Source organism: Diaphorobacter sp. B2A2W2 (assembly GCF_056730635.1).
The window spans coordinates 56,546-111,915 of record NZ_JBWZOR010000009.1 but is presented as its reverse complement, the minus strand read 5'-3'; the positions used below and the strand labels follow the sequence as shown (position 1 = coordinate 111,915).

The following is a 55,370-nucleotide window of genomic DNA, read 5'->3' as shown; positions in this document are numbered from 1 at the left end:
GCTGCCCCAGGGCGTCTTGCCGGTGCCGCAGTTGTTCAGCGTGCCGCGGCACAGGGTCGCGTCGGGACTGAACTTGGTGACCAGGTGCTCGCTGCCACGGGCCGGGCCGTGGATGGCCGCGGTGGTCATGGCGGTGATGCGGCGGTTGAAGGGGGAAGCGGCCTTGTAGGCCCACTGCTTGCCGCTGGTTTGCACTTCCACGAACGACAGGCCATGGATCGCCAGTTCCTTGTCCACTTCAGCCGCGGGGCGGGGCAGGGTCGAAGCGCCGCCATTGGCGTGAATGAAGAAGGAGGCGAGTTTTTCGTCGGTGGTGGCTTCGTGGTTCACGCCCAGGATGCCGCGGCTGTTGAAGCTATTGGACGGCTTGCCCGAGGCATCCAGGCCGAACCATTCCATGCCGTCGTGGTGGTCGCCAGCACGTTGTTCGAACTGCGCGTCGGTGCCGTCGTTCTTGTAGGCCGGCACACCGGCGGCCAGCGGGTCACCCAGGGCGTAGATCACCTGGGCGGTGTAGCCCTCGGGCACCACCACGGTGTCGGCCAGGCTCTTGGCCACAGGCTTGAAGCCCAGGCGGTCCACCGACGCGACGCTGCCGCCGCTGCCGGTGGTGGCGCAGCCGGTCACGGCGGTGGCGCCCAGCGCGGTGGCGGTCAGGCCAGCGCCACGGAACAGGCTGCGGCGGCTCAGGCGGTTGCCCAGCACCTCTTCAAAGTGCGGGTTGGCGCTGGTGTTGGAGTTCTCGTCGTTGAAGAGATCGCTGGGACGTGTTGTCTGTGATTTCACAATGGTCTCTGAAGGGTTGAACAATCCCTTGAGCATCCACAACAACAGTGAAAATCTCGTGACGCTTTCGAGGCAAAGGCGTGTCCAACCCAGCCGCCACGAGGCGCAAAGTCGGATGTTGCTCCCACCTACAGGTTCATGCCTTCTGCGTCGTGCGCTGCCGCATCGATCTTCGTCTTACCCATGATGATCACATCCCGTGCGGATTCACCACGCATCCAGCAGTCCATCATGTCCGCCCATACTTGCATGAGGACCCGTCGAGGCCCGGACAATCGAGCATGGTTGTAGGCGGCAGCGACCTGGTCCTTTTTCTGGTGGGCCAGGCAGGCCTCCACCAATGCCTCCGGGAAGAGCGCGTCGTTGAGGCGTGACGAGAACGTTCGGCGCAGGTCGTGCACGGAGACTGGCAGAAACAGCTCCTGACTGGGTGTTCGATCCTTGTTGATCCGGTCCACCGCAGCGGCGATCGTCCGGTTCAACGTGGCCTGGCTGATTGGCTCGGCAGAGTCGTAGCGGCTCGGATGGAGAAAGCTGCTCGACGGGAAACAGGTTCGAAGCGTCGTCAGGATGTCCAGGGCCTGCTCTGCCAGGTACACCGTGTGTGGCTTGCCTGCCTTCATCCTCTCGGCTGGGATCAGCCACTGTGCCCGTTCCCAGTCCACTTCCGCCCAGGTCGCACCGATGAACTCACCTTTTCGCACACCCGTCAGCAGCAAGAACCTGACGGCCAGCCGAAGTGTCGGCGCGGTGCCGGTCATCTCCAGGCCATCGAGCAAGGTCTTGATTTCATGCCGGTTCAGGTTGCGCTCGCGCGGGACAAACGTGGCGTAGGCCTTGCGTGCAAGTGCTTCTGCCGGATTGGCGATATCGACGCCTTTGCCATTGGCAAACCGGTAGACCTGCAACACCAATTCCCTGGCGTGTACGGCCGGACCTGGGCCTCGCTCCTTCTTGACGCGGTCAAGCAACTCACCCAGCGCCACTGGCTTGATTTCATCAAGATTGAGCTTCCCGAACGGGCAAGCCAGGATGCGCTCGTAGATCGAACGCCGCAAAGCCAGGGTGCTGTCGGCCAGGCGTTCGGCACCGCTCTTGGCGTCGGACTTGAATTCAAAATACCGGGTCGTCCAGCGCCCGAAGCTCATGGCGTCGGCGACTTCGCTGCGCTGCTCGACCTTTGCCCGGGCGGGTGATCGCCCGGAACTGACATCGACACGCGCCCGAGCCAGCAGCAGGCGCGCTTCCTCCAGCGTCACGTCCATGCCGTAGGACAGGTGAGATCGCTGGGCATGGCGGGCAACCGGTTCATGGCGCCCGATGGTCAGCGTCTCGCGTCGGCCGCTCAATCGGTAGTCGTACCGGAAGGACCTGCTGCCACTGGGCGAGACGACGACGTACAGACCGTTGCCTCCGTCGCTGACCTTGTAGGCCCGCTCACCCGGCAGCAGTTCTCGCAGTTTGGCTTCCGTCAATCCGTGGCGTGTTCTCGCGCTCACCAGCCCGACCCGCGCCCGTTCCATCAAGGTGTCCATGAGATCTCCGATCCGTTGCTTGTCGCAGGACCGAAATACCGTCATGGGGTCTGACGGTATCACTGCAGGCCTGCCAGCTTAGGCGGCCGGATACCGTCAGGTCAACCGTCAGAACGCCTGGGACGCACTGGGATTCGATGGGACGCCGTGGGACGCTAAGTCCTTGTCCCCACAGCAAAATCGGGTTTTCCTGGGATGTTCCGAAACACCTTGGGACGATCTTGACTCATTCCCACTCGATGGTGGCAGGCGGCTTGCTCGACACGTCGTAGGTCACGCGGTTGATGCCGCGCACCTCATTGATGATGCGGCTGGAGACCTTCTTCAACAGCGCGTAGGGCAACTCCGCCCAGTCGGCTGTCATGAAGTCGCTGGTCTGCACCGCGCGCAGTGCCACCACATAGTCGTAGGTGCGGCCATCGCCCATCACGCCCACGCTCTTGACGGGCAGGAACACGGTGAAGGCCTGGCTGGTGAGGTCGTACCAGGTCTTGCCCGTGGCTTCGTCGGTGAAGTTGCGCAGCTCTTCGATGAAGATGGCATCGGCGCGGCGCAGCAGGTCGGCATATTCCTTCTTCACCTCGCCCAGAATGCGCACGCCCAGGCCCGGGCCAGGGAACGGATGGCGGTAGACCATTTCGCGCGGCAATCCCAGGGCCACGCCGAGCTCACGCACCTCGTCCTTGAACAGGTCGCGCAGCGGCTCCAGCAGTTTGAGGCCGAGTTGCTCGGGCAGCCCGCCCACGTTGTGGTGGCTCTTGATGGTGACGGCCTTCTTGCTCTTGGCACCGCCGGACTCGATCACGTCGGGGTAGATGGTGCCTTGCGCCAGGAAGGTCGCGCCCTTGTGGCCCTGGCCGCTGGCCTTGAGCTTTTCGGCTTCGGCCTTGAACACGTCCACGAAGAGGCGGCCGATGATCTTGCGCTTTTGCTCGGGCTCGGACACACCGGCCAGCTCACCCAGGAACAGGTCCGAGGCATCCACGCGCACCACCTTCGCGTGCAGCTTGCCTGCGAACATGTCCATGACCATATCGCCTTCGTTGAGGCGCAGCAGGCCGTGGTCCACGAACACGCAGGTAAGCTGGTCGCCAATCGCACGGTGGATCAGGGCCGCAGCCACCGACGAATCCACACCGCCAGACAGGCCCAGGATCACTTCCTCGTCGCCCACGTGCTCGCGGATCTTCTGCACGGCTTCCTCGATGTGGTCGCGCATGACCCAGTCCGCCTGGGCGCCACAGATCTCACGCACGAAGCGGTTGAGCAGCGCGGCGCCCTGCACGGTGTGCGTGACCTCGGGGTGGAATTGCACGGCGTAGAAGCGCCGCGTTTCGTCCGCCATGCCGGCAATGGGGCAGCTGCCGGTGGAGCACATCAGCTTGAAACCGGGAGGCAGCTCGGTGACCTTGTCGCCGTGGCTCATCCACACCTTCAGCATGCCGTGGCCCTCGGGTGTGGAGAAATCCTCGATGCCCTTGAGCAGCGCGGTATGGCCATGGGCGCGGACTTCGGCATAGCCGAACTCGCGGCTGTGCGAGCCCTCGACCTTGCCGCCCAGTTGCGCGGCCATGGTCTGCATACCGTAGCAGATACCCAACACGGGCACGCCCAACTCGAACACGGCGTCAGGGGCGCGGTCGTCCACTTCGTAGACGCTGGCGTGGCTGCCCGACAGGATCACACCCTTGAGCTTGCCGTCTGCTGCGAACTGGCGCACCCAGTCGCTGCTCACGTCGCAGGGGTGGACCTCGCAGTAGACATGCGTCTCGCGCACGCGGCGCGCGATGAGTTGGGTGACCTGGGAGCCGAAGTCGAGGATGAGGATCTTGTCGTGTTGCATGGAGAGCGACAGGGTCGGTAAAAGACAAAAGGCCCGAACACCTGGAGACGGGTTCGGGCCTGCGGAATGGCGAAAACTCAGTCCGCCCGGTAGTTGGGGGCTTCCTTGGTGATCTGCACGTCGTGTACATGCGACTCGCGGATGCCAGCCGCCGTGATCTCTACGAATTCGGCCTTGTTGTTCATCTCTTCGATGGTTGCGCAACCACAGTAGCCCATGGCCGCACGCACGCCGCCGGCCATCTGGAACACGATGGACACCATGGAGCCCTTGTAGGGCACGCGGCCTTCGATGCCTTCGGGCACCAGCTTGTCAGCGTTGGGATTGCCCGTGGTGGCTTCCTGGAAGTAGCGGTCGGCCGAGCCCTGCTGCATGGCGCCGATCGAGCCCATGCCACGGTAGCTTTTGTAGGAGCGGCCCTGGTACAGGATGACTTCGCCCGGCGCTTCTTCGGTGCCAGCGAACATGCCGCCCATCATGATGGTCGACGCGCCCGCGGCCAGCGCCTTGGCAATATCCCCCGAGAAGCGGATGCCGCCATCGGCGATCAGCGGCACACCTGTGCCCTGAAGCGCGGTGGCGACGCTGTCGATGGCCATGATCTGGGGCACACCCACGCCAGCCACGATGCGTGTGGTGCAGATGGAGCCGGGACCGATGCCCACCTTGACCGCATCGGCGCCTGCCTCGGCCAGGGCCAGCGCGGCAGCGCCGGTGGCGATGTTGCCGCCGATCACGTCCACCTGCGGGTAGTTCTGTTTGACCCAGCGCACGCGGTCGATCACGCCTTTGCTGTGGCCATGGGCTGTATCCACCACGATGGCATCCACACCGGCCTTGACCAGCAACGCCACGCGCTCTTCGGTGCCCGCGCCGACGCCCACGGCAGCGGCCACGCGCAGGCGGCCTGCCGCATCGCGCGCGGCGTTGGGGAACGTGGTCTGCTTGTTGATGTCCTTGACCGTGATGAGACCCTTGAGCTCAAAGGCGTCGTTCACCACCAGCAGGCGCTCCAGCTTGTGGCGGTTGAGCAGTGCCTTGGCCTGCGCCGGGGTGGTGCCGTCTTTTTCGTTGACGGTGATCAGCTTTTCGCGCGGCGTCATGATCTCACGCACCTTGACGTCGTAGCGCGTCTCGAAGCGCACGTCGCGGCTGGTGACGATGCCCACCACCTTGCCACCATCACAGACCGGGAAGCCCGAGATGCCCAGGTTCTCGGACAGTTCCAGCACCTGCAGCACCGTGTGTTCGGGTGTGATGACCACGGGATCGTGCACCACGCCGGACTCATGCCGCTTGACCTTTGACACCTCGGCCGCCTGCTGCTCGGCCGTCATGTTCTTGTGGATGACGCCAATCCCCCCTTCTTGCGCAATGGCGATGGCCAGACGCGCTTCGGTCACGGTGTCCATGGCGGCGGACACGAGGGGGAGGTTCAGGGTGATGTTGCGCGTAAAGCGCGTGACGAGGGAGGTGTCCTTGGGCAGGACCTGGGAGTACGCCGGCACCAACAACACATCGTCGAAGGTGAGCGCTTTTCCAAGAAGGCGCATGTGAAAGCTCCAAAAAAAGGATTGTACCCGCCGCGCGACAAATCGCACACACCCCGCGTGAACGCCCCTTGGTGGGTGCAGCCGCTCACCGCTACACTCGCCCGCATGAAACCGCACAAGCTTCTTCTGCTGGCGCTGGGCTGCTCCTGGGCCATGGGCGCATCGGCCCAATGGCAATGGGTGGACAAGGATGGGCGCAAGGTGTTCAGCGACCGCCCACCGCCACAGGACATTCCTGACAAGAGCATTCTCAAGCAACCGCAGCGCGCCCTGCCGCGTACCGCGATGGCAGCGCCCGCATCGCCAGCGTCGGCTCCCGCATCCGAAGCCGCAGCGCCTGCCAGCGGCAAGGACAAGCAGCTGGAGGAGAACAAGGCCAAGGCTGACGCCGCCGAAGCCGCCAAGAAGAAGGCTGAGGAGGACCGCGTGGCCAAGGCCCGTGCCGACAACTGCGCGCGCGCCAAACGCGCAAAGGAGCAATTGGCGCCCGGCCAGTTGGTGAGCAATGTCAATGCCAAGGGGGAGCGGGGTTTCATGGACGACGCAACCCGCGCAGCAGAATTACGCCGAGCGGAAGCGACCATCGCTTCCGACTGCAAGTAGCAGCTACCCCATAAACGCGCCACCGGCCGCCCTTCCGCATGGATGAGGCGGCCGTTTTGTTTTCAGCGCATGCTGGGAAGCACTCTCAATAACCGGACTTGGCCCCCGGCCGGCGTTTGGCGAACAATCCCGCCGCACGAGCGCCCTGGCGCGCAAAGCGCTGGCGGCGCGCCAGCTTCGGGTCAACCCGCAAGGGGCGGCAACCTTCCACGCGGTCACCATCGTGCAGCAGGTCGTCCAGTCTGCCTTCCCTGCCCCAAATGCCCCAGACAAGCCCCTCAGCCTGCGCATCCAGTCCGCAGGCGCACAGAGCATCGGCCACCGTAGCACCGGCCGGAAGCAGTAGCACCCACTCGTGCACATCGCCCGGTTGCCGCGAGATGGCCACCGCGATGCGCAGCCGCCCCGGCGGGGGCAAGGTTTCAGCCATAAACCTGCTCGGCCCGTTTGATGAAGGCATCGATGAACGTGGCGGCGATGCGGTCAAACACGGGGCCGACCAACGCCGCCAATGCCCGGTTGTCAAAGCCGTAGCTCAGCTGGAGTTCGACCTTGCATGCGCGCTGCGTACCGTCCCCCACAGGATGAAAGTGCCAGTCGCCGTCGAGCTGTGAAAAGGGGCCCTCCACCAGCTCCATCTTGACGCGGCGCCCGGGCTCATGCGTATTGCGCGTGACAAACGACTTGCGTATGCCGCCCAACGCAATGCCCACTTCCGCCTTCATGCCATTTGCATGGGTTTCCAGGACGGTGGCGTGGTCGCACCACGGCAGGAACTGCGGATACTTGGCCACGTCCGTCACGAGGGCGAACATTTCTTCGGGGCTGTACCAGATGAGGACGGACTTGTTGACAGTTTTCATGCAGGCGAAGGCTGGATGGGCCTGGTGGCACAGCCGGCCTAGAATCGATGGTGCGAGACGACAACAATTGTAGGGAGACCCTTGATCTCCCGGTTTGCGCCGCATCTATTCACCATGGCCAAGAAACCTGACACATCGTCCCGCATCGCCGACAACAAGAAGGCGGCATACAACTATTTCTTTGAAGAGCGCTACGAGGCGGGGCTGGTGCTGCACGGCTGGGAGGTCAAGGCACTGCGCGAGGGCAAGGTGCAGCTTACCGACGGCTACGTGATCATCAAAGATGGCGAACTGTTTCTCATCGGCTGCCAGATCAACCCGCTCAAGACCGCGTCCACGCACGTCAGCCCCGACGCGGCGCGCATCAAGAAGCTGCTGATGCACAAGGACGAGATCCGGCGCCTGATCGGCAAGGTCGAGCAAAAAGGCTACACCCTGGTGCCGCTGAATCTCCACTGGAAAGACGGCCGCGCCAAGTGCGAGATTGCCTTGGCCAAGGGCAAGGCCGAGCACGACAAGCGCGACACCATCAAGGAGCGCGAAGGCAAGCGCGAGGTGGAACGCGTCATGAAGAGCCGCCACCGCTGATCTTTTTTTGGCGGAGGGTGGAATAAACGCACCGCCCCCGGTGTTCATGCCAGCGTCCGGCCACAATTCCTGTGGCCGGCACCCTTCCGGAGAACACCATGACCAAGCTCAGTTCCCTGCTCGCCGCGCTGGCACTCGCCGGCTGTTATTCCCTCGCGCCCGCGCAAGTCAGCACCCAGGACGGCGTGCTCGTCGGCCCGAACGGCATGACGCTCTACACCTTCGACAAGGACGTAGCGGGCGATGGCCAGTCGGCCTGCAACGGCGCCTGCGCCACCAACTGGCCACCCCTGACCGCCACCAGCGCCCCCGCGGGTGAAGGCTACAGTCTGATCCAGCGCGCCGACGGCAGCAAGCAGGTGGCCTACAAGGGCAAGCCGCTGTACTACTGGATCAAGGACGGCAAGCCCGGCGACAAGACGGGGGACGGCGTGAACAACCTGTGGCGCACCGCCAAGCCATGAGCCCCACAATGCGTCCATGAACCGCGTCCAGATCGTGGAGCAACTGCCGGGGTTGCGCCGCTATGCGCGCGCGCTCACCGGCGACGCATGGGCAGCCGACGATCTGGTGCAGGACACGCTGGAGCGCGCCTGCCGCAAGTGGCTGCTGTGGCGCGGTGGCAGCAATCTCCGCGCCTGGCTTTTCACGCTGATGCACAACCTGTACCTCAACCAGCGCCGCGGCCTGGTGCCCGTGCAGGCGATGGATGTGGATGCCCTGGCGGCCATCGCGGACGCGCCTGACGCCTCCCACGAAACAGCCATGGACCTGGACCGCTGCCTGCAACGCCTGCCCGCCGATCAACGGGCCGTGCTGCTCCTGGTGACACTGGAAGACATGGCCTATGCCGACGTGGCGCGTGTGCTGGGTATACCGGAAGGCACGGTGATGTCGCGGTTGTCCCGCGCTCGCGCACGCATGCGCGAATTGATGGAGCCCTCAGTCCACGCCCAGCCGTCATCCACCCCGACTGCCTTGCGCCGCATGAAATGAAGCGCCCTTTCCGCCCGTAGTGAGCCCGCCATGAAGCCCGACCCTTTCAGCCCTTCGGACGAGACGCATCTGCATGCTTTGGCGGACGACCGGCTGCCGCGCGCCCAGGCAGAGTCGCTGCACTCCCGCATGGACTCCTCGCAGAGGCAGCGTGCCGAAGCGTGGGCGCAACAGCGTGCGCAGCTGCAGACCCTGCACGCTGACTGGTTGCGGCAGCCTGTGCCCAATGTGCTGGTACAGGCGGCAGAGCGCCTGCAAGACGCACACGACACGCAACAGCACTGGGCCCGTTGGGGCGGCTTTGCCGCGGGCTGGGTGCTGGCGTTCGGGCTAGGCTGGAGCCTGCATGCGACGGACGGCAAACAAACCACACTGGCCACGGCCCCCCCGCAACGGTTCGTGCAGCAGGCTGCCGTGGCGCACGCGGTCTACCAACCCGAACAGCGCCATCCTGTGGAAGTGGCGGCCGCGCAGCAGGACCACCTGGTGCAGTGGCTGTCCAAGCGGCTGGCGCGCCCGCTCACCGTGCCGCGGCTGCAGGCCGAGGGGTTCGAATTGATGGGCGGGCGCCTGCTGCCCGGCGGCAGCGGGGCGCGCGCGCAATTCATGTACCAGAACGCCGCGGGCGCGCGAATCACGCTGTACCTGGGCGCACTCGACGGCCTACAGGCTGCGGCGGCACCGACCACCGCGTTCCAGTTCCACGACGAAGGGACCGTGTCCAGTTTCTACTGGGTGGACCAGGGTTTTGGCTACGCCCTCAGCGGCGAACTGCCGCGGCCCACGCTGCAGGCGCTGGCCACGGCGGTGTACCAGCAGATCAGCGCAGCGCCGCCAGCGGGTGCGCGTGCGCCGGCCAAGGGCTCTTGAAGAACGATTGCACCAGCGCCGGCTCCACATCCTCCACGCGCGCGGGGCTCCAGCGCGGGCTGTGGTCCTTGTCCACCGCCAGGGCGCGAATGCCCTCCACCGTCTCGCTCTGGCCGGGACGCAGGTAGAAGCAATGCCGCACCATGTCGCGTTCCATGCGCAAGTCGTCGGCCAGACCCATGCTGCGCGCACGGCGGACCTGCTCCAGCACGACATGCAGCATCAGTGGAGAGCGCTTGCGCAACGTGGCAGCCGTGGCGCGTGCCCACTCGTCGTCAGACTGCTCCAGCGCAGCCACGATGGCCGCCGCATCATCCAACGCGAAGTAGTGATCAATTTGGCCTCTAGCGCTTACAGCGCAAGCGCCAGCAGCTACAAATTTTGATGCAACCCACTGCTGCACGGCAGCGCCGTCGGCAAACGTCTGCAACGCCAGACCGTCCCACACCGCCGCTTGCTGGTCCGCCGGCAGGAAGCCGTCCGCCAGGCCGAAGTCAATGGCATCGGCTGCGCCGATGGCGTCGCCCGTCAGTGCCAGCCACTCGCCCACGCGGCCAGGGCAGCGCGAGAGGAAGTAGCCGCCGCCCACATCGGGGAACAGGCCGATCGCCGTCTCCGGCATGGCCATCTTGGTGCGCTCGGTCACGATGCGCAGCGTGCCGCCCTGGCTGATGCCCATGCCGCCCCCCATGACGATGCCGTCCATGAAGGCGATGTAGGGCTTGCCGAAGGTGTGGATCAGGTGGTTGAGGGCGTATTCCTCGGTGAAGAAGTCCTCCAGTTGCGGATTGCCCGTGCTGCCCGCGGCGTGCAAGAAGCGGATGTCGCCGCCCGCGCAGAAGGCGCCGAAGGGCCCTTCGCGGCCGTTGCCGCGGATCGCCACGGCCAATACCTTGTCGTCATGCTGCCAGGCCAGCAGCGCCGCCATCAGGTCGCGCACCATGCCCAGCGACAAGGCATTCAGCGCCTTCGGGCGGTTCAGCGTGATGCAGCCCACCTGGCCGCGCACCTCGGTCACGACTTCCGCCGTCATCTCCGTCATTGTTGTTCCTTCCATCCAAGCAGTTCATTGAAAACGAGCGCGCCGATCACCAGCGCGCCTCCCATCAGCACGGCCGGGGCTGGGCGCTCTCCAGCGCCCACCCAGGCCAGCAGAATGCCAAAGATCACTTCCAGCAGGCCCAGCAGCGCAATCTCAGGCGCCTTGAGCACGCGCGCGCAGTACACCACCAGCACGCAGGGGATCGCCAATTGGACCAGACCCAGCAGGGCCAGAAGGGACAAATCACGCGCCGTGGCCTGGAACGGCCAGGCGAGCGGCAGCGTCGCGAGGGCCGACAGCGCAGCGCCCACCAGCACCGCGGGCACCAGGTCCACCGCATGGCCCTGGCGCTGCGAGTGCTGCACCACCACCCAGTTCACGGCCGCCGCGACCGGCACGCACAAGGCAACAAGCACGCCCACCACGGACAGGCCGGAGATGCCCGAGCCATACATCCACCCGATGCCTGCGCCCGCCAATGCAATCGCGCACCAGGTGCGCGGCGCGATGTGGTGGCCAATGAAGGCGCGCGCCAGCAATGCCGTGAGCAGCGGTCCGATGGCCATGGTGACCAATACGCTGGCCACGGGGATGAGCAATATGGCGATCATGAAGGCCGTGAACATCACGCTCCAGCACACTCCAGAGATCCACACCGCCCGCCCCCCGCGCCGCAGATTGGCCAGCAACGCCCTGCCCTGCAGCACCGGCAGGATCACGCACAGCGACAGCAGCATGAAAAAGCTGCGCCAGAAGGTCACTTCAAAGCTGCGCGCCTGGTCCAGATGGCGCGTGACGACGCCCGCGATGGACCACATGAAGGTGACGGCCACCATCAGCCAGACCGCCCGCGCGTGGCCGGGCAAGGCATTCGCGGTCATCGCTGTCTCCTCCCTGTGGATTTCTTGTGTCGTCGGCATGTGCTACCCACGCATGCCGTGAGCCCCGCATGGTAGCGGCTGGCGCCATACCGCGCTGCCTCAGATGCGCGAAGGGCGAACCCTCCTTGCGGATGGGCTCACCCTTCGTCGGCTCGCAGCGCCTTGGCTGCCGCAGCCAAGCCGGTTCAGGCAGAACAGGCCTTGCCGATCACGCGCCTTCGCGGCTGGCGCGCTTGCGCTCGTGCTCCTTGAGGTGGCGCTTGCGCAGGCGAATGCTCTTGGGCGTGATCTCCACCAGTTCATCGTCCTCGATGAACTCCACACCGTACTCCAGCGTAAGGTCGATCGGGGGCGTGATCTTGATCGCGTCTTCCTTGCCGCTCACGCGGAAGTTGGTGAGCTGCTTGGTACGCGTGGCGTTCACCACCAGGTCGTTGTCGCGGTTGTGCACGCCGACGATCATGCCTTCGTACACCGGGTCGCCTGCCTTCACGAACATGCGGCCACGGTCGTCGAGCTTGCCCAGGGCGTAGGTAAAAATTTCACCATCGTCCATGGAAATCAGCACGCCGTTCTTGCGGCCGCCAATGTCGCCCTTATGCGGCTCATAGCTGTCGAAGATGTTGCTGATGAGGCCCGAGCCGCGCGTCAGGTTCAGGAACTCGTTGGTGAAACCGATCAGGCCACGGGCCGGGATGCGGTACTCCAGGCGCACGCGGCCACGGCCGTCGGGCTCCATGTTCACCAGTTCACCCTTGCGCTCGCCGAGGGCCTGCATCACACCGCCTTGGTGGCCTTCCTCGATATCAGCGGTCACCAGTTCGATAGGCTCGCAGCGCTCGCCGTCGATGTCGCGGTACACCACACGCGGCTTGGAGACGGCCAGCTCGTAGCCTTCACGGCGCATTTCTTCCAGCAGGATGGTCAGGTGCAGTTCGCCGCGGCCGGACACCTCGAAGATGCCGTCCTCGTCGGTTTCCTTGACGCGCAGGGCCACGTTGGAACGCAGCTCCTTCTGCAGACGGTCCCAGATCTGGCGGCTGGTCACGAACTTGCCTTCACGGCCCGCCAGCGGCGAGGTGTTCACGCAGAAGTTCATCGTCAGCGTGGGCTCGTCGATCTTCAGCATGGGCAGCGGCTGGGGGTTGGCGGGGTCGGTGAGGGTCTCGCCGATACCCACGTTCTCGATGCCGTTGATGAGCACGATCTCGCTGGGGCCGGCTTCGGTCACCTGCACGCGGTCCAGGCCTTGGAACTGGTGGATCTGGTTCACGCGGCCCTTGTAGCTGGCGCCATCCGGCCCTGCCATGACCAGCACATCCTGCCCGGCCTTGAGCGTACCCTGAGTGATACGGCCCACACCGATACGGCCGACGAACGTGGAATAGTCCAGCGCCGAAACCTGCATCTGCAGCGGCGCCGTGGCGTCGCCCTTCACGGACGGCACATGCTTGAGGATGGTCTCAAACAGCGCCGACATGTCGGGGCCCCACTGCTCACCGGGGTTGCCCTGTTCCAGCGCGCTCCAGCCGTTGATGCCCGAGGCGTAGACCACGGGGAAGTCCAGTTGCTCGTCGGTGGCGCCCAGCTTGTCGAACAGGTCGAAAGCGGCGTTCACCACGTAGTCGGGGCGCGCGCCGGGCTTGTCCACCTTGTTGACCACCACGATGGGCTTGAGGCCCAGCGCCAGCGCCTTCTTGGTCACGAAGCGCGTCTGGGGCATGGGGCCCTCCTGCGCATCGATCAGCAGCACCACACCGTCCACCATCGACAGGGCACGCTCCACCTCGCCGCCGAAGTCCGCGTGGCCAGGCGTGTCCAGGATGTTGATGTGCGTGCCGTTCCAGCTCACGGCGCAGTTCTTCGCCAGGATGGTGATGCCGCGCTCGCGCTCGATGGCGTTGCTGTCCATCACGGTGTCCACGACCTTCTCGTGCTCGGCGAAGGTGCCGGACTGGCGCAGCAGTTGGTCCACCATCGTGGTCTTGCCATGGTCGACGTGGGCGATGATGGCGATGTTGCGGATTTGTTTGCTCATAGCGTAGTTGCTTCCAATGTGCCGCGTTCAGCCCGCGGCGAGCTCTCCAGAATCTGTTGAATTTCAAGGGGGCTGAGCAGCCGGTCTGGAATCAGCTCTCCTCCCCGCACATGCCCGACCCCCAGCAGCACGCGCGGGCACGCCCCGAACACGGCCACGGCGGGCGCGTCGGGCCAGGGGCCGCGCCGGCGCATGCCCGAGAGGAAACGCCCGGCATTGTCATCGTCCAGCGTGACAACCGTGTGCTGCGCCAGCAAGGTCTCCACCGGGTGCACGCAGGCCATGCGCGCATCCTCGTCCATGGCCTGCAACGCCTCCAGTGTCACGCAACGCTCCACGCCGATACCGCCCGTGTCGGTACGGCGCAGGAACGTGAGATGCGCGCCGCAGCCCAGCGCCTGGCCGATGTCTTCGCCCAAGGTGCGGATGTAGGTACCTTTGCTGCAGGTTACTACTATTTTAATAGCTGGTTGCGCTTGCTCCGTATGCGTTAGCGCCAGTTTCAATGCATGGATCGTGACATCACGCGCCTCGCGCTCCACGGCAATGCCGGCACGCGCGTACTCGTACAGCGCCTTGCCGTCTTTCTTGAGCGCGCTGTGCATGGGCGGCACCTGGCGGATGGGGCCGGTGAACTGCGCCTGTACCGCCGCCAACCGCTCGGGCGTGAGCATGGCCGGATCGACCGCGCACTGCGCCAGCACCTGACCCTCGGCGTCACCAGTGCTTGTGGTGGTACCCAACAGTGCGACGGCTTCATAGGCCTTGGGCGCTTCCAGCTGCAACTGGCTGAACTTGGTGGCGGCACCAAAGCACAGCGGCAGCACGCCACTGGCCAGCGGGTCCAGCGTGCCCGTGTGGCCAGCCTTCTCGGCGCGTAGCAGCCACTTCACCTTCTGCAAGGCGTCATTGCTGGACAGGCCCAGGGGTTTGTCGAGCAGCAGCACTCCGTGCACCGGGCGCCGCTGCACCCGGATGCGGGGAGCGCGTTCGGTCATGCTGCGTCGTCGTCTTTGGAACGAGAGGCCACCGCGCGCGCGATCAGCGCATTCATGTCAGCCGCCTTCTCGGTGGTGCGGTCGTACACGAAGTGCAGCGTGGGCACGGTGTGGATGTGCAGGCGCTTGAACAGGCCGTTACGTAGAAAGCCTGCCGCCTGGTTCAAGGCCTCCTCGGAGGCCTCACCATCACCGATGAGCACACTGAAGAACACCTTGGCGTGCGCATAGTCCGGCGTCACCTCGACCCCTTGCAGCGTCACCATGCCGATCCGCGGATCCTTGAGATCGCGGATCAGCTCGGTGAGGTCGCGCTGGATCTGATCCGCGACCTTGAAGCCGCGGTTGGGGGAAGATGATTTCTTGGCAGCCATGTCGTGCAGACCTTACAGCGTGCGTGCGATTTCCTTGATCTCGAAGAACTCCAGCTGATCACCTTCCTTGATGTCGTTGTAGTTCTTGAGCTTGATACCGCACTCGAAGCCTTCCTTGACTTCCTTGACGTCGTCCTTCATGCGGCGCACCGATTCCACATCGCCCGTGTAGATGACGATGTTGTCGCGCAGCAGGCGGAACTTGCAGTTGCGCGTGACCTGGCCCGACGTGATGTACGAACCCGCCACGGTACCGATCTTGGAGGCCACGAACACGGTACGGATCTCGGCCGTGCCGATGGCTTCCTCGCGCTGTTCGGGCGCCAGCATGCCGGACATCGCTGCCTTCACTTCATCCACGGCGTCGTAGATGATGTTGTAGTAGCGGATGTCCACGTCGTTGCCTTCGGCCGTCTTGCGGGCCTGCGCATCGGCGCGCACGTTGAAGCCAATGACGATGGCCTTGGAGGCGATCGCCAGGTTGACGTCCGACTCGCTGATGCCGCCCACACCGGAGTACACGATCTGCACGCGGATCTCTTCGGTGGAGAGCTTGAGCAGCGAAGCCGCCAGCGCCTCCTGGGAGCCCTGCACGTCCGCCTTGATGATCAGCGGCAGGGTCTGTACCTCGCCCGCCCCCATCTCGGCAAACATGTTCTCCAGCTTGGCAGCTTGCTGCTTGGCCAGCTTGGTGTTGCGGAACTTGCCAGCGCGGTACGTCGCGATCTCGCGGGCGCGGCGTTCGTCCTGCAGCACCATGAAGTCGTCGCCCGCCTGGGGCACTTCGTTCAGGCCTTGGATCTCCACCGGGATGGACGGGCCCGCTTCCTTGGTCTGCTTGCCGTCTTCGTCCAGCATGGCGCGCACGCGGCCGAAAGTCTGGCCTGCCAGCACCACATCGCCCACCTTGAGCGTACCGGACTGCACCAGCACGGTGGCCACGGACCCGCGGCCCTTGTCCAGTTGGGCCTCGATGACGATACCCTTGGCAGCCGCATCGACGGGAGCCTTGAGTTCCAGCACCTCGGCCTGGAGCAGCACCTGCTCCAGCAGAGCATCGATGCCCATGCCCGTCTTGGACGACACGGCCACGAACGGCGAATCGCCGCCGTATTCCTCAGGCACCACCTGCTCGCCCACCAGTTCCTGCTTGACGCGCTCGATGTTGGCCTCGGGCTTGTCTGCCTTGGTAAGCGCCACCACGATGGGAACACCAGCCGCCTTCGCGTGCTTGATGGCTTCCTTGGTCTGGGGCATCACGCCGTCGTCTGCCGCACACACCAGAATCACGATATCGGTGGCCTGGGCGCCGCGCGCACGCATGGCCGTGAAGGCCTCGTGGCCCGGCGTGTCCAGGAACGTGACGATGCCGCGTGGCGTCTCCACATGGTAGGCGCCGATGTGCTGGGTAATGCCGCCAGCTTCGCCAGAGGCTACCTTGCTGCGCCGGATGTAGTCCAGCAGCGAGGTCTTGCCGTGGTCCACGTGGCCCATCACCGTCACCACGGGGGCGCGGGACAGTTGTTCGGCATCCTGGCTGGACACTTCCTCGGCGGTGAAGGCTTCCGGATCATCCAGAGCGGCCACCTTCGCGGTGTGGCCCATTTCCTCCACCACGATCATGGCGGTGTCCTGGTCCAGCGGCTGGTTGATGGTGACCATCTGGCCCATCTTCATGAGCGACTTGATCACTTCGGAAGCCTTGATGGCCATCTTGTGCGCCAACTCGGCCACGGTGATGGTCTCGGGCACATAGACCTCGAGCACGCGGAACTCTGTGGCTGCCTGCTGCTGGCGCTGGTCGTCGCGGTCATTGCCGCGGCGGCCGCGGGGGCCGCCACGCCAGTTGTTGCGCCCCACGCCGCCACTGCTGTCGCCGCGGGTCTTGATTTCCTTCTTCTTGGTCGTGTCGTTGGCCCAGCTGGACGACAGCTTGGCCGACTTGACCTCCTTGCCCGCCCCGCCTGGCGCCGATGGCGCAGCGGTGCGCGCGCCCGTGCCGGAACCGGTGGCGGGTTTGTGCAGCGTACCCTTCTTGGCATCCCCGGAAGCTCCCGCCTTGGCGGCAGGCTTGGGTTCCTCGGGTTTCTTCGCCACGAGCACCTTCTTGGGGGCAGCCATCATTGCGCGAATGGCCTCGGCCTCGGCAAGCGCCTTGCGGCGGCGCTCGTCAAGGTCGGCCGCACGTGCGGTTTCTTCCGCCGCACGTGCCTTGGATTCTTCATCGGCCTTTGCCCGGGCATCGGCCTGTGCCTTCGCACGTTCTTCGGCCTCCACGGCAGCTTCGCGCTGCGCCTCGGCACGCTCCGCAGACTCCTGCGCCTTCTTTTCCGCCTGCTGGGCGGCATAGGCGGCAGCGCGTTCTTCGGCTTCGCGCTCGCGGCGCTCGCGCTCTTCACGCTCGCGGCGTGTCAAGGCCAACTCTTCCTCCTGGCGGCGAATCAGCTCTGCCTGACGGCGCGCCTCTTCCTCGCGGCGCACGAGCTCGAGATCCTCCGCCGAAGGAGCGGATTCAGCCGCATCGGAAGGCGCGTCGACACTGTCGTCACGCTTGATGAAAGTACGCTTCTTACGCACTTCGACCTGGATCGTGCGTGCCTTGCCAGAAGCGTCGGCCTGCTTGATCTCGCTGGTGGACTTCTTGACCAGGGTGATCTTTTTGCGGTCACCCCCAGCAGTGCCATGACTGGCCTGCAGGTGGGCCAGCAGCTTTTGCTTGTCGGCTTCGTTTAGAACGTCCGACGGCGACGCCTTGACCACACCGGCGGACTTCAGTTGGTCCAGCAAGGTTTCAGGCGATTTCTTGAGCTCTGCAGCGAACTCAGCAACAGTGTTACTCGACATATTGTGTTCGAACCTCCCTGACCCTTACTCTTGCCCCGTGAACCAGTGCTCGCGCGCCTTCATGATCAAGGCGGTCGCATCTTCGGCAGACTGGCCGGTCAGCTCGGTCAGTTCGTCAATGGCCAAATCGGCCAGGTCGTCACGCGTATGCACGCCGCCTTCCGCCAACTTGGCGATCAGTTCGGGCGTTAGACCTTCGAGGTCACGCAGGTCTTGCGATACGCTTTCCACGCTTTCTTCACGAACGATTTCCATGGTGAGCAGCGCATCCTTAGCGCGTGCGCGCAGCTCGTTCACCGTGTCCTCGTCGAAGCTCTCGATCTCCAGCATCTCCTGCAGCGGCACATAGGCCACTTCCTCGAGGCTGGCAAAGCCCTCCTCGATCAGGATGTTGGCGATCTCCTCATCCACATCCAGCTTCTCCATGAACAGGCGACGCGCAGCATCGGTTTCATTGGCCTGCTTCTGCGCGGATTCGGCCGCATCCATGATGTTGATCTTCCAGCCCGTGAGGTCGGACGCCAGGCGCACGTTCTGGCCGCCGCGCCCGATGGCGATGGCGAGGTTTTCCTCATCCACCACGACGTCCATGGCGTGCTTCTCTTCGTCGACCACGATGGAAGTCACGTTGGCCGGAGCAAGCGCGCCGATCACGAACTGCGCGGGGTCGTCGGACCACAGCACGATGTCCACGCGCTCCCCCGCCAGTTCGTTGGTCACGGCATTCACACGCGTTCCGCGCACGCCAACGCAGGTGCCGATGGGGTCCACGCGCTTGTCATGGCTGAGCACAGCGATCTTCGCGCGGCTGCCGGGGTCACGTGCACAGCTTTTGATCTCCAGCAGGCCCTGCTCGATCTCGGGTACCTCGTTGCGGAACAACTCGATCATGAACTCCGGCGCGGAGCGCGAGAGGATGATGGGCGCTCCGCGCAGCGTGAGGTCCACCTCCATGATCATGGCGCGCACACGATCCCCATTGCGCAGGTTTTCCTTCGGGATCATCTCGCCGCGACGCAGGCGCCCTTCCACCCGGCCGCTCTCGACGATGATGTCGCCCTTGTCCATGCGTTTCACCGTGCCGGTGAAAATTTTCTCGCCGCGTGACATGAAATCGTTGAGCAGCATCTCGCGTTCGGCATCGCGGATCTTCTGCAGGATCACCTGCTTGGCCGCCATGGCCCCGATGCGGCCGATCGGTACCGACTCGACGGCTTCTTCGATGTACTCCCCCACCTCGATATCGGCCACCCGTTCGCGGGCATCCATCAGCAGCTCTTCGGCGTCGGGGTTCTGCAATCCGGCATCGTCGGGCACCACCAGCCAACGACGGAAAGTCTCGTATTCGCCGCTGTCGCGATCAATCGACACGCGGATGTCCACTTCACCCTGGTAGAGCTTCTTCGTGGCCTGTGCCAGAGCAGACTCCACAGCGCCCAGGACCACATCGCGCTCCACGTTCTTTTCGCGCGAAATGGCTTCTACCAACATCAACAACTCGCGATTCATGCGACGGCTCTCCTGTTTCTCAATTCCTGACGAACTGCCCGCTCAGAGGACAGTCCGGTTATGCAACCTTCAGCCCGGCTCCCCAGGCTTGGTCCCTCGTCCTTTGAAATCCACGATCGGCGCAAGCCGCGCCTCGCGCAACTCATCCAAAGTGAAACCAAGGGCCTGCAAAGGCGCTGGCACGCGCTTCTTGCTGATGCGCTGCCCCGGCTTCACGGGCGGCTCATCGCTCCAGACAATCTGCCAACCGCCCGAATCGGCACGCTCGAGTGCTCCCCGGAATTTCTTGCGGTTGGCATGCACTTGCCCTCCCGCCGCAGCGCCCATGGGCTGCTTGAGGGTGATGTCGATCACCTCGCCCTCGAAACGCTTGAAGTCCGCCTCGTTGCGCAACAAGCGGTCGATCCCAGGAGATGAGACTTCCAACCGCGTGTAGTCCACCCCTTCCACCTCCAGCGCGAACTGCAACTGACGGGTGACCTTTTCACAATCCTCTACGGTAATGAATTGCTCGACGCCTACGGCAGCGGACACCTCATCCGTGGGCGGCACCCAAACCAGGTCGATGGTAATGCGCAGCAACCCTCCGGCGGAGCGCTCAATCTCCACCAGGTCATAGCCCAGCCCGGCCACGGTTTGTTCAACGATTTGCTGCAATGCCACGTGCGTGCGCTCTATCCAATTCCAAGTGATGGCCCCGCCGGGGCCGGCAAGGCTGCAAAAACCAAAATCAAACGCCCAAAAAAAAAGGGCGGTAAGTACCCGCCCGTTTTGGTCGTGAAGCCAGTATTGTAGCCAATATGTGAGCCACCTGCAAAGATCAAAGGCACGTATCTTGCATTCGGGCGGGAATCAACCCTGGCGGCTTGACCGTATTCTTTCAAAAAGGTCCTGCGCAGCGCTGTCCATCGTGGCTACTTGGGAAGCCTGCTGCAAGCTTTGAAGCATGCGTCCCAACACTGTGGCCTGAGGCAATAGGGGCCCCAGAAACCGTGCAGCCCTCCCATCGGCAATCAAGACTGTAGGAAAAGTCTCTACATCCAGGTCGCCGACCACTTCTTCCTCATCCTCCACATCCACCCATTCAAAGCGCATTTGCGGCCAAGCGCGCGCAGTTTGCTCGAAGGCTTGACGGTATTCACGGCATACACCGCACCATTGTGCGCACAGGCACACAACCCACCACTGCGGCGTTGCGCTGGCATGTGAAGCAGCATCCGGCAAAAAGGCTTCGGAGCCCATGAGAAGTTCCTTAAGAATCACGCCCCTCACGGGCCCGATGGACATCGATCGTATCGACCCTGGAAGCCGCATTACCCCAGGCGTTGCGAATATATGAAAGCACATCCGCCACTTCTGCGTCACTCAAACGCTGCAGGAATGGCGGCATGCCATGGGGTTGCGGATTACCGCCGGTGGCTGGCAGATACCCGCCCCGCAGCACCATATGCACCAGATTGACAGGATTTTCCAGCATCACCGCCCGGTTGCCTGCCAGCGGAGGAAAGGCCTCAGGATCGCCCTGGCCCTCGCCTCCATGGCACTGCACGCATTGACGCTCGTACGTGGCCCGCCCACGCTGCATCGACGCAGGTGAAGGGGGCCGCCGAGGCGCGGCGACCTTGTCCGTTGGCGGCAGCGCTTGCAGATAGTCCGCCATCGCTTGCAGATCGGCATCGCTCAAATACTGAAGGCTGTGGTAGACCACCTCCGCCATGGGGCCGGATACCGCGGCCCGGGGTGAGCGCCCCGCCCCCAGGAGCATGACCACATCCTGCCTGGGCCATTCCGCCACACCTCCTTCATTCGAGGTGTTGAGCGCTGGGGCGTACCAGCCTGCCGCCATCCCCCCGCTCAAACGCCCGTCTGTAGATACCGCCCCCATCGCGTTGCGCGGCGAATGGCATGCAGCACAGTGCCCGAGCCCCTGCACGAGATAGGCGCCTCGATTCCATTCCGCAGAGCGGGACGGTACGGGCTCGAATACACCAGGCCGAAAATACAACGCTCGCCACACTGCCAATGCCGCTTGGGTATTGAACGGGAAGCGCATGCGCGACGGCACGCTGGGTTGCACCACCGGCGGCAAGCTTTGCAAGAAGGCAAAGATGGCATCCGAGTCTTCACGGGTGATGCGCGTATAGCTGGGATAAGGAAAGGCCGGCGAAAGCAGCCTGCCATCGCGCGAACGGCCATTGTGCAGGGCACGCCAGAATTCCGATGCAGACCACGCTCCGATACCCGTTTCCCGGTCGGGTGTCAGGTTGGGGGCGTAAATCACGCCAAAAGGCGTCTCTATCCCACGGCCCCCTGCGAATGCCACGCCTCCTTGTCGGGTGTGGCAGGCGAGGCAGTTACCAGCACGTGCCAAGTACCGGCCTCTGGCAATGTCGAGAGAGGCCGTGGTGGTCACGCGTTCGGCGTGCGGCAGCGGAGCCTCATCCACCCGGTTCAATACCCAGATCCCTCCCGCAACCAGCGCCACGGAAAGCCCCGCCGTCGCAAGCCTTTTGCGCCAAGCACTCATTGCACCTGCTCCGCGCCAGCCTGCAACGGCGGAGAACCCATGCCGCCACAAGGTATTGGCAGCGGCGCGTTGAATGCCGGCGCCGGTGTGAACCTTGAGGGAACAGGACGGGAGGACAGCCACGCCGCGATGGAACTTACATCGTCAGCGGTCAGTTTGCCGGCGATGCGCGCCATGCAATCTGGCGCATGGGCGCGCCGCAGACCGGTCTGCCAGGCCCCCAACTGGGCGCTCACATAATCGCGAGACAGTCCCAGCAACCCTGGAATGAAAGGCGCGACGCCCGCCAGAGCATCGCCATGGCACTGCACGCAGGCCGGCAATTGGCGGCTCGCATCCCCCCACCGCACAAGCCTCTCTCCCTGCGCCAGTGTGGCTGCTGATACAGCTGCAGCTACCGGTGGCGCATAGGGCAGGTCCAGTCTTGCGAAGTAGTCCGCCATCTCCCGTAGATAGTCGTCCGTCAGATGCTGCAGCAAGTACGCCATCTGCGGATAGCTGCGCCGGCCATCACGGAAATTGAGCAGTTGGTTGTGCAGATATCCCGCCGGTTTTCCCGCGATGCGAGGGAAATAACCGTCAGGAGTGGCACGCCCCTGCTTGCCATGGCACGCGGTGCAGGCCTGCACACGCGGCGCCATATCCACGGCCGGCGCGGCGGCCACCGAGGCAGCGAGCAGCATGCACAGCGCCCCTGCCGCGCGCAGCAAGGGGCGTATGAATTTCTCAGCCACGCCCGACAAAAGGCATTTTGGTCGCCATGACGGTATGGAACAACACATTGGCCTCCAGCGGAAGATTGGCCATGTAAAGCACGGACTGCCCCACGATGTCCACGTCCATCAGAGGTTCCGCCGCAATCTGGCCATTGGCCTGTTGCACGCCCTGCGTCATGCGCTGGGCCAGCTCGGTCTGGGCGTTCCCGACATCGATTTGTCCCACCGCAATATCGTACTTGCGCCCATCGAGAGCCGCTGTCTTTGTCAGGCCCATCACCGCATGCTTGGTGGCGGTGTAGGCGATGGAGTTGGGCCGCGGGGCGTGCGCTGAAATCGAGCCGTTATTGATGATGCGCCCCCCCCGTGGCGACTGCGTCTTCATGACCCGAAAAGCGTTCTGCATGCAAAAGAACATGCCATTGAGGTTGACGTCGACCACCTGCCGCCACTGCTCCACCGCCAGATCCTCCATCGGCACAGCGGGAGCACTCACGCCCGCATTGTTAAACAGCAGATCCACGCGCCCGAACTGAAGCACAGCCCGGTCAAACAGCGTGCGCACCGCAGCGGGGTCGGACACATCGGTGGGAACGGCGAGCGCACGCACCCCACCCTCTGATTCGCCCGCGACATCCTGCAATAGCGACTCACGCCGCCCAGCGAGAACAACGCTCCATCCATCGCGCAGCAGCGCCAAAGCCGCCGCCTTGCCAATCCCTGACCCAGCCCCCGTAACGATGGCCACCTTCGATGCTTTAACCATATGCGACGCTTGTCTCCTGTCCTTCTTACCCATCAATCTACTCAACCGCGGGATTTGCGGCCCTTAGAAGGGTTCTTGCCACCTGCCGCTTTTTTGCCGGCCAAGGCCTGCTTATGCGGGCGTCGCCGGCTCCCCTCCTCTCTGCTTTCCCGGGCCGTGGGCACCGAGGCGGATCGACCATCCAAGGCCGCTGCCGAGGAACCGCGTTTCGCGCCATCCCTGGACTTGGGGCCTTTGGTGGAGAAACCTTCGCCGGCTTCGTGCACCAGCCGGAAGTCGATCTTGCGGCCATCGAGGTCGACGCGGCTGACCTGAACACGCACGCGTGCACCAATCGCATAGCGGATACCCGTGCGCTCCCCCCGCAGTTCTTGCCGCGCCTCATCGAACTTAAAGTACTCCCCACCCAGTTCCGTGATGTGCACCAGCCCTTCCACATAGAGGGCATCAAGCGTCACGAAGATGCCGAAGCTCGTCACCGCGCTGACGACACCGCTGTACTCCTCACCCAGATGCTCACGCATGTACTGGCACTTGAGCCATGCTTCCACGTCACGACTGGCCTCGTCCGCACGGCGTTCGTTCGCACTGCAGTGCAGTCCCGCGGCCTCCCACGCCTGCGTCTCCCGGACGCTGATAACGCCACCCGTCTTGGAAGGGCGTGCAGAGGATTCCCCGCCCTTGGAAGCCAGACGCTTGGCCAGCTTGAACTGAGCCTCCCCCGGCGTCGGCAGCGCGGGCAGCACATATTTGGTGCCGCTCAAGATGGACTTGATCACGCGATGCACCAGCAGATCCGGGTAGCGGCGAATAGGACTGGTGAAGTGTGTATAGGCTTCGAATGCCAAACCGAAGTGACCGCTGTTGACAGGCGTGTAGATCGCCTGCTGCATCGAACGCAGCAGCATGGTGTGGATCTGCTGCTCATCCACCCGGTCCTTGGTGGCCTCGGCAATCGCCTGGAATTCTGCCGGCCGCGGATCGTCCCCGATCGACATGCCAACACCCATGGCTTTGAGATATGCACGCAGGATCTCTTGCTTCTCCGGCGTAGGCCCCTCATGAACGCGATACAGCCCCGCCCGGCCGGCATGACCGATGAAATCGGCGCTGCAGACGTTGGCGGCGAGCATCGCCTCCTCAATCAGGCGGTGCGCCTCGGTGCGTACACGCGGGACAATTTTCTCGATACGGCCATTGTCATCACAGACGATTTGCGTCTCGGTCGTCTCGAAGTCCACGGCGCCGCGCGCCTGCCGCGCGGCCAGCAATGCGCGGTAGACCTCGTAGAGGTTGAGCAGGTTGCCCACGCGCTCTTGATGCTTCAGCGCTTCCGGGCCGCGCGTATTGGCCAGCACCGCAGCCACCTCGGTATAGGTAAGCCGCGCGTGGCTGAGCATGACCGCAGGATAGAACTGATAGGCGTGAATTTCACCCTTGGCGGTAACCATCATGTCGCACACCATGCACAGGCGCTCGACATGGGGGTTCAGCGAGCACAGCCCGTTGGAGAGCTTCTCCGGCAGCATGGGGATAACGCGCCGCGGGAAATAAACGCTGGTCGCCCGGTCGTAGGCGTCAATATCGATGGCATTGCCCGTCTCCACATAGTGGCTCACGTCCGCGATGGCCACGAGCAGGCGCCACCCCTTGGCGCGCCCGATCTTGGCGGGCTCGCAATACACCGCGTCGTCGAAGTCGCGCGCGTCTTCACCATCGATGGTGACCAGGGGGACATCTGTCAGATCCACGCGTCGACGCTTGTCCTGAGCGCGCACCTTGTCCGGCAGCGCCTTCGCCTGGTCAAGGCACGCTTCGGAGAATTCGTGCGGAACCCCGTATTTGCGCACGGCAATTTCCACCTCCATCCCGGGGTCGTCTACCTCCCCCAGCACTTCGACCACCCGCCCCACGGGTTGCCCAAACAAAGCCGGCGGCTCGGTCAGTTCCACCACCACGACCTGTCCCGTCGCAGCAGCCCCCGTGGCACCCTTGGGAATCAGCACGTCCTGGCCGTACCGTTTGTCCTCAGGGGCGACCAGCCAGACACCGCTCTCCTGAAGAAGGCGACCGATGATGGGTTGGGGCGGGCGCTCCAGAATCTCAACCACGCGGCCTTCAGGCCGGCCGCGCCGGTCCTGGCGCGCGATGCGCACGCGCACCCGGTCCTTGTGCAATACCGCCCGCATCTCATTGGCAGGAAGGTAGATGTCAGGCTGGCCGTCATCGCGCAGGACGAAGCCATGCCCGTCGCGGTGTCCCTGGACGGTGCCTTCGATCTCGTCCAGTGAAACTTTGGCGACGGATGATTCAGAGTGATTTTTTTTGATATACAATCTATGACTTTCCTGAAATGCCCAGGTGGCGGAATTGGTAGACGCACTAGTTTCAGGTACTAGCGAGTAACATCGTGGAGGTTCGAGTCCTCTCCTGGGCACCAAGTTTAACGAGAACCCGCCAGGGTTCTGACAGCAAAGGCCGCTTCATTTGAAGTGGCCTTTTTTGTTACCCGCGTCTCAACAATGTGGGCGTGTTGGAGCAGCGCGAGGGACACATAAAATTTTTGGAAATGCCGTTCAAGCGAACAAAAAGGCTCCTATAATCTGAGCTTCCCTGAAATGCCCAGGTGGCGGAATTGGTAGACGCACTAGTTTCAGGTACTAGCGAGTAACATCGTGGAGGTTCGAGTCCTCTCCTGGGCACCAAAGACAAGCAAAAGCCGCTGATTTTTCAGCGGCTTTTTTGTTTGTAACGCCCCTGCAGGCCCGAGATTCACTGCTGGCGCAGCGAGCCACACAATAAACATTACCGGAGGAGAATCATGAAGCGACCCACTTTCGCCCTGCTGGGACTATTGCTCACACTGAGCGCCCCACATGCCCTGGCCCAAGATGCCGTGATCGGCCGGTATGGCCATCATGTGTATGTGATGGTGCCGACCGACAAGGCGGGCAACCGCGCCTATGTGCAGCGCGCCGCGGCCAATGCCTGCGAAGGCAAGAGCCTGTGCCATGCGTCCGTGTGGGCCGAGAGCCTGGACCGCCCCGAAGGCGCGCCGCCCCATCCGCGCTACGAAGAGAACAAGCTGGCGGCATTCCAACGCAACCGCAACGCCGGCGTGGAAGCAAGCCACTCGATCAATTGCCGGCTGTTCGCGCGCGACATCAATGTGCCCTGTCTCGCGGGCACTGAGTAGGCTCTCCCACCGATTCGCCCTACCGCCGGCGGACGTGCGGCCAGGGCCGTGAACGCCTCAGCCAGCCGAGTCGCGCGCCGCAGCGCTGGCATGGAGGCAGATGGCCGCGGCGGCCCCCACGTTGAGCGACTCCTCGCCCCCGGGCTGCGCAATGCGGATGTGGCGCCTCGCACGCTGCTGCAGGGCGGGCGAGACGCCCTGCCCTTCGTGGCCCATGATCCAGCCACACGGCCAGGGCAAGGCTGCGCGATGGAGGAAGTCGCCCTCGTGCGAGCTGGTTGCCAGCAACGGGACCTCCAGCCGGTCGATGTCTGCGGGCGCCAACCCCTCGACCAGCCGCAAGGCGAAATGGGCGCCCATGCCCGCGCGCAGCACCTTGCCACTCCAGAGCGCAGCGGTGCCTTTCAGCGCCGCCACTTGCGTGAACCCGAATGCCGATGCGCTGCGCAGGATGGAGCCCACGTTACCCGCATCCTGCAGGCGGTCGAGCACGACAGTCGGCATCCTGCCGTCCAACCCCTCCGCTTCAGGCAGCGGCAACACAAACCCCATGGGCGCCGGAGACTCCAGAGCGCTGATGTCACTCCAGAGCGCATCAGCGATCACTACATTTTTTATAGCCGCTCGCGCATATTCAGCAGGCGCTTGGGGCCAAAATGACTCCGAGAACACCGCTACCGCTGGCTTTTGTCCACGCGCCAGCGCAGCGCTGCACAGATGATCTCCCTCCAGCCACACACGGCCCTGCTTGCGGTATGCGGAACTGTCCTGCGACAGGCGGCGCAACTCCTTGAGCAGTGCGTTGTCGCGCGATTGGATGAAAGCAGGCGTGGCGTGCATAGGAAACGCAAAGGGGGATAGCGATCTGACTCAGGCGGCGACGGGCGCCTGCAAGGCGCGCGCCACCGGCGCGAACGAGCGCCGGTGCTGGGGACAGGCCCCATGCACTTCCAGCGCGGCCAGGTGCTCTGCCGTGCCGTAGCCCTTATGGCCGGCAAAGCCATACACCGGGTATTGCTGGTGCAATTGCGCGCACCAGCGGTCGCGCGTGACCTTGGCAAGGATGGAGGCGGCTGAGATCGATGCGACCAGCGCATCGCCCTTGACGATGGCCTCCGCTGGAACGTCCAGCGGCGGCAAGCGATTGCCATCCACCAACACCCGCACCGGCTTCAGCCGCAGCCCCAGCACCGCACGGCGCATGGCCAGCATCGTGGCTTGCAGGATGTTGTGTTGATCGATCTCCTCCACCGATGCTTCCGCAATGCTGCAGCACAGCGCCTTAGCGCGGATCTCGTCGTAGAGCTTCTCGCGCCGTGCGGCCGTAAGCACCTTGGAGTCGGCCAGGCCAGCGATGGGCTGCAGGTCGTCCAGGATCACCGCAGCCGCCACCACGGGGCCGGCCAACGGCCCACGCCCGGCCTCATCCACGCCGGCGACGAGGCCGGGCGGATGCCAGTCCAGGGCGGCCTGTTCAAGCAAGGAGGTTCTGGATCGCATGGGCAGCCAGTCGCGGGGTATCGCGCTGCAGATCGTCGTGCAATGCCGTGAAGCGCTGTTCCAGCCGTTGGATACGGGCCGGATCCTGCAACCGCGCGTCCAGCCAGTCCTGGACCGCGGTGGCCAGTGCGTCGGGCGTGGCGGCGTCCTGCAACAGCTCGGGCACCACGAACTCCCTGCACAGGATGTTGGGCAAGCCCACCCAGGGCTGCAACTGCTTGCGGCGCATGAGGCGCCAACTGATCGGATGCATGTGGTAGGAGATGACCATCGGCCGCTTGAACAGTGCGGCCTCCAGCGTGGCGGTGCCACTGGCAATCAGCGTCACGTCGCAGGCCGCGAGCACCGAGTGCGATTGGCCCGTGACGATGGTCAGCGCATCCAGCACCCCGCATTCGCGCGCGATCTGCTCGATACGAGCCCTCAGGGCCGGCACCGCGGGTACTACTATTTTTATAGCTGGTCGCGCTTTTTTGATAAGCGCTGCAGCCTGAAAGAACGGCTTGGCAATGTAGGCCACCTCTGCCGAGCGACTGCCCGGCAGGATGGCCAGCACTTCATCGTGTACCGCCAGGCCCAGCTGTGCGCGCGCAGCCGCCTTGTCGGGCACCCGGGGGATGACACTGGCCAATGGGTGGCCGACATAGGTGGCGGCGACGCCCTGGCGCGCGAGCAGTTCCGGTTCAAACGGAAAGATGCACAGGACATGGTCCGCGCTGGCACGAATCTTCTCGACCCGATCGGCGCGCCACGCCCAGATCGAAGGGCAGACGAAGTGCACCGTCTTTATGCCCGCGGCACGCAGATCCGCCTCCAATCCCAGGTTGAAATCGGGCGCATCCACGCCGATGAAGACGTCGGGCTTGTCCGCCAGCAATCTGGCACGCAGCTGCCGGCGGATCCGCAGAATGCCCAGCAGGCGCCGCACCAGCTCGACGCTGTAGCCGTGCACGGCCAGCCGTTCGCTGGGCCACCAGGCCTGAAAGCCCCGCTCCTGCATGCGCGGCCCGCCGATGCCCATACTGGCCACGGCGGGCCACCGCGCACGCAGGCCGTCCAGTAGCAGGCCGGCCAGCAGGTCGCCGGAGGTTTCGCCAGCCACCATTGCGACGCGGGGAGACTCAGCCACCATGGCGCCAGTGGCGTCTCAGCGCGCGATACCGCGCTGCGACGCGATCACGAAATCACGCAGCAGGGCGATATCGCCTTCCGCCTCGGGATGCGAATGCGGCACGTCGGCCATGGCCGACAGCGCGGCCTCCAGCGTGAGGCCCTGGCGGTACAGCAGGCGGTAGGCCTGCTTGATGCCCGCCATGCGCTGCGCGGAAAAACCCCTCCGGCGCAGCCCTTCCAGGTTCAGCCCGCGCACGGCCAGCGGATTGCCGTCCACCATCATGAAGGGCGGAACATCTTGCGAGATGCGGCTGGCAAAGCCCGCCATGACGTGGGCGCCGATGCGTGAAAACTGGTGCACGCCGGTCAAGCCGCCGATGATGGCCTGGTCACCCACCTGCACATGTCCGGCCAGCGTGGCGTTGTTGGCCAGGATGGTCTGGTTGCCCACCACGCAGTCGTGCGCGATGTGCACATAGGCCATGATCCAGTTGTCGTCCCCGATGGTGGTGACGCCCCGGTCCTGCACGGTGCCGACGTTGAAGGTGCAGAACTCGCGGATCGTGTTGCGGTGGCCGATCTCCAAACGCGTGGGCTCTCCCGCGTATTTCTTGTCCTGCGGAGCTGCTCCCAGCGAACTGAACTGGAAGATGCGGTTGTCTTCGCCAATGCGCGTATGGCCCTCGATCACGCAGTGCGCGCCAATCGACGTGCGCGCGCCGATTTGCACGTGGGGGCCGATAACCGCATACGGCCCCACCGTAACAGTAGGGTCCAACTGCGCGGCCGCATCAACGAGGGCCGTGGAATGGATGTTGGGCGCCAAGCGAAATCCTCGGCCTGTCAGGCCACCGTGCGCATGGTGCACATGATCTCGGCCTCGCACGCGACGCTGTCGCCCACGCGCGCGACGCCCTTGAACTTGTAGATGCCGCCCTTGATGCGGTCCAGTTCCACGTCGAGGATGAGCTGATCGCCTGGCTCCACGGGGCGCTTGAAGCGCGCACCATCGATACCGACGAAGTAAAAGACCTTGTCGTCGCCCGGCGCCTCACCCATCATGTCGAACGACAGCAAGCCCGCCGCCTGCGCGAGTGCTTCGAGAATCAACACCCCCGGCATCACCGGGCGTGCGGGGAAGTGCCCCGTGAAAAACGGCTCGTTGATGGTCACGTTCTTGATGGCCAGGATGCGCTTGCCGCGTTCGAGCTCATTCACCCGATCCACCAGCAGGAACGGATAGCGGTGGGGCAGGAGTTTGAGAATTTGGTGGATATCCATCATTTTTCTGTGAGCGGCCTAGCCGTCTTTTCGTGTTTGTTCGAGAGCCTTGATGCGTTCACGCAGCCGGTACAACTGCCGCAGCGTGGCCGCGTTCTTTTCCCACTTCGCATTGTCGTCCATGGGAAACACCCCGGTGTACTGCCCCGGTTGCGTGATCGAGTGCGTCACCACCGTGTTGGTGGAGATGTGCACATTGTCCGCCAACTGCAGGTGCCCCACGATGGACGCGGCCCCTGCAATCGTGCAGTGTGCGCCGATGCGGGTACTGCCCGCCACCGCGGAACAGCCCGCCATGGCGGTGTGGCGGCCAATGTGCACGTTGTGCGCAATCTGGATCAGGTTGTCGAGCTTGACGCCGTCTTCGATGACCGTGTCGTCGAGCGCTCCGCGGTCAATGCAGGTGTTCGCACCGATCTCCACATCGTTGCCGATGCGCACCGCGCCCAGTTGCTCAATCTTGATCCATTCGCCGCGCTGCTGCGCAAAGCCGAAGCCGTCGGCCCCGATGACCACGCCAGGGTGCAGGATGCAGCGCTCGCCAACCGTGCAACGCTCGCCGACCGTCACCCGCGACTTGAGCACCGTGTGCGCTCCAATCACTGCGCCGCGCTCGACCACGCACAGGGGACCGATCGAGGCTGTCGAGGCCACCTGGGCTTGCGGATCGACTACGGCGCTCGGGTGGATGCCCGCAGGCGCACCTTGGCCATGCGCGCGCACCCACAGCTGCGTCACGTGTGCAAAGTACGTGTAGGGCTGCTCCACAACGATGCAAGCGCCGCGCTCCAAGGCTGCATTGCGCATCGCGGGGGCCACAATGACACAGGCCGCCTGGGAGGCGGCCAGTTGTGACTGGTAGCGCGGATTGCTCAGGAAGGACAGGTCGCCCGGGCCGGAGGATTCCAGCGGGGCGATGCGGAGGATTTCGGTATCCCTCTCCCCTCCTTCCAGGCTGCCCCCAAGTGCATCGACGATCTGCCCGAGTCGCAAGCTCACGCGCTACTGTCCCGTGCCGGTGCTTTACTTGCCGCCGTTGGCAGCGTTCATCGCCTTAATCACCTTGTCGGTGATGTCGTGCTTGGGATTGATGTAGACGGCCTCCTGCAGGATCACGTCGTACTTCTCCTGCTCGGCCACCTGCTTGACGACGCGGTTCGCGCGCTCGAGCACCTGGCCCAGTTCCTCGTTCTTGCGCGCGCCCAGGTCCTCCTGGAATTCGCGGCGCTTGCGCTGGAATTCGCGGTCCTGGTCCACCAACTGGCGTTGCCGTGCAGTGCGCTGGCTCTCGGCCATCGTGGGCGCCTCACGCTCGAACTTCTCGGTGGCGGACTTGAGCGAATTGCCCATGTCCACCAGTTCTTTCTCCCGGCGGGAGAACTCCTGCTCCAGCTTGGCCTGCGCCGCCTTGGCGGTGTTGGCTTCGCGGAAGATGCGGTCGGTATTCACAAAGCCGGCCCTGAACTCCTGTGCCTGTGCAGGCACGGCGGCAGCCAGGGAGCCCAACAGGACGACCAGGGGAATGTGGCGGGAAAGGGATTTCATTAGAAAGACGTTCCGATCTGGAATTGCAGTTTCTGGATTTTATCGCCGGCGAACTTGCGCACCGGTTGCGCGATGGCGATACGTAGCGGGCCCAGCGGGGAAATCCAGCTCAGGCCCAGACCAGCCGAGACGCGCATGTCGCCCAGCTCCCAGCTCTCATCCTCGCCGTACACGTTGCCCGCGTCCACGAAAGTGAACCAGCGCAGCGTGCGGTCGTTGCCGGCGCCGGGGAACGGCGCGATGAGCTCGGCATTCAGCGTGATCTTCTTGGGGCCGCCCAGCGACGCACCGGTCACGTCCCGCGGACCCAGTGTGCCCTGGTCGAAGCCGCGCACCGAGCCCAGGCCGCCGGAGTAGAAATTCTTGAACACCGGGAAGGGACGGCCATTCATGCCCTTGCCTAAGCCCAACTCGCCGTTGAAGGCGATGGTGAACTGCTTGTTCAAGGGAATGTACTGCTGGTATTGGTAGTTGGCTCGCACATAGCGCGCATCGCCGGCCACGGACCATTCGGAGTTCAGGCGCTGGTACCGCCCGGAGTTCGGTGCCAACGCACTGTCACGGTCATCGCGCGACCAGCCAATGGTGAGCGGCACTGATAGGCTGGTTTCACCAAACTGCTGCGCATAGGCGAGGTAGGCGGCGGGGATATTGGTACCGGCCTTGATGCGCGTCTGCTCCACTCCCCCCCCGAAGAACACGGTGTCGGTCTCGCTGAAGGGTACGCCCAAGCGCACACTGGTGCCCGCGGTGACCAGCTCATAGTTGCCGCCCTGGTCTTCATAGGGCTTGGCCGTGCGGTAGTACACGTCGAAGGTACGGGAGATGCCATCCTGCGTGAAGTATGGATCGGTGGTGGAGAACACCAGCGTGCGACGGTATTTGCTGGTGTTGACGTCCACGCCAAGGTAGTTGCCCGAACCGAAGACGTTCTCTTGCTTGATGGCAAACGACACCGATACCTTCTCGGCGCTGGAAAAGCCCGCCCCCAGTTGCAGCGATCCCGTAGGCTTCTCGGCCACGTTCACCACCAGGTCCACCTGGTCGGGCGCGCCCGGCACCTCCTGGGTTTCCACATTCACCTCAGTGAAATAGCCCAGGCGGTCCACGCGGTCGCGCGACAGCTTGATCTTGTCGCCGTCGTACCAGGAGGCTTCAAACTGGCGGAATTCGCGGCGGATGACTTCGTCGCGGGTGCGGTTGTTGCCGCTCACGTTGATCCGGCGCACATAGGCGCGGCGCGAGGGCTCTGCACGCAGCACCAGGGCCACGCGGTTGTTCTCGCGGTCGATCTCGGGCACGGCCTCCACACGCGCGAAGGCGAAGCCGAAGTTCCCGAAGTGGTCAGTGAAAGCCTTGGTGGTTTCGGCCACCTTGTCGGCGTTGTAGGGCTCGCCAGGGCGGATGGTGATGAGCGACTTGAACTCGTCATCGCGGTCCAGGTAGTTGCCTTCCAACTTCACTCCTGAAACCACATAGCTCTGGCCTTCGTTCACGTTGACGGTGATCGAGATGTCCTGCTTGTCCGGCGAGATTGCCACCTGCGTGGACTCGATGCGGAACTCCAGGAAGCCGCGCGCCAGATAGTACGAGCGCAGCGTCTCCAGGTCTGCATTGAGCTTGGCGCGCGAATAGCGGTTGGATTTGGTGTACCAGCTCATCCAGCCGCCCGTGTCCTGGTCGAACAGCCCCTTGAGCGTGGATTCGCTGAAGGCCTTGTTGCCGACGATGCGGATTTCCTTGATCTTGGCGGGCTCGCCCTCGGTGACGGTGAAGGTGAGGTTGACGCGGTTGCGCTCGATCGGCGTGACGGTGGTCACCACCTCCGCGCCGTACAGGCTGCGGTTGATGTACTGGCGTTTGAGCTCCTGCTCGGCGCGGTCGGCCAGGGCCTTGTCGAAGGGGCGCCCCTCGGTCAAACCCACGTCGCGCATGGCCTTCTTGAGGGTGTCCTTGTCGAACTCCTTAGTGCCGGCGAAATCCACGTCGGCGATGGTCGGGCGCTCTTCCACCACCACCACCAGCACGTTGCCGGAAGCCTCCAGGCGCACGTCCTTGAACAGGCCAAGGGCAAACAGAGCGCGGATGGCTGCTGCACCCTTGTCGTCGTTGTACTCGTCACCCACGCGCAGCGGCAACGACGCGAAGATGGTGCCCGGCTCCACACGTTGCAGGCCTTCCACACGGATGTCCTGCACCTTGAACGGCGCCAGCGCCCATGCGGCTTGGGAGGCAAAAACCATGGCTGCGAGGGCGGATGCCGTACGCACGCCCAGGCGATTGATATGTTTTCTCATGGATGAAGCTGGAGCCGACAGTGCAGCGCAACGGCGGCGAAAAGGTTAGCCAAAAAGCCGGGTGAGGTCGTTGAACAGGGCGATGGACATCATGAGGAGAAGCACCGCGACGCCTGTGCGCTGCAGCCGCTCCATCCAGGCTTCGGACACGCCCCGTCCCGTCACCCCCTCCCAAAGATAATACATCAGGTGCCCACCATCCAATACGGGCAGCGGAAGCAGGTTCAGCACTCCCAGGCTCACGCTGATGAGTGCGAGGAAGCTGAGGTACTGGGTCAGCCCCATGCTGGCGGAACGGCCTGCGTAATCGGCGATGGTCAGCGGCCCGCTGAGGTTCTTGAGCGAAGCCTCACCGATCACCATGCGGCCCATCATGCGCAGCGTGAGGACCGACACCTCCCATGTGCGCACCGTGCCTTTCCAGAGCCCTTCCAAGGGGCCGTAATGCACGTTCACCATCTCGGGCGGCGCGCCCACATAGGCGCCGACGCGTCCCACGGCGCCGCCCGCCTCCTGCGCCACTTCGGGCGTGACTTCCAGGTCGCGCGGCTGACCGTCGCGCTCGATGCGCCAGACCTGCGTGAGCGGCTGGCCCGCCTGCACGGACGCGCGTATCAGCTCGCGCAGTTGCACGCCATCCACCACCGCCGCACTGCCCAGGCGCAGAACCACATCGCCAGCGCGCAGCCCCGCACGCGCAGCCGCGCCGCCTGGCACGACCTCGCCCAACACGGGACGCGTCCAGGGCGCGGTGATGCCGATGCGGCGATACAGCTGCACATCGGCCTCGCGCACGTCCAGCTGATCTATGCGCAACAGCACCTCGCGCGGCGTCGTTCCGCGCTCTGGCTGCAGCAGCAGCCGCACGTTCTCCCCGTCCAGCGCGCCACGCGTGAGCATCCAGCGCAGATCTTCGAACGAGCGCACGGGCTCGAAATCGCCCTCACCCAGCCCGGCCGACACCACCAGTTCGCCGCCGCGCAGGCCCGCCTGCTCGGCCACCGACCCCGCTACAGGGCTGGCCAGGTAGGCCTTGGGCTCGTCCACGCCGCTCCAGTTGACGGCGGCGTACAACAACACCGCCAGCAGTAGATTGGCCAGCGGCCCCGCGGCAACGATGGCGGCGCGCGAACGCAGGGGCTGGGTATTGAAGGCCAGGTGGCGTTCATGCGGCTCGACGGGCGCTTCGCGCTCGTCCAGCATGCGCACGTACCCTCCCAGCGGAAAGGCGCCGATGACGAATTCCGTGGGTGAGCCCTTGGGCTGCCAACGCAGCAAAGGCTTGCCAAAGCCGACCGAGAAGCGGAGGACCTTGACACCGCAGGCCACCGCTACGCGGTAATGGCCGTACTCGTGCACGGCGATCAGCACGCCCAACGCGACGATGAAGGCAACGACAGTCAGCAGCATGCCTGGGGTTTCCTACAAAAATCAGAGCGCCTTGCGCTTATCCAGCAATGGTTTGAATATAAAAGTCACCTGTAACCCTTGTATGACAAGCGCAAAACGCTCACCTTTTAAGAGCATCCCTCACAGGCGCGCCATCAGCTCCGCGGACCGCGCACGCGTGCGCGCATCCAGCGCCAGCAGTGCGTCCAGCGAGTCCGGGTTGGACGGTTCGACGGCTTCCAAAGTTGCAAGGTTGAGCGCATGGATCTGGTCGAAACGTATGCGCTGCTCCAGGAAAGCCGCCACTGCCACCTCGTTGGCGGCATTGAGCACGGCCGTGGTGCCGGGCGCCGCGCGCAACGCCTGCCAGGACAGGTGCAGGCCAGGAAAGCGCGTGGCATCCGCTTCTTCGAAGGTCAGCGCCGCCAGTTGCGTGAAATCCAGGGGTGCCGCGCCGCTTTCCACCCGCTCGGGCCAGGCCAGGCCACAGGCGATGGGCACGCGCATATCGGGCGTGCCCAACTGGGCAATGATGGACGCGTCCACGAACTGCACCATGGAGTGGATGATCTGCTGCGGGTGGATGACCACCTTGATCTGCTCGGGCGCCAGGTTGAACAGCCAGCGCGCCTCGATCACCTCCAGCGCCTTGTTCATCATCGTGGCCGAGTCGATGGAAATCTTGCGGCCCATCGAGAAGTTGGGATGCGCGCAGGCCTGCGCCGGCGTCACGTCGCGCAGCGTGGCCGGGTCGCGCGTGCGAAACGGCCCGCCCGACGCGGTGAGCAGCACGTGGTCCACGCGCCGCGGCCAGGTGGCGGGGTCTTCGGGCAGGCTCTGGAAGATGGCGGAATGCTCGCTGTCGATGGGCAGCAGCGTGGCGCCGCCTTCGCGCACCGCGGCCATGAACACCTCGCCCCCGACGACCAGCGCCTCCTTGTTGGCCAGCAGCAGGCGCTTGCCCGCACGCGCGGCCGCCAGGCACGGCGCCAGGCCCGCCGCGCCCACGATGGCCGCCATGACCGCGTCCACCTCTTCGTGGGAGGCAATGGCTTGCAGCGCATCGGGTGTTTGCAGCACCTCGGTGGGCAAGCCGCTCTGCTGCAGTTTGTCTGCCAGCTGGCGCGCATGCGCACTGCTGGCCATCACCGCATAGCGCGGACGGAACTGCGCGCACTGCGCCAGCATCAGGTCCACCTGCGTGGCCGCGCTCAGCGCAAAGACTTCGTAGCGATCGGGGTGGCGTGCCACCACGTCGAGGGTGCTGGTGCCGATGGATCCCGTGGAACCCAGCACCGTGAGACGTTGTTTCATGCGGATGCGAAATGAGAAAGCATCATGGCCAGGGGCAGCGTGGGCAGCAGCGCATCGATGCGGTCCAGTACGCCGCCGTGGCCGGGCAGCAGGCCGCTGCTGTCCTTGACACCGGCGCTGCGCTTAATGAGCGACTCCACCAGGTCGCCTACCACGCTCATGGCGGCCATGAACAATGCGCCAACGACCAGCAGCCATACGCCCTGGGCTGCCAGGCGTGAGTACAGGCTGGGCACGCTGGCCTGCCAGGCCCCATCGGCCGCGGTCCAGGCCGCTGCCAGCACCAGCACACCCAGCATGCCACCCCACACCCCTTCCCAGCTCTTGCCGGGGCTGATAGAGGGAGCCAGCTTGTTGCGCGTGAAGCGCAGGCCAAAAGCGCGGCCGGCAAAGTAGGCAAAGATATCGGCCGCCCACACCAGGGTCAGAACCGACAGAAGGAAATTGACCCCCACCACGCGCGCCTGGGCCACGGCCAGCCAGGCCATCCACAGCGCCAGCACGCCCCCGGCCACGCGCAGCCCGCGCGGCAGCTGCGGCCAGCCGGCCACGCCCACGCGCAGCAAGGCGGCCCCGCCCAGCACCCAGGCAGCGCCGCCCACCAGCCACAGCCAGGGCAGCGGCTGGTGCAGCCAGCCCGCGGCCCACCCGAGGCCGCACAGCACTACACACGCCGCCCCCAGGCCGATGCTGGCGCCGCCGCCGAGGCCGTTGAGCCGACCCCATTCCCACGCCGCCGCAGCCATCATGACCAGCGTCACCACGGCAAAGGGCACGAACGAGGGATAGAACAATGCCGGCAACAGAATGGCCAGCAGGACCAACGCGGTGATGACACGTTGCTTGAGCATCCAGGCCCCCTTCAGCGATGTGCGGTGGACGGAATCAGGCACGCAGCGAACCGGGCTGCTGCGCTTGTACCTGGTCGGAGGTTTGGCCAAAGCGGCGCTCGCGCGCCGCGAAGTCCGCGATGGCTTCATCCAGTGCGGCCTCGTCGAAATCTGGCCACAGGCGGTCACTGAAATACAGTTCGGTATAGGCGGCCTGCCACAGCAGGAAGTTGCTGATGCGCCGCTCGCCACCGGTTCGGATCAGCAGATCCGGATCGGGCACATGGGCCATGCCCATGGCGGCATGCAGGCTGGCCTCGGTGATGGGCTCGCCCCGCGCTGCAAGCGCAGCTGCGGCCTGCGTGATGTCCCAGCGGCCGCCGTAGTTGAAGCAGACATTGAGCACCAGGCGCTGATTGCCTGCGGTGGCCGCCTCGGCACGCTGAAGCCCTTCGCGCACCTGCGCCGAAATGCCCGATTTTTCCCCCACGAAGTGCACCTGCACGCCATCCCGGGCCAGTTGTGGCACCTCACGTGTCAGCGCCTTGGCAAGCAGATCCATGAGACCGGACACCTCGTCCGCCGGACGGTTCCAGTTCTCGGAGGAAAACGCGAACACGGTAAGCACGCCCACGCCGCGTTGGACGCAGGCATGCACGCAGCGCCGCAGCGATTCCACGCCCTGCCGATGCCCCGCCAGGCGCGGCAGGAAGCGGCGCGTCGCCCAGCGGCCGTTGCCATCCATGACGATGGCAATGTGGTGGGGAATGGCTCCCTGCACGGTGGGCATGAATCCAGGATCGATCCGCAAAACCGGATCAGATCGCCATGATTTCCTGCTCCTTGGCCGCCACCAAGGCATCGATCTCTGCAATGTGCTTGTCGGTGGTTTTCTGCACATCGGCCTCGGCGCGCTTTTGGTCGTCCTCGGAGGCGAGCTTGTCCTTGACCAGCTTCTTGACGCCCTCATTGGCATCGCGGCGCAGGTTGCGGATGGCCACCTTGGCGCCCTCGCCTTCGCTGCGCGCCAGCTTGGTCATCTCCTTGCGGCGCTCTTCACTCATCGGCGGCATGGGCACGCGGATCAGGTCGCCCATGGAGGCCGGGTTCAGCCCCAGATCGCTTTCACGGATCGCCTTCTCGATCTTGGCACCCATGTTCTTTTCCCAGGGCTGCACACTGATGGTGCGCGCGTCGAGCAAGGCCACGTTGGCCACCTGGGACAACGGCACCATGGATCCGTAGTACTCAACATGGATCGTGTCGAGCAGCTGCGGGTTGGCGCGGCCGGTGCGGATCTTGGCCAGGTTGTTCTTGAAGGCGGCGATGGACTGGTCCATCTTCGCCTCGGTCGTCTTCTTGATGTCGGCAATCGTCATGTGTGGTTCCTCTGCAAGCGGGCAATCAGGCCAGGCGCGGCAAAGCCATCAAGCGTACACCAACGTGCCTTCGTCTTCGCCCATCACCACGCGCTTCAGCGCGCCATGTTTCACGATGGAGAACACGCGGATCGGCAGCTTCTGGTCGCGGCACAGGGCAAAGGCCGTCGCGTCCAGGATGCCCAGGTTGCGGCTCATGGCCTCGTCGAACGTGAGCTTGGCATAGCGGGTGGCCGACGGGTCCTTCATCGGATCGGCCGTGTACACGCCGTCGACCTTGGTCGCCTTAAGCACCACCTCGGCGCCGATCTCGGCGCCGCGCAGCGCGGCGGCCGTGTCGGTGGTGAAGAAGGGGTTGCCGGTTCCGGCGGCGAACACCACCACTTTGCCCTCTTCGAGGTACTGCAGCGCCTTGGGACGCACGTAGGGCTCCACCACCTGCTCGATGCCGATGGCGGACATCACGCGGGCCGTCAGCCCCTGCTTGTCCATGGCGTCCGCCAGGGCCAGCGCGTTCATCACGGTGGCCAGCATGCCCATGTAGTCGGCCGTGGCGCGGTCCATGCCCACGGACCCACCCGCCACACCGCGGAAGATGTTGCCCCCGCCGATCACCACCGCCACTTGCACGCCCAGGCGGGTGACCTCGGCGATCTCCTCGACCATGCGCACGATCGTGGCACGGTTGATGCCGAATGCGTCATCGCCCATCAGCGCCTCACCAGACAACTTGAGCAGGATGCGCTTGTGGGCTGGCGTGGCGAGGGTCATGGGCAATTCTCCGTAAGGCTGGACTGGGGGGATGAAGGGCGTGGGCGGCAGGCGCTATCAGGCGCCCGACTTGGCGGCAGCGACTTGCGCAGCCACCTCGGCGGCGAAATCGTCCACCTTCTTCTCGATGCCCTCGCCCACCACGTACAGGGTGAAGCCCTTCACCGTGGTGTTGGCGGCCTTGAGCATCTGGGCCACGGTCTGCTTGCCATCGGCGGCCTTCACGAAGACCTGGTCGGCCAGCGAGACTTCCTTGAGGTACTTCTGCACCGAGCCTTCGACCATCTTGGCGGCGATATCGGCCGGCTTGCCGGACTCGGCGGCCTTGCCCTCGGCCACGGCACGCTCCTTGGCGATCAGGTCGGCAGGCACGTCGGCGCTGGTCAGCGCCACGGGCTTCATGGCTGCCACATGCATGGCCACGTCCTTGGCGGCCACGGCATCGCCGTCGAACTCCACCACCACGCCGATGCGCGAGCCGTGCAGGTAGGCGGCCAGGTTGGAGCCGCTGAAACGCTTGAAACGACGGAAAGACATGTTCTCGCCGATCTTGCCGATCAGGCCCTTGCGCACATCTTCCAGGGTGGGGCCGAAGCCGTCCTGCTCATAGGCCAATTGGCCCAGGGCTTCGATGTCGGCGGGGTTGTGTTCCGCGACCAGCTTGGCGGCGGCGTTGGCCATGGCGATGAAGCTGTCGTTCTTGGACACGAAGTCGGTTTCGCTGTTCACTTCGATCAGCGCACCCACGTTGCCGTTGATGAACGATGCCACCACGCCTTCGGCCGTCACGCGGGAAGCAGCCTTGCCGGCCTTGGTGCCCAGCTTGACGCGCAGCAGCTCTTCGGCCTTGGCCATGTCGCCGTCGGCCTCGGTCAGGGCCTTCTTGCATTCCATCATGGGGGCATCGGTCTTGCCACGCAGTTCGGCAACCATGCTTGCGGTAATTGCAGCCATCGTGTTTCTCCAGTTTTTGAGTTCAGTTCGTTACAGGATCAGAAGCTAAAAAAAAGGGGGCTCACCAGGGGCCCCGCTTTTTTTGCGACGCATCGCGCAGCCCTTGACTTAGGCGGCGTTCTCGTCCACTTCCACGAATTCGTCGGAGCCTTCGGCAGCCACAGCCTTGGCCACTTCCGTCACGGCGTTGGCACGGCCGTCAAGGATAGCGTCGGCGATGCCGCGAGCGTACAGAGCCACAGCCTTGGCCGAGTCGTCGTTACCGGGGATCACATAGTCGATACCCTCGGGCGAGTGGTTGGAGTCCACCACGCCGATCAGCGGGATGCCCAGCTTCTTGGCTTCGGACACGGCGATCTTGTGGTAGCCCACGTCGATCACGAAGATGGCGTCGGGCAGCGCAGCCATGTCCTGAATGCCCCCGATGTCCTTCTCGAGCTTTTCCAGCTCGCGCGAGAACATCAGCTGCTCCTTCTTGCTCATGGACTCCAGGCCGGCTTCCTGCTGTGCCTTCATGTCCTTCAGGCGCTTGATGGAGGTCTTGACGGTCTTGAAGTTGGTCAGCATGCCGCCCAGCCAGCGCTGGTCGACATAGGGCACGCCAGCGCGCTGGGCCTGCTCGGCCACCAGTTCGCGGGCCTGGCGCTTGGTGCCGACCATCAGGATCGTGCCGCGGTTGGCAGCCAACTGCTTGGCGAACTTCTGCGCCTCCTGGAACATCGGCAGCGACTTTTCCAGGTTGATGATGTGAATCTTGTTGCGATGGCCGAAGATGAAGGGGGCCATCTTGGGGTTCCAGAAGCGCGTTTGGTGGCCAAAGTGGACACCGGCTTCCAGCATTTCACGCATGGTGACGGACATGAGGTTTCTCCGAAGGTTGGGTCTAAAATCCAGCCTCAATACTTGCCCACTGAATCGCTCTTGCGTGGAACTTGCAGTCCCACGAGAGGGCAGAGGGCAACACCTTGAGAGGGCTGGTTTGCGATTAAGTTCTGCATAGTGCCTGGCAGCACGGCGGCGGCGCAGCTCTCAGCAAAACCCAAAGATTCTAGCATATCCCCATGTTGGCTGACCTCGTCTCTACCCGCAGCCACGTAGCTGCCGGGCACAGCAGCGCACGCGATGAAATCGAGCGCTGCATCGCCGCCGCCGAAGGGCCCACCTGCGCCCATGTGTTCCGCCAGACCAGCTACGACCAGGCCCGCGCAGCAGCCGCCGTGCCCGGCGTGGAGCGTCTGCCGCTGGCGGGCCTTGCCGTCTCGGTCAAGGACCTGTTCGACATCCAGGGCATGACCACCGCCGCAGGCTCCACCGTGTTGCGGGATGCGCCACCCGCGCCGGCCGACAGCCCGGCCGTGGCGCGCCTGCGCCGCGCGGGCGCAGCGTTCATCGGCCGCACGCACATGGTGGAGTTCGCCTTCTCCGGCGTGGGTGTGAATCCGCACTTCGGCACGCCCGCCGCATTTGACGCCCGCCACGGCGCGCTGCCCTGCCCTGCGCGGGTGTGCGGGGGCTCGTCGTCGGGCGCCGGGGTGTCGGTGGCCACGGGCGCGGCCTTCATTGGCCTGGGCTCCGATACGGGCGGCTCGATCCGTATCCCGGCCGCGCTGAACGGCATCGTGGGTTTCAAGAACACCGCGCGCCTCGTGCCCACAGAAGGCGCTGTCCCCTTGTCCACCACGCTGGACACGGCCTGCGCACTCACCCGCACGGTACGCGATGCCGTGGTGGCGCACGAGATCCTGGCGGCACGGCGCGTCACGCGCAGCCCCGCACCGCTGTCGGCCTGGCGGCTGGCCGTACCCGCCACACTGTTCCTGGACGGACTGGACGCCACCGTGGCACGCGCCTTCGACCGCACACTGTCACGCCTGCGCGCGGCCGGCGCGCAGATCACCGAGATTGCCCTGCCAGAAAGCGCCCAGTTGGCCGATGTGAACGCCACCGGCGGTTTTTCCGCCGCCGAAAGCTACGCCTGGCACCGCACGCTGCTGGCACGGCACGGCAACGCCTACGATCCGCGCGTGAAGAACCGCATCGAGCGCGGCGCTGGCATGTCCGCGGCCGACTACATCGATCTGCTGCACGCGCGGCGCGCCTGGATCGCACGCATGCAGACCGCCATGGCCGACTTCGACGCCCTGCTCTCGCCCACCGTGCCCATCGTGGCGCCCCCCATCGCATCGGTCGCGCCGGGCAGCGAGCGCGACGCGGAGTTCTTTCGCGTCAACGGATTGCTGCTGCGCAACACCAGCGTGGTCAACATGCTGGACGGCTGCGCCCTGTCCCTGCCCTGCCACGAAGCGGGCGAACTGCCCGTGGGCCTGATGGTGTGGCACGGCGCACTGCGCGATGACCCGGTGCTGAACATCGGCCTGCTGATCGAACAAGAACTACAAAAACAATAGCTACTAGCGCTTATCCTACGGGCGCTAGAGGCATATTTCGCTTCAATTTTCATGCACATCATCATCGTGGGCGCCGGCATCGTCGGCGCGGCCACTGCTTATGAACTGGCCGCGGACGGCCATCAGGTCACCGTGGTCGAGCAGCGCGGCGCCGCGGCAGAGGAGGCGAGCTTCGGCAGCTCCGGCCTGCTGGCGCCCTCGCTACTCATGCCGTGGGCGGCGCCGGGCCTGGGCGGGCCGCTCGGCCGCTGGCCTTGGAGCCGCGATGCCACGCTGCGCCTGGTACGCGGCGCCGGCATGGCAGGCCGGCGCTGGCGCTGGCGCTGGTCCCAGGCGGGTCGCCGGCCCGAGACGACGGCGCGGCTGGCCGCGCTGGAAGGTCTGGGCCGCTACAGCCTGGCACGCACGCGCGAACTCATCCACCAATGGGTCGTGGACCTGGAAACCAGCCGCGGCACTCTGGTGCTGCTGCGCCGCCCCGAAGATGTGGAGCGCCTGCAGCCCGCGCTGAAGGTGCTGCGCGACGCAGGCGTGGGCCTGCGCGATGTGGATGCCGACACCGCGCGGCTCATCGAGCCCGGCCTGTCCACCGACGTGCCGCTGGCGGGCGCCGTGCATGTACCGGATGGCGAGTCCGGCAACTGCCGGCTGTTTGCGCAGATCCTGCGCCACGCGGCGCAGGAGCGCGGCGCACAGTTCGTGTTCGGCGCGCATGTCCGCTCTCTCAGCGCATCGCCGCCCGGCGTCCACGTCGTAGGCGAAGCCGCCCCGCGCCAGGCCGACGCCGTGGTGCTGTGCGCCGGCGTGGCCAGCGCCGCGCTGCTGCGCCCGCTGGGGCGCCACCTGCCCCTGGAGGCCGTCCATGGCTACACCGTCAGCGCGCCGGTGCGCGAGGACAGCCATGCACCCCAGGGCTCGGTGATCGATCCGCTGCACCGCATCACCATCACCCGCCAGGGTCAGCGCGTGCGTGTGTCCGGCGGCGCCGAGATCGGGCACAGCAACGGCAGCCACCACGCGCCCACGCTGCAGACGCTCTACCTCGCGCTGTCGGGCTGGTTCCCGGGCGGCGCGCTCACCTCGTCCCCGCAAGTGCAGGTCTGGCGCGGCGCGCGCCCCACGCTGACCGATGGCGCCCCCGCCATCGGCGCGAGCGGTGTGTCCGGCCTGTGGATCAACACCGGCCACGGCGCTTGCGGCTGGGCCCAGGCCTGTGGCAGTGCCCGCGCCCTGGCGGACCTGATCGCCCAGCGCACCCCCGCGATTGACCTGCAGCCCTTTGCGCCGCAGCGCTTCTAGCGCGCTTTGCACGGCCCCCACCCGGCGCCACAATGCCGGGCATGCAGCGCATCGCACCTGACCGGCCCCATCCCCTGTTCGACACCGCGGCCACGCGCTGCCTGGAGGCCTGCGCCGCCGCTGCCCTCGCGCCCCACACGCTGATGCAGCGCGCCGGCCAGGCCACGGCCCGGTTGGCGCTCGCGCTGGCTCCGCATGCGCGCACCTTCTGGTTCGCCTGCGGCGGCGGCAACAACGGCGGCGATGGGCTGGAGGCCGCCCTGCTGCTGCACCGCGGGGGCCACCCGGTCGTGGTGACCTGGCTGGGAACGCCCGAAACGGCGCCTGCCGACGCGCGCCAGTCCTGGCAGCGCGCACAAGAGGCCGGCGTGCCGTTCGCGGCTGAGCCGCCCTCCCTCGGTCCGCAGGACCTGTGCGTGGATGCGCTGCTGGGCATCGGCCTGAGCGCCGATCCGCGCCCCCGCAGGCCCGACGCGCGGCTGCTGCAATGGCTGGCCCGCATGCACGCCTGCGCGGCACCCACGCTGTGTGTGGACCTGCCCTCCGGCCTGGTAGCGGAATCAGGCCAGTACATCCCGGGGCTGGCGCCGGCCCATCCAGGTGCCACGGCGGCGCGCCACACGCTGAGCCTGCTCACGCTCAAGCCAGGCCTGTTCACCGGCCAGGGCCGCGACGCAGCGGGCAGCGTGTGGTTTGATGACCTGGGCGTGCCGGCATCAACCGAAACCCCTTGCGCCTGGCTCACCGGCCCCCCCGCCCCGGCCGTGCGCGCCCATGCCAGCCACAAGGGCAGCTACGGCGACGTGGCCGTCATCGGCGGCGAAGGCCTGCAGGCGCGCGGCATGGGCATGACCGGTGCAGCCCTTTTAGCCGCCAGCGCGGCGTTGCACGCCGGCGCGGGCCGCGTGATGGTGGCGCTGCTGGACGCCGGCGCACTCCCCGCCCTGCCGCAGCAGCCTGAACTGATGCTGCGCCGTTGTGACGCGCTGGCGCTGGACCACGCCACCGTGGTCTGCGGCTGCGGCGGCGGCGCGGCCGTGGCGGCCGTGCTGCCAGACGTCCTGCAGCAATCGGCACGCCTGGTGCTGGACGCAGACGCGCTGAACGCCGTGGCCGCCGACCCCCATCTGCAGCATCTGCTGCGCGAGCGTGGCCGGCAGGGCCGCCCCACCGTGCTGACTCCGCACCCCCTGGAGGCCGCGCGGCTGCTGGCCGGCACCACGGCCGCCGTGCAGGCCGACCGCCTGGCCGCCGCGCGCACGCTGGCCGATCAGTACGGCTGCACCGTGCTGCTCAAGGGCTCGGGCAGCGTGATTGCCGCACCGGGGCGCACGCCCCTCGTCAACCCCACGGGCAACGCACGCCTGGCCACGGGCGGCACCGGTGACGTGCTGGCCGGCCTGGTGGGAGCGCGCCTGGCCGCGGAGCCTGCACAGGCCGGTGCGGCATTTGCGGCGGCGGGCCGCGCCTGCTGGGAGCACGGCGTTGCCGCCGACCGCTGGCCCGCCGGGCGCTCCCTCACCGCGGGAGCGCTCGCACACTCCCTGAACGCAGGCTGACCACGCAGCGCGCCGCGCGGCCCAGCCGCCGGAGGGATTGCATCCAACGGTAACGGTGGTTTCCAAGCTGCGCATATCTACCTTGTCTTACAGACGGTATGCGGACTGAAGCGCTTTAATCGCTCCATGTCTTGGTATGCATGCATACCGTGTGTTCCACCCACCTGAGGTACTGCCATGAAACGCCATTTCCGCCCCGGATCGCGCGCCTACGCGGCCTTTGTGGTCACCGTGGTCCTGGCCTTCGCGGCCAGCGTCATGACCCTGGTGCCCCACCAGACGACCCAGGTGGCCGACTCGCAGGTGCACAGCCAGCTGGAGCAACTCGTTCCCGCTGGCGTCTTCGACTGAGCTCCCTCTCACTCCTCCCCTCCAGCCGCCTTCGGGCGGCTTTTTTGCGGGCCGCCCGGGCCGGGCTTCAGGGCACGGCGCTGGCGGGTGCGCCGCCGCTTTCCACCACAGCGACGCGCCGCCGCAGCGCGGCCTCCAACGCGGTATCGCCCGCCGCACCCGCCCGTTCGGCGCGCAGCAGCAGCCAGGCCATCAACGGGCGGCGCCAGCCCTGCGCCGAGGCGGTGTCGGTGGCCACCACCATGACTTCCGGCGTAGCGCGCCCGGCGCGCACGGCCGCACCCGCTGCCACCAGGCGCGCCAAGGGGTCGGCAATCCCGGCAATGGACTGGGGGCTGGCTGCTGCGGCGCGTTGTGCCTCGGGCAGCAGCGCCGCCTGCGCGGCCTTGGCGCGGCCTGCCAGGTAGTCGGCATAGGCCCGCTCCGGCGGCGCCGCATCGGCGCGCAGCGGCTCGAAAGCCGTGCAGGGCTGCAGTTGCAGGCTGGCGACCTGCGCGGCGCAGCGCATCAGCTCCACCCGCGCCAGCAACTCGGGCCGGCCGGTGCGTGCCACCTCGGCGCGTGCACGGGTCCATTCCTGGTCGGCCACGCGGGTGTTGCCGGACAGGTAGGCCTCGGTCGCCCGCTCGGCCGCGCCGTGGGCATTCATCTGCCAGTCGGGCACCGGCGCCTTGCCGGCGCAGGCCGACAGCACCACGGCCAGCGCGGGTGCCAAGCCCCGGCACAAGAGAAGCTGCAGGGAGGTCATGGCAGTTTCAGCTCCGTTTCGCGGGCAAAGGGCCACTTGCGGTTGATCTCGTTCACCAGCGCGTCTACCTTGCGCAGGCTGCCTTCCACCTCGGCGCGCAATGCGCCCAGGTCGGTCGTGGCCTCTCGCGCGTTGGCGCCCACGGCCTGGGCCTCGGCCAGCACGGCGTCCACCTTGGTGAGGCTCTGGCGCGCGTCGGCCAGCAAACCGTTGAGCTGCACCACGGCGGCGCGTACCTCGGGCACCAGGCCGGGGTCGCCCTGTGCACCGAAGACCTGCCTGTCCGCCTTGGCGGCCATGCCATCGATGCGAGCGAGCAACTGGTTGGTGCGCTCCAGCGTGGTGAGGATCTTCTTCGCGTCCGCCTCGTTGCCCATGAGCACGCCCAGGGCGCCGCCAGGCGCGTTGAGCCGCTCGGTGAGCGTGCGCACCTGGGCCATGGCGCCGCCCAGGGCGGACTCTGCGCCGGTCATGGCGTTCAGGTTGTCCAGCAGCTGGCGTGCCGATGACATGAGCTGGGGAATCTCCGCCGTGGCGTCGCCGCGCAGCACGGGTCGCTCGGCGCCGTCCTCCAGCGGCGGGTCGGCCAGCATGCCGCTGTAGGCCTTGATGGTGGTGCCGCCCACCAGTCCGCTGACCAGGGTGAACACGCTGGAGGTGCGCAGCCAGTGCGCGTCGCGCTGGGCCACGTCGATGAGGATGCGCACGTTGCCGGTCTCGGCCAGTTCGATGCGCCGCACCCGGCCGATGGGAAAGCCCGAGAACGTCATGTCCATGCCCACGACCACGCCCTCGGAATCTTCGGCCGTGAGCACCAGCCGCTGCGTGGGCTCGAACGCGCCGCGCGCGTACAGCAGGTACAGGCCAGCACCCAGCACGAGCACCAGCGTGAACAGCAGCAGCGCCGCGGCCTTGCGCTCCAGATGGGCCACGGGCCGCAGCAGCTCGACCGGCGCGTTCGCCGGCGGTTCGGACAGCGGGGGTTGGGGACGTTGCGGATCGGTCATCGCGTGGCCATGAAATCAGTAGTAATTGCCCATCAGCGAGATCACCTCGATGAGCAGCAGCACGGCGAACATGCGCGCCAAGCCGCCCAGCTCCGAGTCGGGCTGCTGGGCCTGGCGTGCGTCGCCGCTCTCGTAGAGCCCCGAAGCCATGGGAATCAGCGCCACGGCCAGGCTGAAGAACACGGTCTTGAGCACGAACACCAGCGTGATCTGCGGCGCGAACACATGGCCGAACATGCGCGTGTACACCGGCAGCCCCGCCGTGTTGAGCCCGTACACGCCCAGGTAGGCCATGACCAGCGCCACTACGCACGACAGCGCCGCCAGCGTGATGCTGGCATACACGCCGGCCACCACCCGCGGCAGCAGCTCCATGCGCACGGGGTCGGCGCCGCGTTGGCGCAGAGCCTGGAGGTGGCCCGACTGGCGCATCAGCGCCAGCTGCGTGCCGTTGGGGATGGTGGCGCGCATCGCCACGAACAGCGCGGCGGTCAGCGGAATCAGCTCCAGCACCAGTACGCGGATCACCATCTCCAGCGCATAGCGCGACAGGCCGTAGCTGAGCGCCGTGACGACCACGATGCGCGTGATGACCAGACTGATGAGCGCCGCCAGCACCGTGAAGCCCAGCAGGATGGGCGCGGTGTCCTGGTACATGTGGCGCGCCAGCCGCCAGCGCGTGGCGCGGCCGTAGCTGGACGGCGAGAGCATCAGCACCATGACCACTGCGCCCAGGTAGATGATGCGCCACCACGCCACGGCCCAACGCCGCGCCTGGGCCCACAGGCGCCGGGGCACGATGGAAGGGTGCAGGCTGGCGTTCATGCGCGGATCATAGGCGAAGGCTGCATTCGATAAGTAACAAATTAGCCGCTAGCGCTTATGCAGCAAGCGCTAGCAGCTATTAACACCATAGCAACCTGTGCCATGGGCCTCATACATGCCTGCGGGCCGCCGGCCCTGCGGGCGGCACGGGATCGGCATCGGCGCGTGCGTGCAAAGCCTCGATCACGTGGCACTGCCCCCCCGTGCCGTCGCAACGGCTGCGCAGCGACAGCAGTTCCTGCTCCAGCGTCGCCAGCTCGGCCATGCGCGTGCGCACGTGCGCCAGGTGCTCGTCCAGCGTGACGCAGGCGGCATGGCCGTCGGTGGTACTGCAGGCGTCCAATGCCAGCAGGCCGCGCACCTCCTGCAGCGACATGTCCATGGCGCGGCACAGCCGCACGAAGCGCATGCGGTGGACCTCCTCGTCGCTGTAGAGGCGGTAGCGGTTGTCCGCGCGGGTCTGCGCGGGCAGCAGGCCTTCCTTTTCGTAATAGCGGATGTTGGCAGGTGGCACGCCCGAGAGCCGGGCGGCATCACCGATACGGTGGCGGGGGCTTTGTCGCAGCATGGCTTGACCTTGGAGTGGCTTCAAGGTTTCCAATCATGGCATGAGCCAAAGCCATTCCTCCCATTCCGCGTCCCATTCCCATGGCCCGGGCGCGGCAAACCTGCCTCCTTTGCCTGCATCCGCATGCAGCGGTTGCGCCTGCAGCACATCGGCGGGCGACGGCCACGACCACGGCACCCTGCCCGGTTGGCCGCGCATCGCCGCGGCGCTGGCCCTGGCCACGGGCGCCGAGGCGGCGCACTGGATGCAGCAGGACTACGCCGGCATGGCCCTGGCCGTGGTGGCGATTGCACTGTCGGGCCTGGGCGTGTACCGGGTGGGCCTCAAAGACCTTGCGCGCCTGCGCCTGGGCATCCACGCGCTCATGGCCGTGGCGGTGACGGGCGCCTTCCTCATCGGCCAGTGGCCCGAGGCAGCGATGGTCATGGCGCTGTACGTGGCGGCCGAGCGCATCGAGGACGGCGCCATGGACCGCGCGCGCCATGCCATACGCCAGCTGCTGCAACTGGCGCCCGCCACGGCCGACGTGCTGCAGCCGAATGGCAGCTCCCTGAGCCTGCCCGTGGACCAGGTGCCGCTGGGTGCCACTGTGCGCATCGCCCCGGGCGCGCATGTGCCGCTGGACGGCACCGTCACCCACGGCAGCAGCAGCGTGAACCAGGCCCCCATCACCGGCGAGAGCCAACTGGCCGACAAGGCCGCCGGCGACCCGCTGTACGCGGGCAGCGTGAACCAGCAGGGCGAGCTGCTGATGCAGGTGAACACCCCGCCCGGCGACACGCTGATTGCGCGCATCGTGCGCGCGGTGGAGCAGGCGCAGGCCAGCAAGGCCCCCATCCAGCGCTTCGTGGACCGCTTTGCCGCCATCTACACGCCCGTCGTGTTCGCACTGGCCGTGCTGCTGGCGCTGCTGGCCCCCCCGCTGATGGGCTGGACCTGGACGCAGTCCACCTACCAGGCGCTGGCGCTGCTGGTCATCGCCTGCCCCTGCGCGCTGGTCATCTCCACGCCGGTCACGGTGGTCAGCGCGCTCACGGCCGCCGCGCGGCGCGGCATCCTCATCAAGGGCGGCAGCGCGCTGGAGGCCGCGCGCGGCCTGCGCGTGGTGGCGCTGGACAAGACCGGCACGCTGACCACCGGCAGCCCCGCCCTGGTGCAGTGGCGTGCCCTGAACGGCGCCGATGCCGACGCCGTGGCAGATGTGGCTTGGCAGCTGGCCAGCCGGTCTGAGCACCCCGTCTCGCGCGCCATCGCCGCCGGCCTGCCCGCGGCCCCCCACAACGGTGTGCAGAACCTGCAGGCCCTGCCCGGTCGCGGCGTGCAGGCCGAGGTGGGCGGCCAGCGCTGGTGGCTGGGCAACCTGCGCCTGATGCGCGAACAAGGCCTGGCCGACGCTGCGCTCGAAGACGCCCTGGCCCAACAGGAGCAGCAGGGCCGCACCGTCACCTTGCTGGCCGACGCGCAAGCCGTGCGCGCGCTGTTCGCCGTGGCCGACCCGCTGCGCGGCCACGCGCGCCAGGCCATCGCCGAACTGCGCGCGCTGGGCGTGCACCCGGTGGTGTTGAGCGGCGACAACCCGGCCACCGCACAGGCCATCGCGGCCGAGGCGGGCATTACCGACGCGCAGGACGCGCTCGGCGGCCTGCTGCCGCAGGACAAGCTCGACACCCTGGCCGCGCTGCAGCGCACGCGCGGCCCCACCGCCATGGCGGGCGACGGCATCAACGATGCGCCCGCGCTGGCCCAGGCCGACGTGGGCTTCGCCATGGGCGGCGCACACAGCACCGGCATGGCCATGGAGACGGCCGACGTAGTACTCATGAACGACGACCTGCGCCGCATTCCCGACACCGTGCGGCTGGCACGCCGCGCACACGCCGTGCTGTGGCAGAACATCACCCTGGCGCTGGGCATCAAGGCCGCGTTCTTCACCCTGGCGCTGCTGGGCATGGCCAGCATGTGGATGGCCGTGGCAGCCGACATGGGCGTGAGCCTGCTGGTGGTGGCCAACGGGCTGCGCCTGCGCCGCGGTGCCTCTATCGCGGCGAAGGAGGCCGCATGACCATGCCCCAATCACCACAAAGCCGCCAGCGCGCCGCCTACGACTACCTGCTGCAGCGCTGGCGCACCAGCGTGGATGCGCCCACCGAACAGCGTTGGCGCTACCTGGAGGCCGCCCATGTGGTGGGCCAGAACCGCCTCGGCCTGCACTGGCGCGCGCACTGGCAAATGCTGCGCTTTGCGCGCCAGTTGGGCGACGCGTCGGAGGCTCGGGGCCAATGGGCGCGGCTGGGCCTCACGCTGGTGGGCCACCTGGTGCGCCGGCTGCCGCAGGGCAACATCGGCCGTGCCAGCGTGCCCGCGCTGCGGCCCATGGTGCCCAGCGTGGCCGTGCGCGCATGCATCACCGAAGCCATGCAGGCCACCCAGCCCCCCGGCACGCCGGGTGCGCCAGAGATGAGTCAAATCGACCCCTAACGCCCGCCTGACAAGCGTAAACAGCTCACCTTTTAGGAGCATCACACCACCCAGACACGGGAATTTGACCCAGCGCAAGACACACCGACCGATGCCGTGGTGCAATCGCGCCCCCGCCGGTCACCACGGCGACTGCCGATCCCGCCCATGTCCACCACCACCGCCAACGCCGCTCCCGCCATGGTCCCGCACACCCGCACCGAAGACGCCGTGGCGATTGGCGTGGGCGTGACGCTGATCTCCGTGGGCGTGGCCTTCCTCGCCAGCGCCGGGCTGCTCACCGGCGGCATGGCGGGGCTGGCCTTCGTGCTGCACTACGCCACGGGCATCGGCTTCGGCAAGCTGTTCTTCGCGCTCAACCTGCCGTTCTACTGGCTGGCGCTGCGCAAGCTGGGCCTGGCCTTCACGCTCAAGACCTTCGCGGCCGTGGCGCTGCTGTCGGTGCTGTCGGAGCTGCAGTCGCAGTTCCTGCAGATCAGCGAACTGCAGCCGCTGTATGCGGCCATCACCGGCGGGCTGATCATGGGTATGGGCTTTTTGGTGCTGTTCCGCCACCGCTGCAGCCTGGGGGGCGTGGGCATCATGGCGCTGTACCTGCAGGACCGCTTCGGCTGGCGCGCCGGCAAGGTGCAGATGGCCGTGGACTGCTGCATCGTGCTGGCGGCGCTGGTCACAGTGGAGCCGCTGCGCGTGCTGTGGTCGGTCATCGGCGCGGTGGCGCTCAACCTGGTGCTGGCCATGAACCACCGGCCAGGACGCTACATGGCGGTCTGACGGCACGCGGCCGGGCCATCGCCCGGCGCTCGCTCTGGTGGGAACTTCCTGCACCGCGCCGGTATCATTCGCTGCATGCGCCACGCCGTTGCCATGATCCTGGGTCTGCTGCTGGTCCTGCGGGGCCTGCTGGGCGACGCCATGGCCATGGGCGTTGCACCGGCCACGCCCACGCAGCCCACCATCGCGGCAGCCGCTACCCACCACGCTTTGGCAAGCGACACGCATGACCACGGTGGTCATGACGGCGACCATGCCAGCGCATCAGCACAGCCGCACTGCTGCGATACCGGCGGGGCGGTCCACGCGGAACACCCCGCCGGCTGTTCGGCCTGCGGCGCCTGCCATTCGGCCTTCTACGCGCCGGTCTGGGCGCCCGCCTTCCATGGACAGCACGACAGCAGGTTGCAACCGCACCCTGGCACCCACTTTGCCAGCGCCACGGCTGCGCAAGCCATCAAGCCACCCATCTCCTGAGCACTGACGCCCGAAGTGCGTCCGCAATCGGCTGCATGTCCCTCGACGGGGCCGCAGCCGAGTGTCGCGGACGCGGTTGTGTCATGTTTGACGGGAGACTCCCATGCGCTTCGCGCACCCCACCAGCCCTGCGGCCATGATGGCCCTGGCGGCACTGGCCGGCATCGCACCGCCGACCTGGGCGCAGGTTGACAATGTTCCTGCCGCCCCATCGCAGACCACCACCGCCGACTCGGCACAGGCCCCCAGTCTGCCCTTGCGCCACCAGCCCCTGCCCCCCAGCGGCGACGTGGCCGAGGCCGACATCGGCTGGAAGGCCGCCAACACCGCCGTGGGCGCCTTTCCCGGTGGCCACTCCGACATCGTGCGTTGGGAAGCCGAGCAGGCACGCGCCGCGCCGCCCAGCCCTGGCATGCCCACCCCGAAACACCACCACGGAGGCCGGCCATGAGGCGCCCTCCGCTCGCCCTGGCTGCGCTGGCCGCTGCACTGGTGTTGGCCGGCTGCGCCAGTGTCGCCCCCGATGGGCTGCGCGGCGACGTGCAAAGCCATGTCCAGCCCCGCCTGCCCGACGGTGCGCAGCTGCCAGCGCCCGATGCGCAAAGCCGCAGCGACGCGCAGGCCCAGATCACCGAATGGCTGCGCCTTCCCGTGGATGCGGACACCGCCGTGCGCGTGGCGCTCTTGAACAGCCCCGCGCTACAGGCCCGCCTGGCCAATCTGGCCGCGCAGGATGCGCAGCGCGCACAGGCGCTGACCCTGTTCAACCCCACGCTGACGCTGGGGCGATTCACCAGCGGGCATGAACGCGAGATCGAGCGCCAGCTCGGCTTCAGCCTGGTCAACGTGATCACCCTGCCCTGGCGCACGCGTTGGCAAGGCTGGCAGATGGAGCAGGCCACGCTGGCCGCTGCACAGGACGTGCTGCGCCTGGCCGCGGACACACGCCGCGCCTGGCTGCGCGCCGTGGCCGCCCGGCAGGTGCTGGCCGCGCGCGAACGCATGCACGAGGCGGCCGAGGCCGGTGGCGAGCTGGCGCGGCGCATGGCGCGCGTGGGCAACTTCAGCCGGCTGCAGCAGGCACGCGAAATCGCCATCACACAGGACGCGGCAGCACAGCTGGCCCGCGCGCGGCTGAATGCCGCGCTGGAGCGCGAGCAACTGGCGCGGCTGATGGGGCTGTGGGGCGCGCAGGCCGACTTCACGCTGCCGGATGCGCTACCCGCCTTGCCCGCGGCGGATGCACTGCGCAGCGGCGACGACGCCGAAGCCACGGCCCTGCGCGAGCGGCTGGACCTGCGCGCGCTGCGCCGCGACCTGGACACCACCGCCGACCGCAGCGGCTGGGCCGGTGTTGGATCCGTGTTCGGCGACATCGGCCTGAGCTACAGCCGCAACACGGCCACCGAGCGCGCCTCCGGCCACCGCGAGACCACACGCGGCTGGGAGGTAGAGCTGCCTCTGCCGCTGTTCGACTGGGGCGGCGCCGCCACGGGCCGCGCGCGGGCCGAGTTGCAGCACAGCGCCGCACAACTGCAGGATGCCGCCATCCGCGCGCGCAGCGAGGCACGCAGCCACTGGCTGCGCTACCGCACCGCCTGGGACCTGGCGCACCAGCAGCAGGCCGAGGCGCTACCGCTGGCGCGCTTCATGCAGGACGAGGCCGTGCTGCGCTACAACGGCATGTTCATCAGCGTGTGGGAGCTGCTGGCCGAGGCGCGCCGCGCCAGCCAGGCCGTGGCTGCCGCCACCGAGGCGCAGCGCGACTTCTGGCTCGCCCAGACCGACCTGCAACTGGCTCTCACGGGCACATCGCCCGGCGCGCCCGCCGACCTGCCGTCCGCTCCCACCACCCCCAACGCCCCTTCGGAAGGCCACTGACATGCAGCGCCGCCATTTCTTCTCCGGCGCCGCCACGGCCGTGGTCGCCGCCTCCGCCGCATCGGTGAGCCGCGTGGCCTTGGCCGCACTGCCC

The 55,370-nt window shown here is 66.1% G+C and carries 56 protein-coding genes and 2 tRNA genes (2 of these 58 running past the window's edge); 19 read left to right on the top strand and 39 right to left on the bottom strand.

Annotated elements, in window-relative coordinates; all coding sequences use genetic code 11:
- The 4 genes from AC1PPL_RS14835 to guaB form a co-directional block, all read right to left on the bottom strand.
- Nucleotides 1-822, bottom strand: the 5' portion of a protein-coding gene (locus AC1PPL_RS14835; protein WP_479973594.1) for a PhoX family protein. It extends 1,383 nt beyond the left edge of the window; only the first 822 of its 2,205 coding nucleotides appear in the window; it begins with the start codon at nt 820-822; its stop codon lies off the left edge, out of view.
- A gap of 92 nt (nt 823-914) precedes the next feature.
- Nucleotides 915-2,321: a tyrosine-type recombinase/integrase gene (locus AC1PPL_RS14830; RefSeq protein WP_479973593.1), complete on the bottom strand. Its 1,407-nt coding sequence runs from the start codon at nt 2,319-2,321 to the stop codon at nt 915-917.
- Between the two features lie 226 nt (nt 2,322-2,547).
- On the bottom strand, nt 2,548-4,164 hold the full coding sequence (gene guaA / locus AC1PPL_RS14825; RefSeq protein ID WP_479973592.1) for a glutamine-hydrolyzing GMP synthase: 1,617 nt from the start codon (nt 4,162-4,164) through the stop codon (nt 2,548-2,550).
- Between the two features lie 77 nt (nt 4,165-4,241).
- The gene (guaB, locus tag AC1PPL_RS14820; protein WP_011805743.1) at nt 4,242-5,717 is read right to left on the bottom strand and encodes an IMP dehydrogenase; all 1,476 of its coding nucleotides are present in this window, start codon (nt 5,715-5,717) and stop codon (nt 4,242-4,244) included.
- Between the two features lie 105 nt (nt 5,718-5,822).
- Between guaB and AC1PPL_RS14815 the strand changes: the two genes are divergently transcribed.
- Nucleotides 5,823-6,320, top strand: a complete 498-nt coding sequence (locus tag AC1PPL_RS14815) for a DUF4124 domain-containing protein (RefSeq protein ID WP_041836325.1) — start codon at nt 5,823-5,825, stop codon at nt 6,318-6,320.
- Nucleotides 6,321-6,405: 85 nt separating this feature from the next.
- Here the strand turns inward: AC1PPL_RS14815 and AC1PPL_RS14810 are convergent, their stop codons facing one another.
- Nucleotides 6,406-6,750 carry an RnfH family protein gene (locus AC1PPL_RS14810; RefSeq protein ID WP_312305561.1) on the bottom strand — a complete coding sequence of 115 codons (345 nt, stop codon included), beginning with the start codon at nt 6,748-6,750 and terminating at the stop codon, nt 6,406-6,408.
- The gene (locus AC1PPL_RS14805; RefSeq protein ID WP_011805746.1) at nt 6,743-7,183 is read right to left on the bottom strand and encodes a type II toxin-antitoxin system RatA family toxin; all 441 of its coding nucleotides are present in this window, start codon (nt 7,181-7,183) and stop codon (nt 6,743-6,745) included. The genes AC1PPL_RS14810 and AC1PPL_RS14805 overlap by 8 nt, the downstream gene beginning before the upstream one ends.
- 114 nt (nt 7,184-7,297) lie before the next feature.
- Between AC1PPL_RS14805 and smpB the strand changes: the two genes are divergently transcribed.
- The 4 genes from smpB (at nt 7,298) to AC1PPL_RS14785 (ending at nt 9,637) form a co-directional block, all read left to right on the top strand.
- On the top strand, nt 7,298-7,771 hold the full coding sequence (gene smpB, locus AC1PPL_RS14800; protein WP_011805747.1) for an SsrA-binding protein SmpB: 474 nt from the start codon (nt 7,298-7,300) through the stop codon (nt 7,769-7,771).
- A 98-nt stretch (nt 7,772-7,869) separates the two neighbouring features.
- A complete protein-coding gene (locus AC1PPL_RS14795) occupies nt 7,870-8,235 on the top strand; it encodes a COG4315 family predicted lipoprotein (RefSeq protein ID WP_015912890.1) in 366 nt (121 codons plus the stop codon).
- A 16-nt stretch (nt 8,236-8,251) separates the two neighbouring features.
- Complete coding sequence (locus AC1PPL_RS14790) at nt 8,252-8,767, top strand: RNA polymerase sigma factor (protein ID WP_479973591.1); 516 nt, start codon at nt 8,252-8,254, stop codon at nt 8,765-8,767.
- 30 nt (nt 8,768-8,797) lie between these two features.
- On the top strand, nt 8,798-9,637 hold the full coding sequence (locus tag AC1PPL_RS14785; protein WP_011805750.1) for an anti-sigma factor family protein: 840 nt from the start codon (nt 8,798-8,800) through the stop codon (nt 9,635-9,637).
- On the opposite strand, the gene AC1PPL_RS14780 is transcribed toward AC1PPL_RS14785, so the two are convergent.
- The 13 genes from AC1PPL_RS14780 to rnr form a co-directional block, all read right to left on the bottom strand.
- A complete protein-coding gene (locus tag AC1PPL_RS14780; RefSeq protein WP_123676527.1) occupies nt 9,588-10,679 on the bottom strand; it encodes an enoyl-CoA hydratase/isomerase family protein in 1,092 nt (363 codons plus the stop codon). The two genes, AC1PPL_RS14785 and AC1PPL_RS14780, sit on opposite strands and share 50 nt — an antisense overlap.
- Nucleotides 10,676-11,560 carry a DMT family transporter gene (locus tag AC1PPL_RS14775; RefSeq protein ID WP_312791645.1) on the bottom strand — a complete coding sequence of 295 codons (885 nt, stop codon included), beginning with the start codon at nt 11,558-11,560 and terminating at the stop codon, nt 10,676-10,678. Before AC1PPL_RS14775 ends, AC1PPL_RS14780 begins: the two co-directional genes overlap by 4 nt.
- 208 nt (nt 11,561-11,768) lie before the next feature.
- Entirely contained in the window at nt 11,769-13,598 is a 1,830-nt protein-coding gene (typA, locus tag AC1PPL_RS14770; RefSeq protein WP_015912885.1) for a translational GTPase TypA, read from the bottom strand.
- The gene (truB, locus tag AC1PPL_RS14765) at nt 13,595-14,596 is read right to left on the bottom strand and encodes a tRNA pseudouridine(55) synthase TruB (RefSeq protein ID WP_312129254.1); all 1,002 of its coding nucleotides are present in this window, start codon (nt 14,594-14,596) and stop codon (nt 13,595-13,597) included. The genes typA and truB overlap by 4 nt, the downstream gene beginning before the upstream one ends.
- On the bottom strand, nt 14,593-14,970 hold the full coding sequence (rbfA, locus tag AC1PPL_RS14760; RefSeq protein WP_011805755.1) for a 30S ribosome-binding factor RbfA: 378 nt from the start codon (nt 14,968-14,970) through the stop codon (nt 14,593-14,595). Before rbfA ends, truB begins: the two co-directional genes overlap by 4 nt.
- 12 nt (nt 14,971-14,982) lie before the next feature.
- Nucleotides 14,983-17,814, bottom strand: coding sequence for a translation initiation factor IF-2 (infB, locus tag AC1PPL_RS14755; protein ID WP_123676529.1), 2,832 nt, complete (start codon nt 17,812-17,814; stop codon nt 14,983-14,985).
- Nucleotides 17,815-17,838: 24 nt separating this feature from the next.
- On the bottom strand, nt 17,839-19,323 hold the full coding sequence (nusA, locus tag AC1PPL_RS14750) for a transcription termination factor NusA (protein ID WP_015912881.1): 1,485 nt from the start codon (nt 19,321-19,323) through the stop codon (nt 17,839-17,841).
- A gap of 69 nt (nt 19,324-19,392) precedes the next feature.
- The gene (gene rimP, locus AC1PPL_RS14745; RefSeq protein ID WP_479973590.1) at nt 19,393-19,986 is read right to left on the bottom strand and encodes a ribosome maturation factor RimP; all 594 of its coding nucleotides are present in this window, start codon (nt 19,984-19,986) and stop codon (nt 19,393-19,395) included.
- Nucleotides 19,987-20,175: 189 nt separating this feature from the next.
- Nucleotides 20,176-20,565, bottom strand: a complete 390-nt coding sequence (locus AC1PPL_RS14740) for a thioredoxin domain-containing protein (RefSeq protein ID WP_135149337.1) — start codon at nt 20,563-20,565, stop codon at nt 20,176-20,178.
- A 10-nt stretch (nt 20,566-20,575) separates the two neighbouring features.
- Complete coding sequence (locus AC1PPL_RS14735; RefSeq protein WP_287925279.1) at nt 20,576-21,850, bottom strand: c-type cytochrome; 1,275 nt, start codon at nt 21,848-21,850, stop codon at nt 20,576-20,578.
- Nucleotides 21,847-22,533, bottom strand: coding sequence for a c-type cytochrome (locus AC1PPL_RS14730; protein ID WP_479973589.1), 687 nt, complete (start codon nt 22,531-22,533; stop codon nt 21,847-21,849). The genes AC1PPL_RS14735 and AC1PPL_RS14730 overlap by 4 nt, the downstream gene beginning before the upstream one ends.
- A gap of 43 nt (nt 22,534-22,576) precedes the next feature.
- Entirely contained in the window at nt 22,577-23,365 is a 789-nt protein-coding gene (locus tag AC1PPL_RS14725; RefSeq protein ID WP_479973588.1) for an SDR family oxidoreductase, read from the bottom strand.
- Nucleotides 23,366-23,373: 8 nt separating this feature from the next.
- Nucleotides 23,374-25,668, bottom strand: coding sequence for a ribonuclease R (gene rnr / locus AC1PPL_RS14720; RefSeq protein WP_479973587.1), 2,295 nt, complete (start codon nt 25,666-25,668; stop codon nt 23,374-23,376).
- Nucleotides 25,669-25,687: 19 nt separating this feature from the next.
- On the opposite strand from rnr, the gene AC1PPL_RS14715 reads away from it, so the two are divergent.
- The 3 genes from AC1PPL_RS14715 to AC1PPL_RS14705 all read left to right on the top strand — a co-directional run bounded on the left by AC1PPL_RS14715 (nt 25,688) and on the right by AC1PPL_RS14705 (nt 26,528).
- Nucleotides 25,688-25,772, top strand: a tRNA-Leu gene (locus tag AC1PPL_RS14715).
- Between the two features lie 180 nt (nt 25,773-25,952).
- Nucleotides 25,953-26,037 (top strand) — tRNA-Leu (locus AC1PPL_RS14710).
- 116 nt (nt 26,038-26,153) lie between these two features.
- Nucleotides 26,154-26,528, top strand: a complete 375-nt coding sequence (locus AC1PPL_RS14705; RefSeq protein ID WP_015912874.1) for a hypothetical protein — start codon at nt 26,154-26,156, stop codon at nt 26,526-26,528.
- Nucleotides 26,529-26,585: 57 nt separating this feature from the next.
- On the opposite strand, the gene AC1PPL_RS14700 is transcribed toward AC1PPL_RS14705, so the two are convergent.
- From AC1PPL_RS14700 to rpsB, 16 genes are all read right to left on the bottom strand, one after another.
- Entirely contained in the window at nt 26,586-27,368 is a 783-nt protein-coding gene (locus AC1PPL_RS14700) for a TrmH family RNA methyltransferase (RefSeq protein WP_135149333.1), read from the bottom strand.
- Nucleotides 27,369-27,398: 30 nt separating this feature from the next.
- Nucleotides 27,399-28,028, bottom strand: a complete 630-nt coding sequence (rnhB, locus tag AC1PPL_RS14695; RefSeq protein WP_011805766.1) for a ribonuclease HII — start codon at nt 28,026-28,028, stop codon at nt 27,399-27,401.
- Nucleotides 28,003-29,160 carry a lipid-A-disaccharide synthase gene (gene lpxB / locus AC1PPL_RS14690; protein WP_103738362.1) on the bottom strand — a complete coding sequence of 386 codons (1,158 nt, stop codon included), beginning with the start codon at nt 29,158-29,160 and terminating at the stop codon, nt 28,003-28,005. Before lpxB ends, rnhB begins: the two co-directional genes overlap by 26 nt.
- Nucleotides 29,161-29,175: 15 nt before the next feature.
- Nucleotides 29,176-29,967, bottom strand: coding sequence for an acyl-ACP--UDP-N-acetylglucosamine O-acyltransferase (gene lpxA, locus AC1PPL_RS14685; RefSeq protein ID WP_011805768.1), 792 nt, complete (start codon nt 29,965-29,967; stop codon nt 29,176-29,178).
- Between the two features lie 17 nt (nt 29,968-29,984).
- Entirely contained in the window at nt 29,985-30,425 is a 441-nt protein-coding gene (gene fabZ / locus AC1PPL_RS14680; protein WP_011805769.1) for a 3-hydroxyacyl-ACP dehydratase FabZ, read from the bottom strand.
- Between the two features lie 15 nt (nt 30,426-30,440).
- Nucleotides 30,441-31,421, bottom strand: coding sequence for a UDP-3-O-(3-hydroxymyristoyl)glucosamine N-acyltransferase (gene lpxD / locus AC1PPL_RS14675; protein WP_123676537.1), 981 nt, complete (start codon nt 31,419-31,421; stop codon nt 30,441-30,443).
- A gap of 24 nt (nt 31,422-31,445) precedes the next feature.
- Nucleotides 31,446-31,967, bottom strand: a complete 522-nt coding sequence (locus AC1PPL_RS14670) for an OmpH/Skp family outer membrane protein (protein ID WP_015912870.1) — start codon at nt 31,965-31,967, stop codon at nt 31,446-31,448.
- Entirely contained in the window at nt 31,967-34,264 is a 2,298-nt protein-coding gene (gene bamA, locus AC1PPL_RS14665; protein WP_015912869.1) for an outer membrane protein assembly factor BamA, read from the bottom strand. Before bamA ends, AC1PPL_RS14670 begins: the two co-directional genes overlap by 1 nt.
- 45 nt (nt 34,265-34,309) lie before the next feature.
- On the bottom strand, nt 34,310-35,674 hold the full coding sequence (gene rseP / locus AC1PPL_RS14660; protein WP_479973586.1) for an RIP metalloprotease RseP: 1,365 nt from the start codon (nt 35,672-35,674) through the stop codon (nt 34,310-34,312).
- A gap of 120 nt (nt 35,675-35,794) precedes the next feature.
- Nucleotides 35,795-36,967, bottom strand: a complete 1,173-nt coding sequence (gene ispC, locus AC1PPL_RS14655; protein ID WP_015912867.1) for a 1-deoxy-D-xylulose-5-phosphate reductoisomerase — start codon at nt 36,965-36,967, stop codon at nt 35,795-35,797.
- Nucleotides 36,964-37,818, bottom strand: coding sequence for a phosphatidate cytidylyltransferase (locus AC1PPL_RS14650; RefSeq protein WP_103738359.1), 855 nt, complete (start codon nt 37,816-37,818; stop codon nt 36,964-36,966). The genes ispC and AC1PPL_RS14650 overlap by 4 nt, the downstream gene beginning before the upstream one ends.
- 34 nt (nt 37,819-37,852) lie before the next feature.
- Complete coding sequence (uppS, locus tag AC1PPL_RS14645; RefSeq protein ID WP_088887093.1) at nt 37,853-38,587, bottom strand: polyprenyl diphosphate synthase; 735 nt, start codon at nt 38,585-38,587, stop codon at nt 37,853-37,855.
- Nucleotides 38,588-38,615: 28 nt separating this feature from the next.
- A complete protein-coding gene (frr, locus tag AC1PPL_RS14640; protein WP_011805777.1) occupies nt 38,616-39,176 on the bottom strand; it encodes a ribosome recycling factor in 561 nt (186 codons plus the stop codon).
- A gap of 48 nt (nt 39,177-39,224) precedes the next feature.
- Nucleotides 39,225-39,947, bottom strand: a complete 723-nt coding sequence (gene pyrH / locus AC1PPL_RS14635; RefSeq protein ID WP_011805778.1) for a UMP kinase — start codon at nt 39,945-39,947, stop codon at nt 39,225-39,227.
- Between the two features lie 57 nt (nt 39,948-40,004).
- Nucleotides 40,005-40,901, bottom strand: a complete 897-nt coding sequence (gene tsf / locus AC1PPL_RS14630) for a translation elongation factor Ts (protein WP_011805779.1) — start codon at nt 40,899-40,901, stop codon at nt 40,005-40,007.
- A gap of 108 nt (nt 40,902-41,009) precedes the next feature.
- Entirely contained in the window at nt 41,010-41,762 is a 753-nt protein-coding gene (gene rpsB, locus AC1PPL_RS14625; protein WP_015912864.1) for a 30S ribosomal protein S2, read from the bottom strand.
- A 200-nt stretch (nt 41,763-41,962) separates the two neighbouring features.
- On the opposite strand from rpsB, the gene AC1PPL_RS14620 reads away from it, so the two are divergent.
- From AC1PPL_RS14620 to AC1PPL_RS14605, 4 genes are all read left to right on the top strand, one after another.
- A complete protein-coding gene (locus AC1PPL_RS14620) occupies nt 41,963-43,309 on the top strand; it encodes an amidase (RefSeq protein WP_479973585.1) in 1,347 nt (448 codons plus the stop codon).
- A 51-nt stretch (nt 43,310-43,360) separates the two neighbouring features.
- Nucleotides 43,361-44,608 (top strand): FAD-dependent oxidoreductase, encoded by a 1,248-nt coding sequence (locus AC1PPL_RS14615; protein WP_479973584.1) that lies wholly within the window; start codon nt 43,361-43,363, stop codon nt 44,606-44,608.
- Nucleotides 44,609-44,649: 41 nt separating this feature from the next.
- The gene (locus AC1PPL_RS14610) at nt 44,650-46,167 is read left to right on the top strand and encodes an NAD(P)H-hydrate dehydratase (protein WP_479973583.1); all 1,518 of its coding nucleotides are present in this window, start codon (nt 44,650-44,652) and stop codon (nt 46,165-46,167) included.
- Nucleotides 46,168-46,344: 177 nt separating this feature from the next.
- Nucleotides 46,345-46,518 (top strand): hypothetical protein, encoded by a 174-nt coding sequence (locus tag AC1PPL_RS14605; RefSeq protein WP_011805784.1) that lies wholly within the window; start codon nt 46,345-46,347, stop codon nt 46,516-46,518.
- A gap of 67 nt (nt 46,519-46,585) precedes the next feature.
- Here AC1PPL_RS14605 and AC1PPL_RS14600 read toward each other — a convergent pair whose 3' ends face one another.
- The 4 genes from AC1PPL_RS14600 to AC1PPL_RS14585 form a co-directional block, all read right to left on the bottom strand.
- Nucleotides 46,586-47,266 carry a hypothetical protein gene (locus AC1PPL_RS14600; protein WP_252101066.1) on the bottom strand — a complete coding sequence of 227 codons (681 nt, stop codon included), beginning with the start codon at nt 47,264-47,266 and terminating at the stop codon, nt 46,586-46,588.
- Nucleotides 47,263-48,273, bottom strand: a complete 1,011-nt coding sequence (locus AC1PPL_RS14595; RefSeq protein WP_252101067.1) for an MlaD family protein — start codon at nt 48,271-48,273, stop codon at nt 47,263-47,265. The genes AC1PPL_RS14600 and AC1PPL_RS14595 overlap by 4 nt, the downstream gene beginning before the upstream one ends.
- 15 nt (nt 48,274-48,288) lie before the next feature.
- Nucleotides 48,289-49,098, bottom strand: coding sequence for an MlaE family ABC transporter permease (locus AC1PPL_RS14590; RefSeq protein ID WP_011805787.1), 810 nt, complete (start codon nt 49,096-49,098; stop codon nt 48,289-48,291).
- Nucleotides 49,099-49,207: 109 nt separating this feature from the next.
- The gene (locus tag AC1PPL_RS14585) at nt 49,208-49,666 is read right to left on the bottom strand and encodes a MerR family transcriptional regulator (RefSeq protein WP_015912858.1); all 459 of its coding nucleotides are present in this window, start codon (nt 49,664-49,666) and stop codon (nt 49,208-49,210) included.
- 40 nt (nt 49,667-49,706) lie between these two features.
- Here AC1PPL_RS14585 and AC1PPL_RS14580 point away from each other — a divergent pair, with 40 nt between their 5' ends.
- From AC1PPL_RS14580 to AC1PPL_RS14550, 7 genes are all read left to right on the top strand, one after another.
- The gene (locus AC1PPL_RS14580) at nt 49,707-51,728 is read left to right on the top strand and encodes a heavy metal translocating P-type ATPase (RefSeq protein WP_479973582.1); all 2,022 of its coding nucleotides are present in this window, start codon (nt 49,707-49,709) and stop codon (nt 51,726-51,728) included.
- Nucleotides 51,725-52,144: a DUF3703 domain-containing protein gene (locus tag AC1PPL_RS14575; RefSeq protein WP_479973581.1), complete on the top strand. Its 420-nt coding sequence runs from the start codon at nt 51,725-51,727 to the stop codon at nt 52,142-52,144. The genes AC1PPL_RS14580 and AC1PPL_RS14575 overlap by 4 nt, the downstream gene beginning before the upstream one ends.
- 147 nt (nt 52,145-52,291) lie before the next feature.
- The gene (locus AC1PPL_RS14570; protein ID WP_011805791.1) at nt 52,292-52,918 is read left to right on the top strand and encodes a YitT family protein; all 627 of its coding nucleotides are present in this window, start codon (nt 52,292-52,294) and stop codon (nt 52,916-52,918) included.
- Between the two features lie 75 nt (nt 52,919-52,993).
- Nucleotides 52,994-53,395, top strand: coding sequence for a hypothetical protein (locus tag AC1PPL_RS14565; RefSeq protein WP_479973580.1), 402 nt, complete (start codon nt 52,994-52,996; stop codon nt 53,393-53,395).
- A gap of 103 nt (nt 53,396-53,498) precedes the next feature.
- Nucleotides 53,499-53,846, top strand: a complete 348-nt coding sequence (locus tag AC1PPL_RS14560; protein WP_479973579.1) for a hypothetical protein — start codon at nt 53,499-53,501, stop codon at nt 53,844-53,846.
- Nucleotides 53,843-55,276, top strand: coding sequence for a TolC family protein (locus tag AC1PPL_RS14555; protein ID WP_287925570.1), 1,434 nt, complete (start codon nt 53,843-53,845; stop codon nt 55,274-55,276). The genes AC1PPL_RS14560 and AC1PPL_RS14555 overlap by 4 nt, the downstream gene beginning before the upstream one ends.
- Nucleotide 55,277: 1 nt before the next feature.
- Nucleotides 55,278-55,370, top strand: partial view of a multicopper oxidase family protein gene (locus AC1PPL_RS14550; RefSeq protein WP_479973578.1) — the beginning only. 1,296 nt of this gene lie beyond the right edge of the window; 93 of the gene's 1,389 nt are visible here — the first part of the coding sequence; the start codon lies at nt 55,278-55,280; its stop codon lies beyond the right edge, outside the window.

Bases quoted from the DNA above. Each gene is read 5' to 3' on its own strand.
- AC1PPL_RS14830 (WP_479973593.1), bottom strand. From the start codon at position 2,321: ATGGACACCTTGATGGAACGGGCGCGGGTCGGGCTGGTGAGCGCGAGA.
- guaA (WP_479973592.1), bottom strand. From the start codon at position 4,164: ATGCAACACGACAAGATCCTCATCCTCGACTTCGGCTCCCAGGTCACC.
- guaB (WP_011805743.1), bottom strand. From the start codon at position 5,717: ATGCGCCTTCTTGGAAAAGCGCTCACCTTCGACGATGTGTTGTTGGTG.
- AC1PPL_RS14815 (WP_041836325.1), top strand. From the start codon at position 5,823: ATGAAACCGCACAAGCTTCTTCTGCTGGCGCTGGGCTGCTCCTGGGCC.
- AC1PPL_RS14810 (WP_312305561.1), bottom strand. From the start codon at position 6,750: ATGGCTGAAACCTTGCCCCCGCCGGGGCGGCTGCGCATCGCGGTGGCC.
- AC1PPL_RS14805 (WP_011805746.1), bottom strand. From the start codon at position 7,183: ATGAAAACTGTCAACAAGTCCGTCCTCATCTGGTACAGCCCCGAAGAA.
- smpB (WP_011805747.1), top strand. From the start codon at position 7,298: ATGGCCAAGAAACCTGACACATCGTCCCGCATCGCCGACAACAAGAAG.
- AC1PPL_RS14795 (WP_015912890.1), top strand. From the start codon at position 7,870: ATGACCAAGCTCAGTTCCCTGCTCGCCGCGCTGGCACTCGCCGGCTGT.
- AC1PPL_RS14790 (WP_479973591.1), top strand. From the start codon at position 8,252: ATGAACCGCGTCCAGATCGTGGAGCAACTGCCGGGGTTGCGCCGCTAT.
- AC1PPL_RS14785 (WP_011805750.1), top strand. From the start codon at position 8,798: ATGAAGCCCGACCCTTTCAGCCCTTCGGACGAGACGCATCTGCATGCT.
- AC1PPL_RS14780 (WP_123676527.1), bottom strand. From the start codon at position 10,679: ATGACGGAGATGACGGCGGAAGTCGTGACCGAGGTGCGCGGCCAGGTG.
- AC1PPL_RS14775 (WP_312791645.1), bottom strand. From the start codon at position 11,560: ATGACCGCGAATGCCTTGCCCGGCCACGCGCGGGCGGTCTGGCTGATG.
- typA (WP_015912885.1), bottom strand. From the start codon at position 13,598: ATGAGCAAACAAATCCGCAACATCGCCATCATCGCCCACGTCGACCAT.
- truB (WP_312129254.1), bottom strand. From the start codon at position 14,596: ATGACCGAACGCGCTCCCCGCATCCGGGTGCAGCGGCGCCCGGTGCAC.
- rbfA (WP_011805755.1), bottom strand. From the start codon at position 14,970: ATGGCTGCCAAGAAATCATCTTCCCCCAACCGCGGCTTCAAGGTCGCG.
- infB (WP_123676529.1), bottom strand. From the start codon at position 17,814: ATGTCGAGTAACACTGTTGCTGAGTTCGCTGCAGAGCTCAAGAAATCG.
- nusA (WP_015912881.1), bottom strand. From the start codon at position 19,323: ATGAATCGCGAGTTGTTGATGTTGGTAGAAGCCATTTCGCGCGAAAAG.
- AC1PPL_RS14740 (WP_135149337.1), bottom strand. From the start codon at position 20,565: ATGGGCTCCGAAGCCTTTTTGCCGGATGCTGCTTCACATGCCAGCGCA.
- AC1PPL_RS14735 (WP_287925279.1), bottom strand. From the start codon at position 21,850: ATGAGTGCTTGGCGCAAAAGGCTTGCGACGGCGGGGCTTTCCGTGGCG.
- AC1PPL_RS14730 (WP_479973589.1), bottom strand. From the start codon at position 22,533: ATGCTGCTCGCTGCCTCGGTGGCCGCCGCGCCGGCCGTGGATATGGCG.
- AC1PPL_RS14725 (WP_479973588.1), bottom strand. From the start codon at position 23,365: ATGGGTAAGAAGGACAGGAGACAAGCGTCGCATATGGTTAAAGCATCG.
- AC1PPL_RS14705 (WP_015912874.1), top strand. From the start codon at position 26,154: ATGAAGCGACCCACTTTCGCCCTGCTGGGACTATTGCTCACACTGAGC.
- AC1PPL_RS14700 (WP_135149333.1), bottom strand. From the start codon at position 27,368: ATGCACGCCACGCCTGCTTTCATCCAATCGCGCGACAACGCACTGCTC.
- rnhB (WP_011805766.1), bottom strand. From the start codon at position 28,028: ATGCGATCCAGAACCTCCTTGCTTGAACAGGCCGCCCTGGACTGGCAT.
- lpxB (WP_103738362.1), bottom strand. From the start codon at position 29,160: ATGGTGGCTGAGTCTCCCCGCGTCGCAATGGTGGCTGGCGAAACCTCC.
- fabZ (WP_011805769.1), bottom strand. From the start codon at position 30,425: ATGATGGATATCCACCAAATTCTCAAACTCCTGCCCCACCGCTATCCG.
- AC1PPL_RS14670 (WP_015912870.1), bottom strand. From the start codon at position 31,967: ATGAAATCCCTTTCCCGCCACATTCCCCTGGTCGTCCTGTTGGGCTCC.
- bamA (WP_015912869.1), bottom strand. From the start codon at position 34,264: ATGAGAAAACATATCAATCGCCTGGGCGTGCGTACGGCATCCGCCCTC.
- rseP (WP_479973586.1), bottom strand. From the start codon at position 35,674: ATGCTGCTGACTGTCGTTGCCTTCATCGTCGCGTTGGGCGTGCTGATC.
- ispC (WP_015912867.1), bottom strand. From the start codon at position 36,967: ATGAAACAACGTCTCACGGTGCTGGGTTCCACGGGATCCATCGGCACC.
- AC1PPL_RS14650 (WP_103738359.1), bottom strand. From the start codon at position 37,818: ATGCTCAAGCAACGTGTCATCACCGCGTTGGTCCTGCTGGCCATTCTG.
- uppS (WP_088887093.1), bottom strand. From the start codon at position 38,587: ATGCCCACCGTGCAGGGAGCCATTCCCCACCACATTGCCATCGTCATG.
- frr (WP_011805777.1), bottom strand. From the start codon at position 39,176: ATGACGATTGCCGACATCAAGAAGACGACCGAGGCGAAGATGGACCAG.
- pyrH (WP_011805778.1), bottom strand. From the start codon at position 39,947: ATGACCCTCGCCACGCCAGCCCACAAGCGCATCCTGCTCAAGTTGTCT.
- tsf (WP_011805779.1), bottom strand. From the start codon at position 40,901: ATGGCTGCAATTACCGCAAGCATGGTTGCCGAACTGCGTGGCAAGACC.
- rpsB (WP_015912864.1), bottom strand. From the start codon at position 41,762: ATGTCCGTCACCATGCGTGAAATGCTGGAAGCCGGTGTCCACTTTGGC.
- AC1PPL_RS14620 (WP_479973585.1), top strand. From the start codon at position 41,963: ATGTTGGCTGACCTCGTCTCTACCCGCAGCCACGTAGCTGCCGGGCAC.
- AC1PPL_RS14615 (WP_479973584.1), top strand. From the start codon at position 43,361: ATGCACATCATCATCGTGGGCGCCGGCATCGTCGGCGCGGCCACTGCT.
- AC1PPL_RS14610 (WP_479973583.1), top strand. From the start codon at position 44,650: ATGCAGCGCATCGCACCTGACCGGCCCCATCCCCTGTTCGACACCGCG.
- AC1PPL_RS14605 (WP_011805784.1), top strand. From the start codon at position 46,345: ATGAAACGCCATTTCCGCCCCGGATCGCGCGCCTACGCGGCCTTTGTG.
- AC1PPL_RS14600 (WP_252101066.1), bottom strand. From the start codon at position 47,266: ATGACCTCCCTGCAGCTTCTCTTGTGCCGGGGCTTGGCACCCGCGCTG.
- AC1PPL_RS14595 (WP_252101067.1), bottom strand. From the start codon at position 48,273: ATGACCGATCCGCAACGTCCCCAACCCCCGCTGTCCGAACCGCCGGCG.
- AC1PPL_RS14590 (WP_011805787.1), bottom strand. From the start codon at position 49,098: ATGAACGCCAGCCTGCACCCTTCCATCGTGCCCCGGCGCCTGTGGGCC.
- AC1PPL_RS14585 (WP_015912858.1), bottom strand. From the start codon at position 49,666: ATGCTGCGACAAAGCCCCCGCCACCGTATCGGTGATGCCGCCCGGCTC.
- AC1PPL_RS14580 (WP_479973582.1), top strand. From the start codon at position 49,707: ATGAGCCAAAGCCATTCCTCCCATTCCGCGTCCCATTCCCATGGCCCG.
- AC1PPL_RS14575 (WP_479973581.1), top strand. From the start codon at position 51,725: ATGACCATGCCCCAATCACCACAAAGCCGCCAGCGCGCCGCCTACGAC.
- AC1PPL_RS14570 (WP_011805791.1), top strand. From the start codon at position 52,292: ATGTCCACCACCACCGCCAACGCCGCTCCCGCCATGGTCCCGCACACC.
- AC1PPL_RS14565 (WP_479973580.1), top strand. From the start codon at position 52,994: ATGCGCCACGCCGTTGCCATGATCCTGGGTCTGCTGCTGGTCCTGCGG.
- AC1PPL_RS14560 (WP_479973579.1), top strand. From the start codon at position 53,499: ATGCGCTTCGCGCACCCCACCAGCCCTGCGGCCATGATGGCCCTGGCG.
- AC1PPL_RS14555 (WP_287925570.1), top strand. From the start codon at position 53,843: ATGAGGCGCCCTCCGCTCGCCCTGGCTGCGCTGGCCGCTGCACTGGTG.